Here is a 57,671-nt window from a genome sequence, read left to right as displayed (position 1 = left end):
GTCATGCCGGAGAACGTAACAACCCTTTTTTCGAACAAGCAAGCCATAGGGGAAATACTCAGAATTGCAGATGTGGTCATAGGCGCGGTGCTCCTACCGGGCAGGAGGGCTCCAAAACTCATAACCAGGGACATGCTTGACCTGATGAAGCCCGGGTCCGTGATCATCGATGTCTGTATAGACCAGGGAGGTTGCGCGGAGACTTCAAGACCCACGACCCACGGCAACCCTACCTATGTGGAGGCCGGGGTGGTGCATTATTGCGTCACGAACATGCCGGGCGCAGTCGGCCGCACATCGACCTATGCCCTCACCAATGCCACGTTCCCATATGTGCTTGAACTCGCGAATAAGGGGTTCGAGCAGGCCATCTCCGAAAACAAGGCTCTAAGAGAGGGCGTGAATGTGTACCGCGGTAAGGTTATCCATCCTGGAGTGGCGGAGAGCTTTGGGTTGGAGGTAGGGAAGCTGATCAACTGAGCGTTCGTATTGGATATGAGGGTTGTCGGCGGGGGATCCTAGATCGCTGGGCAGAAATGGATCCGACCCCAGGTGGATATTTGCATTCCTCTGAATGATACTCCTGTGGGGCGGTATAGGGGTTTGAATACCAAAACTAGCAAAGTTGGGGTGACATAACCATGGTTCGTGATAGAAATGTGGCATATATTGGGTGTGTTTATCCGCATCACGCAAGGGCGGATTTGGAGGAAATCATGGATGCAGGGTGTACTTCTATCAATCTCACTGTAAATGAAGTTGACTGGTTCTATTACAGAAAGGCTCGGCGTTACATCAGGGAAGTTGCTGGGGAACTTGGATTGAAGGTTTACATCAATATGCACGGTTTTGGGACATTCGCCACAACCCTTCCGTGCGGGGTATATCAGATGAAACATCCAGAGAGTGTCCAGGTGTTCAATGACGGGACCCGGCCCGAACACGGGGAAACCTGCTGTCCTACTGATAAGGAATATAGGAAGTGGCTATATGACGTAGTTTCGGATATCATTGAATATCTGAAGCCAGACGGAATGTTTTGGGATGAGCCGAGATTTGTAGGCTCTAAGGATTTCCCGAACCAATGGGCATGCTATTGTCCTCGATGTAGGGATCTATTTGAAAAGAGATATGGCCGACCTATGCCTAGGCAATTGGATAAGGAAGTAATTGAGTTTAGACAGGGTATATTGCTTGAATTCCTGGAAGAATTGCTTGGTCATGCTAAGAAGCTTGGTGGTGGAGAAAACGTCCTATGTCTCATGAGTTGGGACCGGGATGTGAATAATAGTCCCTCCTCCCCCGGATGGTACGGAGTCATAGATTGGGAGCCATTTGCCAAACTGAGGGATCTTGATGTATTCTCAACAGACCCTTATTGGATTCACTCAAAGGACTTTACATATTTTGAGAAGAATGCGAAAGACGCAATAAGACTGGCGCATACTTACGGGAAGCTGTGTCAGATATGGGTACAGGCGGTATGGGTGCCGCCCAATAGGGAGGGTGACATAATGCGGAGCATCCGCCGTGCAGCGGAGATGGGGGCCGACATGCTGGCAGTTTGGGCGTATAGGGGGGAACCTGGAGCTCATGTGCTGGACGGCGGTGCGGACCATGACAAGGTGTGGGAGGTAGTCAAGGCAAGCTATAGGGAAATCGCCAGGAATGGGGGCTAAGTTGAGAGGGGTCCTTCTATTACGTTCCCTAATGAAGGCGATAGCCTAAAAGTTAGTTTGTGAGGTGTGAAGCATGAAAAGGTTAACTTTTGCCATAGTATTGCTGGCCACCTTCTTGCTTTCGATTTCGGCCAGTTCCCTTGCCGCCCGAAGGGTCACGCTTACAGTGTGGCAGCCGTGGGGTGGGGACCTGAATGAACGGGTGCAGAAGGTCGCGAACGATTTCATGAAATTCAACCCCAATATTGAGGTGAAGGTGATCTTTACACCCAACTTGAGAGATAAGCTCCTCACGGCGATAGCGGCTCGAACCGTCCCGGATTTGACCTACGTGCACGGGACTTTATGGGCTTGTGAGCTAGCTTCGCGGGGCGTGCTTCTTCCACTTGATGATTATCTTAGGGAGGAGGGGCTTAGCGGAGATGATTTCCACCCCATGGCATGGCGGCAGGCAACGTGGGAAGGGCACGTCTATTCGCTACCGGGTGGGTTCGACCCTAATTATGGGTTTTTCTGGAACAAGGATCTTTTTAAGGAATGTGGTTTAGATCCTGAGCGTCCGCCCAAGACGATACCGGAACTTGATGAGAGTATGGCAAAGATCACGAAATATGATTCCGCTGGAAACATTGTTAGGCTTGGTATGGTTCCAAACGCTGGGGGATTGCACTATATAAGTTTCGTGTTTGGGGCAAAGCTCTATGACGAGGCTAACAGGAAATTTACCCTTGATCACCCGAAAGCAATAGAAGCCCTTGAGTGGATTGCACAGAATGCTAAGAAATATAACATTACTAAGATTGGAGCATTTAACCAGAGCTACGGAGGACAACAACAGAACCCATTTTATACAGGTGCTCTCGCAATGTATCCTGGAGGTTGGTGGGAGCTAGACTATCTTAAGCGTTTCGCCCCCAATGTGCGGTATGGGTGCACGACTTTTCCGATACCAGTGGGTGGGAAATTAGAGGATGCATATTATGTGGAAAGCTGGGGCTATGCCATTCCTAAGGGATGCAAGCATCCTAAAGAAGCCTTCAAATTTCTAAAATATTTGTGTGCTGATCTGGATGTTACGGTGGATATCTCGAAAGTACTTCTAAATTTCCCGGCTTTGAAGAAGGGGATTGAGCGGTTTGCAGTAGAGGGTTCAGACAATCCTTATCACCAGGTTTTCGTGAAAATAGCCAGATCGGCCAGAAATTGTCTTCCACCTACTCCGGTGACCACTCTTATGTATGATGAAATGGGACGCGCATGTGACTTTGCAATGTATGGCCAGAAGACCCCTCAACAGGCGCTGCGTGACGCAAACAAGGCTGTCCAGGAGCAGCTTGATAAAGTATTATCCAGGAAGAAGTAAGAATCCAGGATAGGTGGAGCTAGAAACAGAGGAAGGTAGTGGTTGGCTGAGTAGCAAAAAGGGGCCATCGGGAGGTATGAATCTACCGAATTCCGGTGGCCCGCTGGAAGGAGAGCTATCTAATGAGGCGGATAACAGTCCGGAATACAGTGAACGGGATTTTATTTGCCATGCCCTGGTTTATAGGCTTTTTTGCCTTCGTGGCATATCCAATAGCGGCTTCCCTTTATTACGGTTTCACTGAATACGACGCTTTGAATTTGCCTTCGTTTGTGGGATTCCGGAACTACATTGAGCTTTTCAAAAGGGATACCCTTTTTTGGAAGGCATTAAGTAATACCCTTTTCTATACCGTATTTGCCGTGCCCATTCATATAATAGTGGGGCTTGCCCTGGCATTGCTGCTGAATCTCAGGGTAAAAGGCATGGAAGTATACAGGACCATATATTATTTGCCGACTTTGGTTCCAGCCGTGGCATCTTCTGTACTCTGGCTTTGGATTCTGAACCCGCAATATGGACTCGTCAATTTCCTATTGCGAAAGCTAGGCCTTCCCGGGCCAGGATGGTTGGCTGATCCAGTCTGGGCCAAACCCGCCTTGATTCTGATGAGTGGATGGGGCGCAGGCAGTGCGGTGATTATATATCTTGCTGGCCTTCAGGATATCCCGGTGCAACTCTACGAGGCGGCTGAATTGGACGGTGCTACCAGTAGTCAAAAGACATTTTATATTACATTGCCAATGTTGACGCCGACGATCTTCTTCAACCTTGTAATGGGCCTCATAGGTTCCTTTCAATATTTCACCCAGGCCTACGTTATGACCCAGGGAGGTCCTGTGAATTCAACACTGTTTTACTGCTTGTATCTTTACAATAATGCATTTGTATACTTTAAGATGGGCTACGCGTCGGCCATGGCATGGATATTGTTCTTGATAATCCTGGCGGCAAGCAGCCTGGTTTTCAGGACATCTTCCGGCTGGGTTTACTATGCCGCGGGGCGTTGAGGGGACCGAATTCGTTATTGGGAGGGGAGGTAGCCGGGTAATGCAGGCTAGGACAAGAAGAAGGCATCGTTTTATAACTCATTTACTGGCACACATCGCCCTCTTTTCGTTAGGAATACTCTTTCTACTCCCGTTTGTTTGGATGTTGAGCACTTCTCTAAAATCTGATGCAGAGATCTTCACGAGGGTTCCGGTTTGGATCCCGAAGCGCCTCATATGGTCAAATTACGCTATGGCCTTCAGCTACGTCCCATTCGCCCTCTACTTTGCGAACACCCTCATAATATGCGCATTTGCAGTTCTCGGGACAATTTTGTCTTGCCCCCTTGTGGCATATAGTTTTTCCAGGATCTCCTGGCCGGGACGCGACTTTTTCTTCATTGTGATGTTAAGTACATTGATGCTCCCATACCATGTAACCCTAATTCCGATATTTATAGTATTTCGAAATCTTGGGTGGATCAATACTTTCAAGCCTCTTACGGTACCCTATTTTTTCGGGAGTCCATTCTATATATTTCTCGTGCGCCAGTTTTTTTTGACGATACCTCGAGAGCTATCTGATGCAGCCAAGATCGACGGTTGCTCCGAACTTGGTATCTATTCACGGATAATACTCCCCTTGTCCAAGCCGATACTCGCCACTATATCGTTATTTACCTTCGTCGGGCAATGGCAGGATTTCCTGGGGCCCTTGATCTTCCTTAACGATGCTCAGAAATATACCCTGGCCATAGGTCTTTATGCATTTCGTACCCAACATGGCGCTGAGTGGGCAGCTATGATGGCCGCGGCCACCGTGATGGTGATGCCTATGATTATCGTATTCTTCTTCACTCAGCGGACATTCATACAGGCGATAACCCTTACTGGTCTGAAGGAGTGAAGTTCTCTTCTGGATATAGGATTTACCGCTTTAATGCATCAGAGACGACTTCGGATGTTCACAGTGCCACTTTTCACGGGTACCTCATGTCTGCTGTCTGTGACCTAGAGGGGCCTTCTAGCCTAGACCCGTAAACCAAAGTTAATCTAGAGTAAGGAGATGATTGCTCTATGCCTTACCGGGGAGTACTTGAGGACATCGAGCGGTGCGTCCGTCTTGGCAAGCCGAGGCGTATGCCTGTATTTGCGTGCAGCGAGGAGTTTGATGTCCGTGTTTGCGGTGAAGTCTATTCGAGGTATAATTCCGATCCTGACGTTATGGCTACGGTTCAGAAGGAGGTGATCAGGAGGTTCGATTACGATTGGGCATGGCTTCAGGTAGATGATTGCATTGAGTTCGAACCTCTCGGTGTAGGGGTGAAAGGGGAGGGCAACATACTTCCCGCAACGGTTGGTTACCTGCCGGCTACCAGGGAGACGCTTCGGGGGTTAAGGCTTCCTGACCCAGAACGGGATGGTCGCATGCCGGTGCTTCTTGAGGCTATACGGCGCCTTAAGGAGGAGTTTAGGGATACAGTTTGCGTGGTGGGAAGGACTGCGGCGCCATTTTCCTCCGTAACGCTCCTTTACGGGATCGAAGAGACGATGGGCCTCATTTTCTCCGATCCATCCCTTCTCAAAGATACCTGCCAATTCTTCATGGAACTCCAGACTGAATGGGGGAAGGCGCAGATTGAAGCGGGTGCAGATGCGATCTGGTTTGGCGACTGCAATGCTTCCACCCATTTGATATCCCCCAGGCATTATGCTGAGTTTGCCTTAGAGCCGGCACAGGCTGTCACGGAGGCATATAAGCGAGAGGGTGCTTTCGTATTCTACCATGCAAGCGAAGAAAGTATAGAGGGGCTGAAGCTAATGGCGGAGGTCTCCCCTAGCGCCTTGAGCGTAGGCCCCGGGCTCGACATCGTGAAGGCTAAGGAGGCTGTAGGATCTAAGATCTGTCTTATCGGAAACCTGGACCCGATAAACATCCTTGAGCGAGGTAGGCCTGAGGAGGTTCGGGCCGAGACGCAACGTATCCTCGAGGTTGCAAGAGGAGGGGGCCTTCTCTTTAATACGGGCGAGATGGTCCCGCGAGCTACGCCAGAGGAAAACATCCTGGCAATGGTAGAAACAATTAAAGGATGGGGTGAGGGCAATGCGTAAGCTGCGAGTCGGGGTTATAGGCCTCGGGCATAATGGCCTCGCCTTTTGCAGGGCATATGCCTCCCTTCCCGATACGGAGCTTGTGGCTGTCTGCGACCGCGATGAGCAAAGGGCCGAGGCGGCGCAAAGGGAGTTCGGGGTGAAGGCCTATTATGACTATGCCATCCTGGAGAGGGATGATATCGATATTATCTCCATCCATACGCCAGACCACCTTCACCGCGAACCCTTCATCAAGGCGCTTGAGGCTGACAAGCACATACTTTTAGAGAAGCCCATGGCAAACTCAATAGAGGACCTGAAGCTGATGGTAAAGGCCGCTGACAGGTCAAAGAAGAAGGTGGCGGTTGGGCAAATTCTGCGGTTCAACCCGATGTTTGAGGCAGTAAAGCGGCTCGTAGACAACGGGATCCTCGGGGAGATAGCCTATCTTGAAGCCGATTATTACCATGATCTTCGCTATCAGAGATTCATGGAGAGGTGGAAACTTGATGAGGAAATCCCTATAGTGGGCGGAGGGGTCCATCCATTTGATCTCTTGCGCTGGTATGCCGGGGAAGCCGTTGAGGTCACATCCTATTCAAATCACAAAACCTATCCCGAGATGAAGGCGGACACGAGCATAGTGAGCATCTTCAGATTCAAATCGGGGTGTACAGGTAAGGTTGGAGCCCTTTATGGTTCCCCCTTGGCCATGCCCGAGTATTATAACCTTGGTGTCTATGGAACGAAAGCAAGCTTTTGTCGTGGGCGGCTCGCCTGCGATGGGATCGAGGGTTGGATGAACATACCTATTCAGACCCCTCCGGGCCACCCATTTGAACCCGAGATCGTAGACCTCGTAAGAGCCATCAGGGAGGGGCGTGAGCCCCGGTGTAATGCCAGGGATGGGGCAATGTCGGCCCTCGGGGTGCTCTGTGCCTATCAGTCTGCGGTAGAAGGAAAGGCTGTAAAGATACCTGAAGATCTCTGAGCGGGTTCCTGCCTGTATTTGCGCTGGGTACTTTCGGCTTTCTTTGCGGGCTTCAAATGAATTTACCAAATCATATAGGGCAAGGAGGAATTTATATGTTTGAAGTGCGTGCTCTCTTAGGACATATCGGCTATAATTTCTGGTGCGATAAGCCAAGGACTGACGTTCACTACGGGTATAGTACCAGGCTGCGCTTTGACCCTGAGGTATATAAGAGGCTCGTCAAGCGTGCGGCTCGGGCGGGGTTCAACATGATAATCCTTGACCTGGGCGATGGGATCGAATGGGAAAGCCACCCAGAGATTACCGTGGAGAATCCCCTTAAACGGGAAAGCCTGAGAGAACTCTTGAAGTTTGCGCGCGATAATGGGGTTGAGCCGATCCCTAAATTGAATTTCTCCACAGTTCATGACATTTGGCTCGGACAATATGAGCGAATGATAGGGACTGAGCGCTACCACCAGGTGTGCTCGGAGCTTATTACTGAGGCGTTCGAACTCTTCGACCGCCCCCGCTTCTTCCATATCGGAATGGATGAGGAGACCTTAGGGCACCATACCGGCCTCGGGCTGGAATATGTGGTCCTCCGGCTCAATAACGAATGGGTCAGGGCAGTCAGGCGCTTTAATGATGATGTGCGCCGCTTGGGAGCGCAGGCGCGCACGGGGACCGCCCGCTGCACGACCGCTGCGAGGCGAGCGTCAGCCCTTCCGGCGGGCGTACGCGGCCTGCCGGTCTCCCTCAGACTCTCCTCGGCCCTAATTCTACAGGTAGACCCTTTTCGGCCGATTCCATAAGTGCAAGTATCACTTCCGTGACGCGATAGGCATCTGAGACGCTGACCAGGAATGGTTTATCCTCTGCGATGCATTCTACGAAATGCCTTATGCTTTCGTATGCAAAGCCTTTGCCTCGTCCGTGGACCCAATTTGACACTAGTATGTCTGGATTGTCGTTGGTCGTTGGCAGGATGCGCTCGTAGAGTTGGTTGTTGCTGAGATCCATGTTAACCATGCCTGCGTCTCCCAGGAGATTGAATTTTATATCATTGACGCAAGGCTGGCCGTTGGGGACTATCCAGTTATTTTCAATAGTGGCGATATAGCCTTTGTTGAATTCTAGAATAGATTGATAGATATCAGGTACATTTACGCCCAATTTGTCCAAGACTCCCCGGCGCGAAACAGAATATACCCTCTTGATATCATCGGAAAATAGCCATTGGATGGTGTCTATTGTGTGGCTGCCGAGGAACCACAGGATCGAGGATCGGCTGGCCCAAGATAGCATATTGGTTGCTACAGAAATCTTGTCATTCAATCGAAAATACGCTGAGACCAGTTTGCCTAGCCCGCCTTGCTCTACTGTTTCTTTGAGGTGAGCAAAGGGGGGACTCCAACGGTTATGGAAATCAACCATTAGGCGCGCACCGGTCTTTTGAGATGCTCGGACCATAGCATCAGCATCTTCAATACTGGTCGCCAGAGGCTTCTCCACAAGCACATGCTTCCCGGCCTCAAGAGCTGCAACCACCGGTGCACGGTGGGCAAAATCCGGGGTTACCACCCCTACAGCCTCGATGTCAGCTTCATGCAGCATTTGGTTATAATCAGTATAGACATGCGATGCCCCATATTTCTTTGCTATCTCTTTCGCCCGTTCCTCTCTTAGGTCACATACGGCGACCAGCTCGCTCTGGTGATGTGATGAGTAGACATACGCATGCGCCTCTCCCCACAACCCTGCTCCTATGAGCCCAAATTTCACTCTTCTCATGATCACATTGCACCTCACAATTCTTTATTTGGCGTATGACATAGCCCTCATGAACCGCTTGCCATACTTGCTGCAAATAGAAAAGGCGCCTTCCCTCCCTTCGATGACATGGTCTTCACAAATACAAAAGCGATTATCAAGGTCTTATTTCAGGCATTATCAGCACTTCGGGCATTGTCTCGCGCACCTTCTGACGGATAGAATCCGACACAGATATGCCGATAGCCCGTAAGGCGCCGAATATGGAGCCAATTACAGGGTGGAATTCTGCACGCCGTATTTTCGCCAGAGGGGCCTTGCGATGAACTACATGAGTAATAGTATCTATCAGCAGAGGCCCTATGGCGTTGAAAATGCTGCCATTGAGCACTACATCGGCTTCTTCGCGGTCGAGGCCGAGCCGCCTCAAGATAGCCACTGCGGTGAGCCCCACCTCTTCCCCCTGACGTTCAACTATTTCTATGCCTATAGGATCCCCCTCATATGCGGCCTCAAAAACAATGGGGCATAGGCTGAGGAGTTTATGTCGGTCTATAGAATCGTGATATAGCTGCATCATGAATTCGTCCATCGTTGACAGGCCGAGGCTTTTGAGAATCCGTTCAGGGATCATACTTGGTCCATACCTGCCATCCCACGACTTGAACGCGAGGCGAATCATCTCCGGGACGATAGAGACAGCCCCTCCCCAGTCTCCTGACATATACCCGATTCCGCCCAGCTGGAACGTCCTCCCGTCGCGGTAGACCCCTGCGGCGTTGGTGCCGGTGCCGCATATGACAACAGCCCCATAGCCCAGCTTAGTGCCCGCCAAAAACGCGCCTATGGTATCGTTTTTCAGGATGATTTTCTGAGCAATACTAAACCGCTGCAGTCCCTGAGTGAGGATCTCGTAGTCCTCCGGGAAGTCTGCGCCAGCCAGGGCCAGAAAACCGACAGCAATATCATCACTTCTCAGCCTGGCACCGTCAAGAGCTTCTTGAATTGCCTTCGCGATTTCCTCTGTTGCCTTTTCTACTCCGATGCTCTGGTGGTTTGACGGCCCTCCCTTGCCAAGGCTTAATATAGTACCATTTTCATCTGCGACAACCGCATATGTCTTGGTCCCTCCGCCATCAACGCCAAGCACGAAGCTCATATGAAAACAGCTCCTTCATTCCCGTTTTGAGAATGACCTGCAGTCAATGGTCCATGGCCATTCTTTTGCCATTGGACCACTGATCTCCCCTATGCTACCCTTTTATCGAGGAAATCTGGCTAGTGCAAAGAGCTGATCGTTCGGCAGACCTATCAGTCTGCCAGCATGCATGGTTCCTTGAAAACAGGTAAAAACTCAATGTCACGCCAATCGCTAGCAATGTGCAGACACGGTACATGCCAAATGCGCCGACAGAGTCGTATAAGAGTCCACCTACAAGGGTGCCGGCGGATGACCCTCCAGCGAATGATAATGATCCCATTAGCGCCTGAGCTGTACTTTTCAGCTCTAAAGGAGATTCTTCATCCATGATGCTGACTCCTGCAACATACGTTGAAATGAAAGTGAAGCCATGGAGCAGCTGCGTTGCCAGGATCAGTAATGGATTATGTATTATGGAAAGGAAGGCCCATCTCAGAATATATAAACCGCCAGAGGCGCATAGGAAACTTCTCATGCCCATTCGCCGTATGAGTTGGCCAGAGTAAAAGAGAACCGGGACCTCGAAGACTGTGGCCAGGACAAGCGCTACCCCTATGACCCCAGGGCTTGCCCCGAGCTCAGAAAGATGAATGCCGAAGAATGTCATATTCATGGCTAGGGTCATCGATAAGACAAAATAGAAGATGAGAAAACTCGATATCTTGGGATTTACCAGAAGTTTTTTTACCCCAGACCGCAGGTTAGGAGATCTTTCCCTTGTGGCTTGCGGCATGAGGAGGCCGGTCAAAAAAGTGGCGAAGAGGAATAATGCATAGATTGGGAATGCAAACCTTACTCCCATCCAGTTCAGAATTTGGCCTACCAGCATGACCCCAACAGCATACCCTAACGAACCCCATAACCTTATGGAACCATAGGTGACTGATTTCGGAAGAACACTTAACGTAATTGAATCCGCCAGGGGTACGTTTGCATTCTGGAATAGAGCGAGCGCGGCCATGGTCGGTATGAGCCAGTAGTAGGAATGTGCGAAACTAGCAAGGCTCGCCATGATGGCTGTCATCAGAAGCGTCATTCTTAGAACCAGGTTAGGTGAGCGTTTGATATCACTCACCGCTCCCCAAATTGGTTGCGAGATCAGACCTATCAGAGGCATGAGAGCGCCCAGGGTTCCAATCTGAACGCCCGATAATCCAAGCGATCTAAAGTGAAGCTGGATAAAGGAAAAAGCCCCCATTGCCAAAAAATAGAGGAAATAATAAGATCTGAGGATCGAGACCTTTCTCAATGGACGGGTCGTGGATACATTAGCGTCCATTCTATTTATCACAAATATCCGGCGCAGAGCACCTTCCGGCCTATAGGAAGGAGGAATGCGCCTCTATCCCCCTTGCTTCGCGGTGACCTATGACACGCTCATATTCTAATCGAACATGGTTCCTCTGTAAACACCTCAGCCGCAGTCTTACTTACGAGGCTGGCAAGATTTTGCCTCAGGGAGAGGCCCTGAACATCTGCCAACGCCAGGCTGGCCAGGGGCATATCAGCCAACACGGGGGGTTGCCGCGGCCAGTGGCTGCATCCTTATTGATGACCTGGCGAAAGATTGTTATGATATTTGTAGGATAAATTAGTAGCTATTAACCCTACATGATGTATAATGGGGTGGGATCATGCGATTCTTGGCTGCTCGGGATTTCCGTATCAGACCTGGATTTGTCTGGAGGACCTTGAAGGAAGAAAAGGATATTATCATAACTCTTAACGGAAGGCCGGCGGCTATCCTAAGCCATGTCGATGAAGGATCCCTGGAGGCCACAATTGGGGCGCTGCGCAGACAGAGAGCCGCCATTGCTCTTGAAATGCTACAGGAAGAGGCCATCCAAAATGGGATTACGAATATAACTGATGAGGAGATAGAGGCCGAGATCAAGGCCGTAAGGAATAAGAGACGACAATGATCGATGAGGTTAGGCCTAAACTCCATGTAGTCATAGACACGAATGTAATAGTATCAGGGCTTCTTAGACTCTATAGCACATCTGCTGATATACTGAGACTAGTCGTCAGTCCTTCTGAATTTCTCTCGGGATTCTTTCCAGCAAAGAAAAGATAGCATGAAATGCTAGTAGGCCGCATGCGTTGCGAGGGGTCATCCCGGACCTCGAAGGGGGCCCTCGTCCTCGAGAGCCCCCTTTCAGTATCATCTTTTCCCATAGATATCTATGCTACCGCAGCAACAAGCACTCAGCCGGATGGCGCCTACAGTTCTATTTTTCTATATACCATTGGATCCCATCGGCGGCGAGCCACCATGAAGTGTCGTCGCCCCAATAGCATTTCTCAGGGAAGTTCTTTATATTGTTTCTGACTACTATGGGTCGCTTGGGAAGTCCAACGGTGCCTATGACCCAGAGATTCCTCGCCTGGTTATCCCAGATCTTTTGGGCAAGCTCTTTGTACTTCTGATCAGATGTTGTCTTATACCATTCATCCATGGAATTCATGAACTCCATGAACTGTTTGCCGCATTCGCCGGATGGCTCCTCTCCGGATTCGCCCTTTGTATCCAGCCAGAGCCCCCAGTCCACAGCCCAGCCAATTTCACTCCTGGGATTATATTTCGTAAGTCCTGGCAGGTTGACCCGAAATTCCATCATCCTGTCAGTGTGCCAGAACCCGCAATCCAATTCATTCCCGTCCTTTCGCGTCGTATAGAGGGTTCTCTCGTCTTCTTTGACTGCTACTTTGACTCCGACAGCTTCCCAATAATGGCGTATCAGATCAACGGCTTCTCTCGCAAATGCCAGGGTCGCTGAATACTCAGCAGTGACAATCAGTGGCTTGCCATCGGGGCGCAACCTGTAATTGTCCTTCCCTCGCTTGAGGCCCATTTCATCGAGTAGCCTGTTGGCCTCCTTGGGATTATAGTCAGCATATGCTCTGGCCCATTCTTCCTTGAAGAAGCTGCAGCTCGGATGGACGGTGGCCTGCATGGGTTCTCCCTGACCCAAGAAGACAGCCTCATTTATCTCTTCTCTATTTATCGCAAGGGACATGGCCCGTCTGAACCTTACGTCTTGGAAGATCTTGCGAAGCACCGGATCTTTGTGGGTTAGATTGAAACCGAATGCTATCTCTGCAGGAACGGGGCTAGGCCATAATAGAACTCTGTAGCCACCCTTATCTTTATTCTCCATTAACACAGGATAATCGGGCAATTCAAGAAGCATCCCAGCATAATCTAGCTCACCGCCCATGAGCTTCACAAGCATCGCTTGACGTTCGCTTATGACATCGGCTGTGATCCGGTCAATATATGGAAGCTGATTTCCAGCAGTATCTACTACAGCAAAATATGGGTTGCGGACATAAACGCTTCTGCTTGTCGTTCGCCTTTCCAGCATCCATGGGCTCAATGTTGGGAGATTGACATCCTGTTGAGCCGGAGTAATGTCACGGTGGAACAAAAAGGCCTTGTACCAGGCGTCGAATCCCTCTTTCTTGGCCAGCTTTTCGGCATCAGGGTTATACTTTATATGCCACTTTGTCAGATAATGCTTTGGCAAGTAGAAATTCTGCTGCATCGAGCCGAAATATGCAAGATAGGAGAGGATTGGTCTGTGAGGAACCGCGAATTTGATCCTCAGAGTATAATCGTCCACTTTCTCAAATTGGGCAAGCTTCCCTCCAGGCATCCATATTTTCGGTTTGATGGGGGTAAGCTCATCATTGAGGATGAAATCTTCCCACCAGAAAAGGATATCTTCCACCGTAAAGGGATGACCGTCCGACCATTTCATTCCCTTGCGAAGATGGAGAGTAAGGGTTTTCATATCGGCAGAGAATTCATATCCCTTGGCCAGATAAGGTATCACCTTGTTGAACTCTCTATTCATCCATAGGAGGTAAGGGAGCCTGATATGTGCCGCTCCGTCATTGCCCCAGCTGTTGGGCTCTGGCGTCGCTGTCCTCAGGGTGCCACCATATTTCCCTATTTTCTCAATAGGTTTGATAACGAGAGGTTCCTCGGGTAGCCTTTTTTCCACAGGCGGGAGTTTGCCTTGTTTGACCAACTCAGTGAGCATGGGGGCTTCTTTATAAGTCGTTGCCGCAGACGATGATAGACCGACTAAAACCAAAAGCGCAACCATCAACAGGAGACCCACATGAAGCCTTTTACACCACATGTGACACTATACCTCCCCTTATCTGATGGATATTCTCAATTAAATATTCAATTTGCAATAGTTATACTCCTTCTAATGTCATATACTTCCAGATATTCATATCGATCTGACTGGCGCCAGCAAAGCATGATGATCTACCAAATAACCCAGCGAAGAATGATGACCTACCCAATAACTCAGAAAGGCCGAGCCCGCCAAAGGCTAATCTTTAAGTCGATCCAGGTTCTATTTTTGGGGATTGCGCACAATGAAACGGTGACATATATTGGAGCTGGAGAACGGCGAGACTATGCATAGCGCTTTCCCTGACCGTAACTTTAAGGGGGGCGAAATCGTGAAATTCCATTTCGCAGACTCTTTCTGATTCAACCTAGAGATGCAGAAGGTCCTTGCGGCTCTAGAGTTGGCCATCTGCGCGCCACAGCGCCAGCGCATCCATTTTGGTATTGTGGGATACTACAGAATTGGAGGATCATTTCATGATAGTGGATACACACGCTCATCTTGACCAAAGCGATTTTGACGCGGATAGGGAAGATGTTCTCCTGCGCGCGAAAGAGAGTGGTGTCGGGGCAATAATCACCGTCGGCTGTGATATTCCATCCTCGGAATGGGCTGTTCGCTTCGCAAGGCAGCACCAGGAGGTATATGCCATCATCGGCATACATCCCCAGGAGGTGAAGGACGCGCCTGAAGATGCCATAAATCGCCTGGCAGATCTCGCTTCTGATCAAAAAGTGCTCGGGATCGGCGAGATAGGCCTGGATTACTACTACGAGTTGTCGCCTCGTGATCTCCAGAAGGAGTTCTTCCTTGCACAACTCCGCCTGGCCCATGAACTCGGGCTTCCTGTGATCATCCACGACCGCGATGCGCACGGCGACACCATGGATATTCTCAAGCACGAGAAAGCGGGAGAAAACGGCGGAATACTGCATTGTTTCTCGGGTAGCCTCGAGATGGCCAGAGAATGTATAAAAATGGGCTTTTATATCTCCTTCGCCGGGCCGCTTACCTTCAAGAATGCCCGCAGGCCCAAAGAGATAGCGGCAGCGCTGCCTGAAGAAAGACTGCTGGTCGAGACAGATTGCCCTTATCTTGCCCCTACTCCATTTAGAGGACAGCGAAATGAACCGGCATTTGTCAGGTATATAGTGGAGGAACTCGCGCGCCTGCGCGGGGTTTCCTTCGAAGATGCTGCCAGATTTACTGTTCAGAATACTATGGCGGCTTTTGCGCCCCGCCTTTCTTTGAGCATTTGAGCCAGATAGTGTCTATTCCATATATTACCTTGGAATTCATGGAAGGACTCTTCAACCCCCGCAAAGAAATGTAATCATAAGAATGATATGGCAGAAGGGTTTTTGGGGATTATCCAACATTTGGAAAGATCTCCAGGGGTGATTTCCATTTTTTCGTGCGGAGGGTTGAAGATGAAAAGTAGCAGCTTTCGTGCCAAATTTCTGCGCTATGCGACCGTTCTAATCGGGCTGATGCTTTTGCTTGGGCTATCAGGTTGCGGGGTTGTCAGCGTCGGCCCCGGGTCCCCTGAGCAAGGCGATAGCTCTGTTCCGCCTCAGGGCGGGGCGACACCCAGATATGGAGCCATAGCGGGCTATGTTTATGCCCCAACGCCCATAGGGCGGGGGGCCGATGGTAAGACAGGATCACGCTCTCTCTTGGTTCATAAATATGCGGTCACTTTCGACGATTACTCGCCATTGGGGGGAGCAACTATCCTGGCAACCAGCAGCACCGGGGCTTCATATACTGCCACCAGCGAAGGAAATGGCTATTTCGCGATCCAGTCCCTGGAGCCTGGCACATATGAGCTGACAATTAGCCATCCCGATTATATGGCAGTCAGCATACATGGGGTTGAGGTCAAGGCAGGGAAGACTATTACCGTAGGGGAGGCGCGCGTCGGCGCATTTCATTATCTATTCATCGGAATCAATAATTACCTATATGTGCCCAACTTGAATGGATCGGTGCCTGATGCGCAATCCATGTATAGCACCTTCTCTACGACAAATGGTCTTGCCGGGGAACCAGCGGCTCTATATGACTCAAGGGCCACCAAGGCAGCCATCCGGTCCGCCATCACGGATCTGGCCTCTCGCGCCTCAGCTCAGGATTATATCATGATATATTTTTCTGGACATGGCGGGCAGATGCCTGGCTCTGAGCCGGATGCCTTGGATGAATTCATTGCGCCATATGATGGGTCCCCGACAGATGCGAGCAGCCTCATCACCGATGATGAGCTCGAAAAATGGCTTTCTGGAAGCCGATGCAGGAATGTGGTGTTGATTTTCGACAGCTGCAGAAGTGGAGGAATGGTCAAAAACGCCCGCGCCCAGCAAGGAGGCGCTCCCATTCGGCCGTTCATGCCGAAATTATCTACATTTGCCCGGGACCTCAATATCGCGGGGTATGTGGTGCTCATGGCAAGCAATGACAATCAAGATTCATATGAAAATGGCTCCTCAGGGATCTTCACTAGCAGCCTTATTCAGGGGATAAACAGGTCCGGTCCGGGCGGCGTTCGCGCGGCTGACACAAATGGAGATAGGATCATAACCGCCCGAGAGGCATTTGAATATGCAAGGCGGGTTACGCAGCAAACTGCCGCCAGCATGGGCGTAAGGCAGGATCCCCAAATGTGGCCCGCATCGGGAGGCGATGTGGCCATATACCGGTATTAATCAAAGGTCAAGGCGGAACATGGCCGATATAGGAGGGTAGGACGGATCGAGGTATTATACATGATCCTTGACGCCTGGAATTGAATTGGCATTGAAGGGATTTCACAGGAAAATGTCGAATAATGCGTAGCTATCATGCTAATGGTCGGATTTCTCTACAGTGATGATATATGGCGGCATACGGCGCAGCGGGACGGTGCCGAAAATGATCTCACAGGGAGGGTGTCCATATTGGCGCGATACCGTAAGGTATTGAGGCGATGGCGCGCATTATTCTTTTATATGTCTTTGGCTTTCCTTCTGAGCGGGTGTTTTGGTGACAGCCGGACGCATCCGGTGATCTTTGATGTGTCTGGCAGGGTTTTAAGCGCGGGGACTGGGGTTCCAATCTCGGGCGCCAAAGTCACCGTAAATGGAAAGGTGGGAATGACCGATAGTCAGGGGTTTTATTCGCTCAGTGGAGTAACGGCATCAAACGGAATAGCGCAATTTGAGGTTTCCGCGCCGGGCCATATTGCGGAAAGTTCAACCGAGTATGTAGGGCATGGCCAGACGCTAGTTAAAGATATCTTCCTGACAGTCGGCGAAGCAGAGGATGGAGGCGGCAGAATTTATGGGACGGTGAATTTCGTCTCTTACGGGTCATCAGCGGCTGTAAGACAGGGCAGAAGGTCTCTTAGACCTGTGGAGGTTGGAGTAAGCCCTGAAGATCAGCCGCTGCCGCAGAGGGTCATAGTGAGGCTTCGTCGTTCGCGTGATCTTCTTGACTCCAGGGTTATTTCCTCGATCGTTCGAACGACTGGAGCTACCCGGCATTTCGTTAACACCATCATACACCGGCTGATTGTCTATATCCCCCCTGCAAAAACACCTTCCCAATTCCTTGAGGAGCTGGCTTCTTCTCCATATATAGAAAAAGCAGAGTTGGACCCGGTATGCCAGGCTTTGGGGGTGGCACGGGGGCGACTGTTTCCTATTGAGCCAAATGATGGTGCATATCATGACCAGTGGAATTTGCCGGCCATTGGATTGCCCCTGGCATGGAATAGGATCACAAGCGCGAGGTCTGTCATAGTGGCGGTGATAGATACGGGGGTTGCGTCGAACCATCCTGATCTCAGGGGAAATCTGATGAATGGGTGGGATTTTGTTGATAACCCTGAGCAAGGGGGAGATGACGATCCGACGGATCCCGGGCTTCCGGGGGTATATTGGGCGAGCCATGGAACGCATGTAGCTGGGATCATTGGCGCTGTGGGGAATAACGGTATCGGGACATGCGGGGTAGCCTGGAATATTTTGATGATGCCAATAAGGGCGCTGGATAGCGCCAATGGCGGTTTCGGCTACCTGAGCGATGTTGCTTCCGCCATCATGTGGGCTGTGGATCATGGGGCGAAGGTGCTCAACTTGAGCCTCGGGGGCGATATTTCATCAGAGCCTGAGGAAATGTCGCAGGCAATTGACTATGCTGTGCAGCGCGGGGCTATTCTTATTGCAGCCTCCGGCAATGAAGGCGCAGGTCATGTCTTGTATCCAGCCTGTGATCCTGATGTAATCGCCATTGGAGCAAGTAATGCATCGAACGAAGTAGCGTGGTATTCAAATCATGGTCCTGAGATTGATCTTGTCGCGCCCGGCGGCGATTATGAATCCGGGGCCGATCTCGGGATCTTGAGCACCATACTCGACCTTACGAGTGGTCAACCAAGATTGGGTTTCGGCTGGGCAGAAGGAACGTCGATGGCAGCCCCTCATGTGTCAGGAGTTGTGGCCCTCATGCTGGCCTGCGGGATTTCCCCCGATCCTCAGATGATAAGGCGTATCCTCAGAAATACCGCCATAGACATATCTGCGACGGGACGGGACGACGAATCAGGTTACGGCATCCTCAACGCATATGCTGCTATCAATCATGCTGAAATCACGGAAACCAGGATTGTGGTTGTCGGCAAAGATGGGACGCCAGTAAGTGGCATGGTATTTCCGAGTGATGGGCGCACATTTGATATCGGGCGGGTCGGCGAGGGGCCGGAACGATATATTGTCGCCTGGCTAGATGTGAATGGGGATCGTTTATTGGATGACGGAGACTATGCTTCATCTGTCGGGCCCATCAATCTAGGTAAAGGACAGTCTGTTGCGGCGAGTATCAAGCTCCAATTGATGGGCTATTCATCTGAATCAATGCGCAGAGAGACAGCAAGGCTGCTCCGAATGCTGGAAGCGAGGTAGCTTTGATTTTCCTGGCAGGTGTTGATGCCATTGACGTGGCGTTTGTTAGGAGGATAAAGAGGACTTCGATGGCCACACCAGTTTGACTCATTGGATGGCATGTTTCTGATGATGACGCCGCGAAACCCACCCATTGATTCATGATTGATTTCCCATCGTCATCATGGTATTGGGGGTGGGGCATATATGGGTGAAAGCGCGCTCAGAGCGCAGCTGGAATCCCGTCTGGAGGATCTGAGGCCTCCCAAAGAGGAGATGGCGCGGCCTAGACTCCGGAGGGGAGTGTTAAGGTTTATTTGTGAGACTGTATCAAGGCTGAAATATGGTCAGGTTATCATTTATGTGCAGGATGGTGAGATCATCCAGATAGACACGACTGAGAAGGTTCGGTTCAGTCAATGCAGTAAACGAGTGGAAGGTGAGGCGGCTGGGGTAAGATGATCTCAATTATGTAGTGGGCGTTGGAATGCAGCCTGAGATGTTCACAAGCGGGATATCGCCTGATAGATGATCATGGCCGGCGTCGGCTGAAAATTCAACGGCGCTGGCTTTTCTATCTATGGCGGGGGCTTTTTGCATTTGATCCCCTTAATACTTATGTGGTATCCGTATTATATTATGGAGAACAGAAAACCTTGGAGGTGATATGGTTGAAAAGGATATTTAGGTACCTTTTGCCAGTAATGCTATGTGCTCTATCATTTGTATTTCTTACGGGATGTTTCGGCGGCGCGCCATCACTCCCTGGACGGATACTTGGTTATGTGACAGCTGATCCGAATGCCAAGGATCTCCCTCCGGGGGCTCGTCCCAAGATGAAACTTGTCGAGGGGAGCAGATTGGAGGTTATCCCGGCTCCACCGACGGGGGGGCTTGTTGGGGCGACGGTCACAGCTGGGGGCAAGACAACATGGACGGACGATAGAGGCTATTTCGAGCTAAGCCTTTCACCTGGCACATATACAGTCTACATTGCGCACCCACGGTATCAACCTCTCACGATCCGTGGTGTAGTGGTGAGGTCTGGGGCGGATACGTGGGTGAATGGAGGCTATCCGAGGATAGGGGCGTTTTATTATCTTTTTGTGGGGATCAATAATTACGATCCTTATGAGATTTACAATCCAGGCACCGAGGGAAGCCCAGACTTGAGCTATGCGGTTGCAGACGCAGAGCTTATGTGGAAGACCTTATATCAGAATAACTATTATGCCGGGATCGCTGATGCCAATATTCTGAAGGATCAAGAGGCGACAAAAGCGAAAATAAAGGCGGCCATTGATGCAATCGCGGCGAAAATGCAGCCGCAGGATCATTTCCTGATGTTTTTCTCTGGCCATGGCGGGCAGACCACGAATATTCCGGGCGAAGAGGATGAGTTTATCGCGCCGTCTGATGCGACATCTGATCCTTCTCGAATAATCACTGATGACGAACTGACCTCGTGGGTTGCCAAAATCCCTGGACAGAATAAAGTCTTCATATTCGATAGTTGCTATAGCGGCGGAATGTATAAATACCTTCCATTCTTCCAGGGCAAGAAAGCTAAGCGGGGATTCACCGCTCTTGCGCGAGATCTCAATCAGGCTGGATATGTGGTCATCACGGCGAGCAACGACACTGAGGTGTCCAATGAATATTCGGGCCTTGATCACGGCGTATTCTCTTACTTCTTCTGTGAGGGCATTGCGAAGACCGCGGGCTATCCCGCCGATTCCAACCTTGATGGCATAATCACAGCACAGGAGGCATTCAACTATGCAAAGCCGAGGGTTATGAACTATACCTATGATCCCAGGACTGGGGAGGTACAGACTCCTCAGATATGGCCTGAAACTGGGGCAAACAGGCCAATCTATCGGGTCCCGCCGGCGGATTTTGTGAAGCTTCCTCAATGAGGTGTCATGAAATGACTGCGTGATCAGTGGTGATTTTTAGAGAATCTTGTTAAATATTTCCCTACGGCAGGAAATTCCCCCGAGGAGACGAATAGATTTAAATGGTTGCACCTATTGGATTGGGGCGGTTTTGATGGGGGCTTCGAGCAAACTGTTCCATAAGATGGCCCCTCATTACTGGTGCGCATTTATGATCTGATGCCTCGGGAGGTGGTACTCGGACTTTAACAGGTTTCAGGTCTGGCGGTGGCGTTAACTGTAGAGTGCAGTGCGCCTTGGTAAATGAGAATGAAGAGAACTGCATGAAATATAAACCATGTGGGTTAATTAGGCCAAAAGGCCAAATAGGAAAGGGGGGGTCGTGCTGCTGACCGCCTTGCATAGGCTATATGGGCGGTGAGTGAGCGCGGTTACCTGATGAAGAAATTGACAATTCTATCTGTTGTCGCTTTGTGTGTGATGGGCCTTGCCTCCGCAGCTATGGCTCAGGGGACGGTATCTGGTACATATTGGATGCCGAGCACGTGGAAGCTGGAACTAAAAGCGGACGCGGAAACATATGCGATCACTATTCCCGGTCGCGGACTTTCAGTGTCAGGGGACTTTGCTTTTGCTGAGAAGTTCGGAGTCAGTTTCGCATACTCCAGTATTTCCAGTACAGGAAATCTCACCATTAGTGGTCCCGGCGGGAGCGTCGAGTGGAACAAGTCAAAGGCCTCCGGGTCATACACCATGATCGATGCGGCATATAAGCTTTACTCTGATCCGGTATTCTCCATATCCCCGGCAGTTGGATATTTCATGGCTAGTAGCGCTATAGAGGGCGAATTGGTAGCTGAGGCCGGCGCCCCTACGAAGATGTCGTTTGATGCCTCAGGATTCAAGGTCGGAGCCAAAGCCACTGCAGTTCTTATGGAGGGGCTCGAGGGCTATGTTTCCGGAGGATATGTCTCTTCCCTTACACTCAGGCCGACGATTGATGGTACCGCATGTCCCGAGGAGCAAGGGACTGCTGTCGAGTTCAATGGCGGTGTGAGATATGCCGTGAAGGTAGTCCCCAATCTTTATGTTGATGGCGGATACAAATATGTCTCTGTAACTAGTAAGGATGAGGCTAACAATACCTCCACCCTTACCACATCCGGCATCTACCTCGGCGCAAGCTACAGATTCTAAATAAACAGCATGAGCAGTCGTCGATAACCGGGGTTCGCGCTTTCGGCCATCCTGCTCCTGGTACTGGATGGCCGAAAGCATTTCCGAAGCCGGAATTTCAGTAAAGCCTGCCTGGATATTCGCCACTCCCGGTTTCGGGCTATGCCCGACCCTCTCCTATCCCGTAAAACTCCCTCATCTTCTGCTGGAAGATATCCAGATCGCGCTGGAGAGCCTCGTTGATGGCGGGAAGACGACTAAGTAGGTCAGCTACTCTTCTAGAGGAAAGGGTAAAGCCGTATAGATTCCGAAAAATGTGCCTGAAACCTCGATATTCGTTGAGCTCTCGTGCGGTTTCAGTTGAGAGGACCTGGGGGCGTACCCCCGGGATCGCAAGCGTCATTTGTTCAAGTAATTCTCTATGCCACTGCTCCCCGGTGGGAATGCTTTTATCAATCCTGCTGGCTACAGTCCTTAGTATGTTTTCTATGGCCGTGTAATAGTCATGAAGAATTGAACCGATTATTCTGATAGCTGCCGCATCTTCCAGGGAGAATCCTCCTATTGCGCGAGCAGTGATAGTTGGGTATAAACCATAATCTCGAAGCTCTTTTTCCAATGCGAGGAGGTTCTCTTTCTCCTTATTGATCCTGCCTTCAACGACAAGGTATTCCTCGAGCATCATAAGAGCATCCCGCCTTTCAGCGCAGCCTCGCGGAGGGATGGCGCGGCGTCTTCGTAGAGCGCTATGCTTACATTAAAAGGCGAAGCCAGGTCCTCAGCTTCTGTATACATCTTCCAATAAGAACCCTGAAAACCTTCCACCAGGATGTCGATGTCGGATCCTTCTCTAAATCCGCCGCAAGCCAGTGATCCATACAGGAAGACTCTTTCGGCGCCATAGCGGTTCTTCAGCAGAGAAGCAATAGCTTGTGCCTTCTGAAATGCCTTACTGATGAGCTCCTCTGTTCTTTCCTGACGCTTTCTTCTGATAACACTATTTAATCTACGGAATTCTTTCGACGTGATGTCCCCACCCATTGCGAAACCCCCGCGGACCTTAATTGCCTCCGGATCCAGGAATCCCGGGAAACCTGCCCTCCCTCCTGGTGATTTCATTATACTGGAAAAAATCTATTAGAGCAAGGGTTGGCGGACACTTTCAAGCTGGGCCTGGTGCCGCTATGTTACTCTCGCATCGAACTGGTGCTCGCGCCGGATTGCCAGGGTCCGCATTCATCAAAAACGAACGTGGAATTCCCATACAATTTGGGAGAGATTCTACGGTGTTCCATCAATCTGCAGGAATTCCATCGCATTCCACTGGCTGAAAATCGCAAGCAGGAATTCGGCCATCTTTGTCGAAAGAATAAAATCTGTGTAAGGAATGTAATAGATATGTTAGTAAAGAGTCAAAGAACTGGAATAGCTTAGTGAGGCTATACTGATTGATCGCTTATAAACTGGGGAATTCGCTCTACCTGAACATCACGAATCGGTGCACAAATAGCTGTGATTTTTGTATCAGAAAGACTGCTGATGGGGTCGGCGGGTATGATCTGTGGCTTGATCGGGAGCCTACAGCTGATGAAGTTATTGAGGCTGTCGGGGACCCAACCAGGTATGACGAGATAGTGTTCTGCGGATATGGGGAGCCCATGATCCGCCTCGATGTGATAAAGGAGGTCTCTCGCAGGCTTAAGGAGCGAGGGGCAAAGATACGGATCAATACCAATGGCCAGGCCAATCTGATTTTCGGGAGAAATGTCGTCCCTGAGCTCAAGGGGCTTATTGACACTATGTCCATAAGTCTTAATGCCGAGAATTCGGAGAAATACGCCAGGCTATGTAATCCTTCATTGGGCGAGGAAGCCTATAATGCCATGCTGGAGTTCGCCAGTCAGTCGATGAAGTATATCCCTCGGGTGGTTCTCACAGTTGTGGATGTCCCTGAGGTCGATGTAAAAGCATGTGAAGCCATAGCCAAGTCCATTGGGGCGGAGTTTAGGGTCAGGCATTATTCGCCTAAGATCGCTTGACACCTCCGAGATCCTGGTCCGTGACTTCAGGCATGAATATGCAGGATCGGCTCGGTGCATGCCATAAGCATATGCATAAAAAGGAATGATTGGCAGAATACTGTTGATAGGCCAAGATCATTGTTTTTTGGCAGAGGTTATTGAGGCCAGGAAAAGATCGCGGCCAGAGATTATCGTCTTTTGACCCGAGAAGACGATGATCAACGGATGGATATTCTGACTATAATGTAGTAACCCGATGCAGCATTCAATCACCCATGGAATCCTGAATTCGGACGTGCCATTGACGGAAGAAGACGTGTGACAGAAACCTATTCAGGAGGTTGATGTGATGGGAAGTAAGCCCCCAGTAGCGCGATGGTTCGGGTGGAAGGCCTGGGGCAGATGGGCGACATTCCCCAATGTGAAAGTCCGGCGAGGAGGATTGTTTTTCGCAATCCTTACTCTCGTCCTTGTTGTGATTGCAACAGCAGGGTTCATATGGTTCCGCAAGGATGTCACAATAGAAGTCGACGGGACCGCCATTGAAAGGACAACGATAGGAGCAACTGTAGGGGATGTGCTGAAAGAGGCTCGGGTGAGTCTTTCCCCTGGAGATGAAGTTAGCCCATCTCAGGATCAAAGGCTGAAGGACGGCATGAAGATCGTCATAGAACGTGCCGTTCCGGTGATTTTGACAGTTGGCGGGGCAAAACGTGATCTAAGGACCACAGCGAAGACGGTAAGGGCCGTCCTTTCAAAGGAGGGCATTTCACTTGGTCCTATGGATCAGATAAGCCCGGCACTAGATTCTGTTGTGGCGCCTGGGATGAAGATAGATATAACAAGGGTGTCCCAGAAAGTCGTCACCAGAAGAGTGGTAGTGCCCTTCAGGACGGAAAAGCGCCCTGACTCACACCTGGATAAGGGAAGGACAAGGGTGTTGAGCAAGGGAGTCGACGGGTTGCGGGAAGAGTCGGTTAAGGTAACCTACGAGAATGGAAAAAAGATAAAAGAGGAGATCGTATCCGCGAAGGTCATAGTCCCGCCTGTTCATGAGGTAATTGCCTACGGGACCAGGAATCCCCTCAGAACTCTGGTGACCTCACGTGGAACGTATAGATACCGCGATTCGTACTACATGATTGCGACGGCCTTTGAGCCGGGGCCCAGGAGTTGCGGCAAGTATGCGGACGGGTATACTGCCATAGGAGTTAAGGCGCAGCGTGGCGTGGTGGCGGTGGATCCTGATATAATTCCTCTCAAGACGCGACTTTATGTGGAAGGATATGGTCCGGCCCTTGCGGCAGATGTGGGCGCGGCGATCAAAGGATATAAAATAGACTTATTCTTCCCGACCGTTGAGGAATGTCTGAGGTTTGGCAGGCGGCGAGTCAAAGTTTATGTTCTTGAGCCCGATTAAGGCCGGTTAGGAGTAGTCAATATATGGAGAAACTGCGCTCTCAGGTCAAAAGCGAAAATCAGTTTAGTGAGCCCCCGCGTGAAATCCCGGGGGCTCAATTTATGAGACCAGTCCGCCCCAAAAAGCGGTTTGGGCAACATTTTCTGAAGGACAGTCGATATATTCGCCTTATTGTAGAGGCCGCCGAGTTGTCATCAGACGATGTGGTCCTAGAGATAGGACCGGGGACCGGAGTTTTGACGCGGGAACTGGCGGGGAAGGCCGGAAAGGTGATAGCCGTTGAAGTAGACCGAGACCTGGCAGCCCTCCTTCAAAAACATTTCGCTGCATTTCCCAACGTTGAGGTGATTTGCGCGGACATTCTGGCAATTAACTTGACAGAACTCCTCGGATTTGTTATAAAAGGGGGGAGAAAGGGCAAAGTCGTGGCTAATCTGCCGTATTACATCACCACTCCCGTCATATCAATGCTGCTCGATCATAGGGAATTATTTGAGAGACTGGTGGTGATGGTTCAAAGGGAAGTGGCAGATAGGATGATTGCCCGGCCCCATACCAAGGATTATGGGGCATTTTCGGTAAAGATCCAGTTTCATTCCGAAGCGCAGGTCGTGACCCGTGTCCCGCGCGGGGCATTTGACCCGGCGCCGAAAGTAGATTCAGCAGTAGTTTGCCTGAGACTGCGGGAGCGTCCCGCAGTCTCAGTGATTAATGAGGAGTTGTTCTTTAAGATAGTGCGCGCGGGGTTCGGAAAGCGCAGGAAAATGCTTCGGAACGCCTTGCTTGGCAGCGATTTAGGATTCGATCCTGATTTGCTGGATGAAGCGTTCAGGAGAACCGGAATCCTGCCTTCGAGGAGGGCTGAGAGCCTGAGTCTCGGGGAATTTGCACTATTGGCCGATGTTCTGGCCGGATTGTCGATGGTCTGAATTTCATATTGGTTCCATTGCCGAGAGCGAGGCAGATATGGATGATGGAGGAAGCGTCGGGTAGGGTATTATCATGGAGAATAGGATAAAGGTGATAGCAATTGACGTTCATAAGTCCTACCAAAGGGCGTCTCAGTTTCAATGAGACGTTTAAGGACATAATTAAATATATCGAGGAGATGCCTAACGACCGGTACAAACTCATCATCGGCACGGATTCGCAATTGAGGGATGAGACGTGCTTTGTCACGGCAATCATTGTCCACAGAGTAGGGAAGGGCGCTAGGTACTATTATTCCAAGGAAATTGAGCGAATCGGCAGGAATCTCAGGCAGCGAATTTTCTACGAGACGGCTAAGAGTTTGGGTGTCGCCAGCAGGTTGGCCGAGCGACTTGCGGAGAACGGACATTCCGATCTAAATGTCGAGATCCACCTGGATGTTGGCGAAAATGGGGAGACGAGGGACCTTATTCGCGAAATCGTCGGCATGGTAACGGGCACCGGCTTCTCCGCAAGAATAAAGCCTGAATCATATGGCGCGTCAAAGGTGGCAGATAAGCATACGAAATAACCGGGATCCAGACGTTTGAAACCCGCCCTAGCGCTAGGGGCTAGCGGGGGGTGCATCGCGCGTCGCCATAGGTTCGTGATCTCGAGATAGCGCGAGCATAAAGGTGAGATCTCGGTAAAGGGCACTGATCCTGCCGAGGGGCAGGAACAAGTGCCTTTTTTGCTCCATAGAATGGTTATCAGGAGAGCGCATTGACTAGGACCCTAGGGGGGTCCTTGTTCTCCTGAGGGGAATTGATCTATGGAGAAGATATCAGTGGGTGACACTGTTAGTCGGATATCTTATGGCGCTGACCTTCTCTTCACTGTGGTAAGAATCTTTACTAGTGAAAAGAAAAAGGCGATGGCGCACCTCAAAGGGTTGAATGTCAGGCTGTTTGCTGACGCGCCGTTATCGGACCTGGTCAAAGTTGACCCAAAACAGGTAGAGAAAGTCAAGCTCGATTTAATAAAGCAGTCGAAGGAATCGGCGCGCAAGATATTTCTAAGGCGCATAACCGAGGAGAAAGCTTTTCGTTATCGAGCTGGCGCTGAGCCACCGCCCGGGCACGATTTTTTTGAACTCCCGGGGAAGGTGCTTCATATAGACGGGGACAAGGATTATCTAAAGGACTGCCTTGAATACTACCGTCAACTCAATGTGCCTGTGATCGGGGAATACGTTCCTGAGGACCAGCAGCCAGCCCGGATCACATCGCTACTTCAGACTCACTTGCCCGAGATTCTTGTGCTGACAGGACACGATGGGCTTCTGACGCGGAAGGCCTCTGAACGTGCGGGTATCGACAGTTATCGCACCTCTCGTTATTTTGTGGAAGCCGTTGTAAAGGCTCGGAGATTTCAGCCCGACAAAGATGCCCTTGTGATCATTGCAGGGGCTTGCCAGTCTCATTATGAAGCCCTTATCGCAGCGGGAGCCAATTTCGCAAGTTCTCCTGAGAGGGTGTTCATCCATGCCTATGATCCTATTCTCGTAGCTGAAAAGGTCTCCTACACCCCGATTGACAGCATAGTGCATGTTTACGAGGCCATAGAGGGCACCATCACAGGCATTAAAGGAATTGGCGGCATTGAAACGAGAGGCAAATTCAGGCTAGGGCTCCCCAAGACCCCGAGGGAATGATAGGAAGATCAAGCACGATGGGGTTGGGGGTGACGAGACTGGAGAGATGGCAAGGCTGAGATCGGTGAGGTTTAACAGATTTTTTATATGACCTACGATATAATTCATTGTTAAGCGCGCAAGATGCTTGCAATTTGGCGGATTTGGCAAAAATAGATGTTGACATCGCCTTGCGAATAGGGGTATACTATCTAATTCTATTGACTTATTGGTGGATTTGTGCTACAATTTTTTTAGTATGGCCCCGCGTAGAAGGATGGTCTCCTACTTCTGCGCCGCAAGGAAGGTGGATTAATTGGCGGGCAACGACGTCATCAATGAGATAAAGAGGAATGTCGACACTTTCATCGGTAAGAAGGTCAGACTCAAGGCGAATCAGGGGCGAAAAAAGATAGTGGAGCTCGAGGGAGTCCTAGAGAGCACTTATCCTAAGGTATTTGTCATCAGATTAAATGAAAAGCCCGGCATTACGAAGCGTGTATCATACACCTACGCTGACCTCCTTACGGAATCAGTCGAGCTCTCTGTGTGGCAGAAGGATCACGAAGAAAGGATAGGCTGCGTCGGCCTTTGAGCTCGCTTCATTTTCCGACGCATTCAAGGCACAGATCCCCCCTCCGGGAGGGATACCTGTGCCTTGTTCATTTTCTGAGAGATTGTCCTATATCTTCATTTTTCGGATCCGCAGGATAAATGGCTGTATGATTCCAAGAAAGATGGCGATGGCTGCTATGGGATCGAATTCCACGCTGAGCACCTTTGCCTGTTGGGGGACGTTCAGTTTAAGGAAGTTCACCAGCGCAATAAGGGCAAGATAGATTCCGCCAGATACCCCTACGAACTCAACGATAGCTTCTGAAATTGGGGATGGCCTTGCCTCGGGCTCCTGCGGAGCCGACTCCGCCCATCTCTCCCGCTTCTGCCTGCCTCTTTCCCATATGGATACAACCACCAGCCCCAGGATGATGATTATGGTAGCTATCAGCATAATCATCCCTCCATCTTTGTTTTCCCAAGCTGCTTTCTCTTATCGAATGTGTATTCGCATATCTATCAATTGATGCTGGGACTAATTGTGGCCTAAGGGTGCATGGACATAGCTGTCTCCGAGGGTAACCGTTTGCCTTCCCCGGCGCACAGCCTGACTTTCCTGAGAATATCATAGATCAGCGGCGATCAGTCGCATGAAAGAGGCCCATATCGCCAGGGCTGGAGCAATGCCATCGGATAATGGAAATATCCCTGGGCGGCCGGGCCTACCTTATAGATACGCGTGTGACGCCTCTTCTATGAACAGGATGCATGGAAAGGGGTGAGTTCAATGGATGAAATCCAGCAAGCGCTGGCGGCTAATAAGGATCGGCTTCTTAAGATTGAGAATGTGGTGGGAGTAGGAAGAGGATTGAAAAGGGTAAAAGGGCAGAGAACGAAGGAAGAGGCCATAGTTGTGATGGTGAGACGCAAGATGACAAGGGATAAGCTCCATCCGACCAATGTCGTGCCAGAGGCCATAGATGGGGTAAGGACCGATGTGCTGGAAGTTGGAGACATAAAATTCCTTGGCCGGCAGAGCCGCATGCGGCCTGCTCAGCCGGGGATAAGTATCGGGCATTATCGTGTGACGGCCGGGACCTTTGGGGCGCTCGTGAAGGACAAGAAGACCGGCAAGCCATTGATACTATCCAATAATCATGTCCTTGCAAACTCTACGACCGGCAATGATGGCAGGGCAAAGATCGGCGATCCTATTCTTCAGCCAGGTCCCTACGATGGAGGCAAACTTGAGCGTGATCAGATAGCGACCCTGGAAAGACTTGTTCCCATATACACAAGTGAGGATGTGCCTACCTGTGAGATAGCCTCTCTCTTTCAAAAGATACTAGAGTATCGGATACAGCAAATCAGGCCAAATTACCGGATTCTTCTTCTGCGTCAAACGGGCAGGGCTAACCTTGTTGACGCAGCTTTGGCAAAGCCAATATCAGACGATGTAGTTGTCCCAGAAATTATGGAAATAGGCAATATCCGAGGGGTGGGGGAGGCCCAGGTGGATATGTATGTGAAGAAAAGCGGCAGAACCACGGGGGTCAACTCGTCGCAAATCGAGGCGTTAGATGCCACGATTCAGGTGGGGTATGGCAATAGCCACGTTGCCATGTTCGAAGACCAGGTCGTATGCGGCCCGATAGCTCAAGGAGGCGATAGTGGGTCCGCGATACTAGACAAGGACAATAACATCATAGGTCTCCTCTTTGCGGGCTCAGACAAAGTGACGGTGTTTAACAGGATTCAGAACGTGATGAAACTACTAGATATAACAATTTGAGGAATTTGGAGGCTCCCCCGGCGGCATTGGTCCGAGAGGCCGCCGCATGGGCGTGGGTGGTATCGGCCCAGCGGCATTGATCCGAGGCCGGTAGACCCGGGGTCGGGATACTCCGATCGGCGGCATTGATCCGAGGCCTTATAGCCTGAGGGCCGAGGATCACTGAGCAGCCTCTCAGCAAGGCTGCGTCCGCCGAGAGGAGTATCCATACCCCGGTCATGCTGCGTCCGACGGGAGGAGTATCCATTCCCCCCTGCCTCTCACTGCCTAAAATTCCACATAATCCAGCCAAAGTCAGCAGCTGCCCGTGTTTCCTTCAATCCTCCATTGATGAAGGCGGGCCTATATCATAGCATGGAGATAGTAGTCCCGCTCGAAAGGAACCATTCCCCGAAATCACCTACATGAGCATCCGCGGATTTAGGATAAATCAAGCGTACGAAGGGGGTCTTTCAATGAGATCGCATCGTTCTTTTGCCTTTTTCCTCATTACCGGCATCATGATACTCATTGCTTCATTTCTTTTATCATATGCCTCTGCTCAAACTCTTTATGGACAAGCTGCGTATTCGAGCGACGGGACTGATTTCGGTGGAGTCTACAGGGGCAGCAGCCAGGAGTTGTCTAGGGCATACTACTATGTCGGCTCCTCAAGCGGGAGCAAGGTCACTTATTATTTCAACCTGAGGCCAGGCACGTGGTACAGCGGCAGCGGGACTTACTACGCCCATTACTATGTAAATGGTAACGGCAGCTATGTTTATATTTATCGTCCACCATACCAGGGGACGCAGCCGCAACCACAGCCCCAACCGCAACCTCAGCCAGCGCCCGGGACCCAACCTGCCGGCCAGCTGACTCGGGATGAGGCCACTATGTTGAGTCTGATAAACCAGGAGAGGGCTAAGGCAGGATTGAGCCCGTTGACTGCTGATATGCGGCTTGTAGAGCTTGCGCGCAAGAAGAGTCTGGATATGATCCAAAACAATTACTTCGGCCATGTCTCGCCCACATATGGCAGTCCTTTTGACATGCTGAAGGCAGCAGGGATTTCCTATCGGGCTGCCGGGGAAAACATAGCTGGGGCCCCGACTGTAGCAAGGGCCCATGCGCTGCTAATGGCGAGTCAGGGGCATAGGGCCAATATCCTGAGTTCTTCGTATAATCGTGTTGGAATCGGGATCGTAGATGGCGGACCCTATGGGAAGATGTTTACTCAGCTCTTCATAGGCACCTGGTGAAAACCGGGCGCCTTGTGAAGGGACTCCGGATCCGGTATTTGTGGAGAAGCTCGATCCGGCATTCGGGGAGAAGCCCTTATTTTCAGCAATTGTAGGTGCTACGTCTTGTCCCGCGAAGAAATCGGCGAGTCCGCAGAATAGCGCCTCGGCGATTTTTTCGCGGTACGAGGACGTCAACAGCAGTTGCTTTTCCTCTGGATTCGAAAGGAACCCCACTTCCACGATGACAGTGGGGACCTTGGAGTTTCTGAGGATATAGAAATCCCCAGGCTGGACCCCCTGGCCTCTCGAAGATTGAGCTTCCATAAGCCTTCGCTGTATACACCAGGCCAGGCGTTTTCCTTCCAGGGATGAAGGGCTATGGAATGTGGACGGGCCTCTTGCCGATTGGCTGGGGCTCTTGTTCACATGAATGCAAACCATGGCGTCCGCGTTGCTCCTGTTTGCGATGTGCACCCTGGCTGCGAGATCCCGGCGATGTCTTGTGCTTTCCTGAGGGTATATCTCTTCCAGCGCCCAATCCCCATGGCGAGTCTGTATCGGTATGGCCTTGGCCTTTCCAAGTAAAGTGAAAAGATGCCTTGCAATATCTAATACTATATCTTTTTCAGTCACCCCCTGCCTGTCATGGGCCCCGGGGTCAATCCCTCCGTGGCCGGGGTCGACGACGATGACCTTGCCTACCAGCGCGGCGGCATTTGGCGCAAGAACAAAGATAGCTGTTTGAAGGAGCCAGGTTGAAAGCAATATGAAGAGGGCGATGGAGATCAAGATCCCTGGCTTAAGACCTCTCTTTATGACCTTTGCATATAATGTTAGTGTAGAGGCCGGTTTTGCCAGTTTGCTAGGGAATGAAATGAGGACAATTCGTCTCGAACGGGGGAGTTTTCTATTCAGCATAGCATTCCCTCCTGAATGTAAGTTTATTATCCTTCTCCTGGTCTGAGAATCGGATTTATGATGGGGGAACAGACATGGGAATTGTTATAATCGGGCCTGTGTTTGATGCCACCGGATATGCCGAGGTTGTGCGGAATATCGCCTTCGGACTCGACAGGATGGGGATCGAGGTGAGGCTAGAACCTCGGAGTCTTAGCTTGGTAACGCCGGTATTCAAAGCCTCTGTGGAGTCTTCTTTGCGTCGGATGGCAGGCAACAAGTCAGTGGTTCCCAAGATCGCCCTTCACATCTTCCTCGCAGGTTTTTTTCAACCGATTCCCGGGTTGTATAACATCGGTTTCAGTATGATTGAAGTAGACCGCTTGCCCAGCCAATGGGTGGAGCGATGTAATCTGATGAACGAAGTCTGGGTGCCATCTTCTTTCAATCTCGAAGCCTTTTCAGCCAGCGGGGTCCATCGAGGAATTCTCAAGGTAATGCCTCTTGGTATTGATGTTGGTGCCTACTGCCCGCATGGCCTTTCCTTGGAAGTTAAGGGACTCAGGGGGTTTGTATTCCTTTCTGTCTTTGAATGGATACTCAGGAAAGGTTATGACCTGCTTCTCAGGGCGTTTTGCGAGGAATTCGGGCCGAATGAGGACGTGACGCTCCTCCTGCGTGTTCACGACAATTCCAAGTATGATCCACATGGCAGAAAGATCCGCGAAAACATCAGAGCTATATGCCATTTACATGGGCGCGATGATAGACAAATCATAGTTCTCTCTTCCATATTGCCTGCAGATTTGATGCCAGCTCTTTATAGAACGGCAGATTGCTTTGTCTTGCCCACAAGAGGCGAAGGCTGGAACATGCCTGCGATGGAAGCCATGGCCTGCGGATTGCCGGTGATCTCAACGAAATGGTCAGGCCAGATGGAATTCATGCAGCATGCTCCATGCTACCTGATAGACATCGAGGGTCTCGAGCCTGTTCCAATGCAGGGGATACCCAACGACTCCGTATACGCGGGAGCCAATTGGGCTCGCCCAAGCGTTCCTCATTTGCGCAGGCTCATGAGACATGTCTTTGAAAACAGGGAAGAGGCGCGCGAGATCGGCCGCAGAGCGTCTGATTTTGTCAGGAGTCATTATTCGTGGGACATATCAGTAGGGAGGATCTGTAATAGGCTCAAGGAAGTGGATCCGCATGGGATGGGATGACGCCATGAGACTGATAATGGTTGTGCCAACACTGGGAAAGCGATGCGGGATCTCTGATTATTCCATGATGCTAGCAAAAGCGCTTCAAGATAGATATTCCAAGAGGGATTCCGGAGATAGCGCCCCCCTTGACATTTCATTGGTGGTTTTTGATCCAACCAGTAGTCTGTGGAAAGGCCTGAAGGGGTCGGATACCGTGGTTCATTTTCAGTATCAATATGTGCTTTATAGCCTAGAAAAACTTCATGAGATTTTGAAAACGCTCAGAACAGCCGGAATCGCGCCGGTCGTCACGATGCATGAATTCAGTGCCGAATACCGCGACCACAATAGATTCGTTTTGACTGAGTTTCACAAAGTCGTCACATTCTCTCCCCTCATGAGGGATTTATTGCTGCGCGTCCATCCTCCCGGCCAATATCCATGTGCAAATTCTCTCATCCGTCGCCGAAGCCCCCTGGTTGAAGTCATACAGATGCCATGCGATGATCAGGGATTGCGAGACGGCCTGGGGGCAGATGGTCCCGGCTCCATGTTCCACAAGGCACATGAGGACCTGGGATTGAGGGCGCGCAGAAATCTGGGACTGAAGGCGCGACAGGGCCTGGGACTGAACCTGGGGCTGGATGTGCGTGAGAGCCATGGGCCAACCTCTGAACCATGCATTGCAGCATTCGGATTTATGCTCCCACACAAGGGTTTCATCAATCTCATACGCGCGATCTCGATTTTACGGGAAAAGGTTCCGGGGATTCACTGTTTCATCCTTGCCCCTGAAGCACCATATATAAGCTCGCGGAACTACAGGATCCGGGTAGAGGAGGAGATCCGGAGATTGCGGGCGGAATCATATGTACATTTATCTTGTGATTATCTTCCCAGACGACGGGTTATAGAGCATCTAGCTGCAATGGATTTGGTCATTCTCCCGTATGAAGACAGGGGTATGCTAGGGGTTTCATCAGCGGCGAGGCTGGCGTTGTCTGCCCTGCGTCCCTTGATAGTCACGGACACTCCCTTTTTCCACGATCTTGGCCATGAAGTCATAAAGATTCCCTCATCACAACCCGCAGTCATTGCAGAAGCAGTAAACCGCGTCATCAATGATAAACAGGCAATGGATCAGTATGTAGAGCGAATAGCCAGGTTTGTCCGATGTAACAGCTGGGCATCTGCGGCAGATAAGCATCTTGATTTGTATCTCGGCGGACTGGAACGGCCACCGGAAACTCCAGAGATCCATTGAGGTGATAATTGAATGGATTCTCTCAGCGTGATCATGGTCTGTCCTTCTTGGGGGCGGAGATGCGGTATAGCGGAATACACTCACGAACTGGTAGCGGAACTTGCTGGCCTTGGCGTACATCCACGGGTCCTGTCAGGAAACCAGTGGGAAACCGCATTGGACAACAGAGTCCTTTCTGGGTCGGTTGTGCATTTCCAATATGAATATGCCCTATACAATCCGAAAGCTCTTGCAATGGTGATCCGTAGAGCCGGGGCGGCTGGCCCCAGGCTTGTATTCACTTTACACGACTTCCACCCGGCCAGTCTGGAGCATAATGCGCTAATTCGGGGCGCTCCAGCCCATTTTGTGGTCCACAGCGAACTCATGCGGGAAACCCTACATTCTTCTGGAATACCCAAGGCGCGTATTCAGGTGATTCCTATGGGTGCCAGGGCATATAGCGTTGGAGATCGTAAACTTACTCGCAGCCAGCTAGGAATAGGGCAGGCCGGAGCCGTGGGGTTCTTTGGTTTCGCCATGGCTCAAAAGGGCATAGTGCAGCTCGCTAAAGCCATAGAGTTGCTGCAGTCTAGCCATCCTGGGCTGAAACTATTCATTTTCTCTTCGTCCCCATTTTTCGACCCATCCGCGGACGCCGGGCTTCGGTCGGTTTTGGCCGGGCAGGGTCTCCTTAAAAACGTAGTAATTCAGAGCGAGTATGTCCCGGCGGGCCAGATAGCAACATATTTGCATGCTATGGATGTAAATGTCTTCCCATATGAGAGCACAGGCTTCATTGGCACCTCGGCCGCCTGTCGAGTGGCAATGGCTGCAGGGCGTCCCATTATCACCACAGATATTCCCTATTTCTCGGATCTAAAGGATGAAGTATTCAAGATCCCTTCACCTGATCCAGAACAGATCGCGCAAGCCATAGCGAAGTTCTTGGATAATCCGGATATGGGAAGCGGTCTTATAGCAGCCTGTAACAGGTATCTCATAGAGAACTCCTGGCGCAATGTGGCAAGACGACATCTGGCGCTTTACAAAATGATTTCATATCGGATGCCTGAGCCTTCCAGTGTGGCGTTACCCAATATCATCTATTCAGGAGAGAAGAGTATCTCTTCTGGAGTTCCTGAATCCGTATGGATGAGGGTTGTGGAGCGCTTCGCTCCACCTGAAAGGAAGTGAAAACATTGAAACCGCGTGTGAGTGTCATGTATATCGTGAAAAATGAGGAGGAGTATTTCCCATTTTCTCTTAGATCTATATACAACATAGCGGATGAGATCGTCGTCGTGGACGGTTATTCGGAGGATCGAACGCCGGAAATTGCGAAAGCTTGCGACAAAGTCAAACTTCTTTTCTGTGATAGCCCGGATTATTCCGTAAACAGAAACCTTGCGCTGGATGCAGCCACTGGTGACTGGCTCATCCCCATGGATGCAGATCTCGTCTTTTACGAAAACGTGAATGAAGTCGTGCCGAAATTGATTCAGAATTCCAATGCGGATGTCTATGTCTGCTGGTTTTATCACCTCATGAAAGACTATTTCCATATGCAGAATGTGGCTGACAAGGATCCTCTATATTGCCGGAAATTTTTGATCCGCAGGACTCCGGAGCTCAGGTGGATAAGGCCGGTGCATGAGGAGCTCACCGGGCATGGTCCGAGAGTGGCGGACTCTGACCTTTTCTGCGTCCATTATGGCTATGTGAAGCCTCAACGAGAAGTTTTCAAAAGATGGGTAAAGTATGCGGAGCTTGAGGGGAGACCCGGGGCTTATAACGGCGTATGTCCTGATACCATCCTGGATGACAGGCCGCTGAGGCCGTTTCCGAAAGAGCATCCTGAGGTGATTCGCGATTATATCGCTCAAAAGACAGGCGGAACCAGAGCTAGATAGTTTAGGTGGGTCAGGTGGGTAAAAGGAAACCGGGCGGCTCAAGGGCTGGGGTTGAAGTGAATCTTAACAACTCAAAGGGGCCGGATGACTCAAAGGATGATAGGAGAGGCTGTCGATAGTGGAAAAGATGGATATCATATGGGACGGGGATGTCGCATCTAACCATAGCTATGCGATTGTTAACCGGGAGATCGTCCAGGCATTGTCATGCCAGAGGGTGCGGGTGAATATCTGGGGGCGGGACCGTGAGGGCCGGCTTATAGTCCCCCGGACCTCATATCCGCCGGGAAGCAGGGAATATCATGCCCTCGGAGATTTTCTCCCAAGGGCATATGTGCGCCATATATGGCCCCCGGACTTTTCTCGTCCGGATTTGCCTGCTGCATATAGCGATACCAAATCTCTTGCCGCATATGGCAGCATGAGAGCCCTGACCACATATGACGACGTGAAATTCGTCGTGATTCAACCGTGGGAATATGGTTATCTACCTGTAAACTGGGTGGATCCTATTAAGGAGAATGTAGATGAGATCTGGGCCTACTCCGAATTCGTAAAGGAAACATATGTGAGAAGCGGGGTCGATACGAACAAGGTCCATGTGATAGGATGCGGTGTGAATCCGGTGAACTTCCACCCGGGGATACAGCCCATGGTTCTCCCCACCGCGAAACATTTTAGGTTTCTCTTTGTTGGAGGGGCAGCTACCTCGAGAAAAGGGTTAGATGTGCTCCTATCCGCGTTCACAGCTGAGTTCAGACGAGATGAAGATGTAGCATTGGTCATCAAAGATTGGTTCTATGGGAATATCGAGCGTCAAATCGAGGAATTCAGACGTCGCCCTGATTGCCCTGAGATCGTGTATATATATCGAGATTTCAGCCTCAGCGAAATGGCGGCGCTGTATTCCTCCTGCCAGGCATATGTTCATCCCTTCAGGGCTGAAGGCTTTGGCCTCACGGTGTTGGAGGCTATGGCCTGTGGGCTTCCTGTCATCGTCACCGATTATGGTCCTGTTCGAGAGTTTTGCAATCCTGCAAATTCCTACCTCATCAGGTCGAGAAGCATCCACTTTCCCGAGGCCAGGGTGGGAGAGTGGGTTACCTGCGGAATTCCCTTCTGGGCGGAACCAAATTCTGAGCATCTCAGAGAACTCCTGCGCCGTGTCTTCACAGACCAAGAGGAAGGGAAGGAAAAGGGAGCAAGGGCCGCCCGTGATGCGCTCAGCGGCTGGACATGGGAGAAAGTGGCCTCCCGTGTGATGAGTCGATTGAAGGCAAATCTCCTTCATCTTATTTAGCACCCTCCCATGATGTTTCATACAATAGATTAGGCCAGGGAAGGATTGTGGTTTCTTATATCAGCGTTTATATGCCTTTGCCGCTTTTCTCTGCCGCCATGCGCAGGTATATAATGCGCCGCCCGGGGTAGTCTTTGGCCGGGGTAGTCTTTCATCCCGATCTCCACCATCAGGCGGCAAAGATTCGTGGCGATCAATTTAGCGAGGGAGGGCTGGAAGTGCAGCAAGTCATAGAGGTACCCCTTCCCATGCGAGCCATAGCCATAAAGGAAGTCCATGCTGAAGTTACAGATATAAGGACTCATATAATGACCGACAAGGTCATAGTGCAGGGAATCGTCAGAAAACAGGTCTTTTTTGTGGGTGAAGACAATATAGTCCATCATTTCCCAGAAAGTATGAGATTCTCGGCAATGATCTCCTTACCGGGCGTAGCCCCAGGGATGACTGTCCAGGTGACACCTAAGATTACCAATATCATCACTGAGCTAGTCCGAGGTGGAGATGCAATCCTCCAAAAGGTTATCATTGACGTATTTGCCACCGCTTTGGATCTCAGGCAGTTTAGGGTGGCACAGGATCCATATGGCACCCTGATTCTTGCCAGGTCTGTAGTGGGGGAAAGAACCGTCCAGCAGCTCGAAAGCCAGGATATAGCGCTTCCCTCTCCGGCTATCAAGGTCAGCGAGATCCGAGTGACCCCCACTAACCTCGTTCCTTCTGTCCGTTCAGGCCAGGTCGTGGTTACAGGTGACCTGGAAAAGCAGATTTTCTACGTCGGGCCAGATGATGCAACAAGGCATGTCACCGCCACGGTACCATTCTCTGTGATGGCTGAAATACCAGGCACGCTTCCCGGGATGGAGGTATATCTCCTGCCAACGATCCGTGATGTCGCAGCGACCCTGAGCCCGGATGGCGGCACAGTCTCTGAGGAAGTGCTCTTCGATATATTCATCAAAGTCCTTGAGAGGTCCAGCCTGTCTGTGGCCACAGGGGAAGGCCCTACCATGTTGGTGGATCATGTGCTCGGGCAGGGAACGAGCCAAATCGGTGAAGAGTCCCAGGTCACGCTTTCACGTCCCGCGTCAAAAATAATAGACATCACTGCAACTGTGGCGTCTCTGAGGGCGCGTGTGGTACAAGACAAGGTGATTCTTCAGGGGATGCTTTCAAAGGATGTCACCTATGTTGGAGAAGATGGGCTGACTTATACTGAATCTTTCAATGTGCCATTTAACGATTCCGTGGAGGTACCTGGCGCGATCCCCTCTGCCAGCGTTTTTGCGACTGCTGAGGTAGCCGGTGTGGCGTTCGATCCGGCCACAACCGGACAATTGGTTACTGAGGAAGCGGTTATAGATATATATGCAACGGTGGTTGAAGAGATGAGGTCATCGATCGTGCTGGATCCTGTCGGGGTTTTGATACAGGTCCCTGTAATCGTGGCTGAGGGAATGGCCCAGGTGATGGCCGAGATCATCATCGAGCGGGTCGGGCCGGTTAGTATCGAATATGACATCTTGGTGTTTGACGAGCTAAGTTTCGTGAGCCGCCAGATCTTGGCCGAAAGCCTGATACCGCTTGGGGTTCCCGCCATCAAAATCAAGAGCGCTGATGCTCGTGTTCTATTGATAGAAGGGAACACCCTAAACGGGAAGATCCTTGTAGAAGGCAGAGTTCATGTAGATGTGCAGTTTGTGGGTGATGACAATATTGTGCGTTCAATTGGCCACGACATTCCCTTTAGTGCCATAGAGGAACTGCCGGAGGCGATGCAGGGAACGCCTGTGGAAGTATCTGCTGAGATAGAAGGTGTTGTGGCCAAGCTCACAGGGGATAGGCTCAGCGTTCATGTGCTGGTTATCTTGAGGATCCTCATCGGGCGCACGGTACGAACAACGCAACAGGTGGTTACGAAGGTGCAGGGGGAAGGGGTGACTTCATCCACCACACGGATAAGGGCGATGGTGCTCCGCGACGGCGGTGCAGTGCCGGCTGAACTAGATGTGGTCACAGAATGCGATGGGCCGCGTGTTAGCGAGGTCGCGCGCCGCACAGTAAATGTGGAAATTGTGGGCGGCCCGCCAGGCCCTGTGCCTCTCTCAGTTGTAACAGATGTTAAATTCGCCTGGTAAATACCATTCGATCGGTTTGAGTTAGAAGTCATCGGCTTTCTGAAAACCCAAAAACAGGTTATATATTTCCAATGTGGTAACGGATGAAAACCGCGAACACCTTAGACCGAGGTCCCATATGATGTAGGGAAGGGAGGGTGGCACATTGAGGGAATTGAGTCTCCCGCTTGTCGTAGCATTCTTGCCGGTAATTGGACTCATAGGGCTCATCACTGCAGCGGCGGCCATAGTTATATTCGATATTCTATTGAATCCGCGACGGCCTGCTTCTGCTCATAGGATAGGATTTCCCCCGGATGCCCGGGACCGCCATGATGGCGTCACGGAGGCCAGGATGGACGGGCGAGAATTTACCGGGGGTGAATCTGGCGGGGATAATTCTGCTGAGGATAGATCCGGTGACAAATCCGGGAACAATGCCAGGGAGATGAATTCCCCATCGAGAAGAGCCTTTACTTTGACTTCTTACAGGGACACCTTTTTCTCCTCAACCATGCCTTCAAAGCCTGCAAAAGGGCTTCTGCCTCAAGAATCCGCTGTTCAGGAAGCTACTATTTCTGGAGAGGCAGACCTCTCCATTCGAAAGCCGGATGTTTTAGATATGTCTGTCTCCGAGGTCGGGGAGGGATTTGAGCCTCATCCTGAAACTGGAGAGGAGCATAAACCAAGAGAACGATCTGATTCTCAGGAAGGACAACATCTTGGGGAACGATCTGACTCTCAGGGAGCGCCTAATCTCCGGGGGCAGCCCAATCTACTGGAAGGGTCTGGTGCTGAGGAGAAGTGTGATTTAAAAGAGGAGCCTTGTTTTGTTGTGCATGAAAATGCCAGACCAATCATGCGTGAAAGAGGGGGTCCGGAAATGATAGATATCACCCAGATTGCGAATCAAGTGACAACCATCAAGGTTGAAAGGGTTGTGGGGCATGGCACGAAACAGATCCTGCTGGAGGAAACCAAGGTCCTGCCAGCCATCAAGATCGTAGACATAGTAGCCAGCCTGGTAAATGTGCGCTCAATAGTGAAAAATGGCAAGTCTATCGTTCAGGGCACGGTCCATAAGCAGATCTATTATATCGGGACGGATGATCTTGAACATCATATGGCGGAAGATATACCATTCGGCGATCTTGTGGAAATCGTTCCGATAGATCCTGCTTATCCTGCAAGAGAAGGAATGAACCAGGAGGATCTTTCTACCATTGAAAATGTGGTTTGGGAGTTCGACCCAGCCACCGGAACGCTTACCCAAAAGGTGATCGTGGCCCTAAATGTAAAGGTCACTGAAACAGCCCAGTTGCCAGTGGCTCTGGATCCATATGGGCAGTGGATAAAGGCTCAGGTGGTCATAGGTGAAGGGTCGAAACAGAAATTCATTGAAGAACGTAAGATCGTAAATGCGGTCAAGATCATGGATATAACAGCTTCGCTGACTAATATGAGGATTACGGTGAAAAATGGCAAAGTGATAGTCCAGGGAACGCTTCACAAGCAAATCTATTATGTAGGAACCGACGATCTTGTACATCATTTGGCGGAAGATATACCATTTAGCGATCTTGTCGAGGTTCCACCCTTGAATCCTGATTATCCAGTGAAGGAGGGCATGAATGCCCAGGACCATTCAGTCGTGGATAATATCATCTGGGAGTTCAACCCTGACACATCTGAATTGACCCAGAAGGTAATCCTTCTTCTTACAGTAAAGGTGACTGAAACAGAGCAAATTCCTGTCGCGGTGGAACCTTATGGGACCTGGATCTATACCGATCTTGTAATAGGGCATGGAACGAAACAAAGATTGATCGAGGAGACAAAGACCATCCCCGCTATAAAGATCGTTGATGTGGTTGCCAGAGTTGCTGATGTGACTTCGATAGTCAAGAATGGTAAAGTCATTGTCCAGGGGTCCGTGCAGAAGCAGATATTCTACGTTGGGACGGATAACCTCGTGCACCACCTTGCTGAAGTCCTGCCCTTCAGTGAGATGGTGGAGGTGACCCCGATCAACCCAGATAGGCCTGTAGTTGAAGGTATGAGGCAGCAAGATCATTCATATGTCGAAAATGTAGTCTGGGAGTTTGATCCCGCCACCGGAAGCTTTACCGAAAAAGTCATCGTGCGTATCGACGTCAAGGTCACACAGCCGGAGCAAATAAGGGTAGCCAGCAGCGTAGTGGGATAGGTACGGTGTCCGTTCGATGGGTCCGGCCGTAGTAAGGTTGGATACTCCTCTCGGCGGACGCAGCCTTGCGGGTGATTGTGGCATCGTCCCATCGGACACGACCTTGCTGCAGGTCGCTCTGTGATCCGAGGCGGTGGTGGGAATGGGTACTCCTCCCGTCGGACGCAGCCTTGCTGCGAGACTGCTCAGTGGTCCTCGGCCCTCAGGCTATAAGGCCTCGGACCAATGCCGCCGGGAGGAGTATCCAACCCCGGGTATGCCGTCCGGTCAGCGGGCGCAGTGACCCCGTTACTGAAGACCATCAATGGGGGATGATCCATGCGCGTACTATTCCAGAGTCGTCCTGACCTTTTGAGGCTTCCCGCAGGAGATACGATCCAGGTGATGGAGACGATGAGGGCTTTAAGAGAGTTGGGCGTTGAGGTGGACCACTGCATGGAACTCAATCCCGACCTCAGCGGCTATGATCTTGTTCACCTTTTCAACATAAGTCGCGCTGTCGAGACCTACGCCCAGTGTAGAAATGCGGTTGAACGGGGCAGACCCGTGGTGGTCTCACCTATTTATTGGAATATGGAGGAGTACATTTTAAATGAGGAGTCTGATCGCTCACAGCGGTTGGTTGAGTGGTGGAGAAAAGATAATGCATTCAGACTTCAGATTCTAAAGTGGGCAGACATGGTTCTTCCAAATGGATGGGCGGAGATGAACCTCATACATCGGGATTTTGGAATACGTCCCAACTACATGATCGTCCCGAATGGAGCAGATCCCGCATTCGCAAATGCCGATCCCATTCCGTTTGTTTCAACATATGGACTTGAGGATATAGTCTTATGTGTGGGGCGCATATCCCCCCGCAAAAACCAGCTTCGTCTAATCAAGGCTTTGAGTGGGATAGGTATAGATGTGGTTTTGATAGGTGCGGTAAACGACCCTTTCTATTTCGAAAAATGCCGCGAGCATGCAGGGGCGAATATAAAGTTCCTTCCTCAGATGCCCCAGTCTCAGCTTGCTAGCGCATATGCAGCGGCCAAAGCGCATGTTCTCCCAAGCTGGTATGACACTCCTGGGCTGGTTAGCCTGGAAGCAGCCATGGCCGGTTGCAATATCGTTTCCACCAACAGAGGTACAGCCGCAGAATACTTCGGCAATCTGGCCTGGTATTGTGATCCCCGAGATGTGGAAAGCATCCGTGAGGCGACGCTGCGGGCATATTCCTCGGAAAGGGTAGGCAAGCTCAAGGAAATCATATTGACCCAATTCACATGGGAGGTCGCTGCCAGGGAGACCCTGAAGGCTTATGAAATGGTGTTAGCCTGAAGGAGTATATCCAGGTGCTGTTGTAGATAATTAGCCTGATAGTCGCCCATGCCGGCCTTCGGGCCGGCACCATCGAAAGGATGAAAATATGGCCACGGCGAATGTTATTCTATGAACCGGTTGAAGGAGGTCGGATCTTACTTGGTGCTAAAGAGCCCGCGGATGTAGTCTGACCTCGGCGACTTGAGGCGCCACGAATTGTTGCTCCCTTTGGGGAAGCACGCAAGGTAGATAAGATCGCCATTCAAAGATCTCATGCTGTACATCACGCGCTTCTCATCACCGTTTCCCTAGAAAAATCATGACGGCTGACCCGTGATGTAGATCATTCGGATTAGCCAACGCCTGATGTACATCAGCAGTGGCTGCCACCCTGTGACGTACATCACTTTCTTCAGCTAGAACATGATGTACATCACTCCCATCAGCCAGATCGTGACGTACATCACTTTCTTTAGCTAGACCGTGATGTACATCAATCTCTACCAGCTAACCCGTGACGTAGATCACTTTCATCAGCCAAGGCGTGATGTACATTACGCCTCCCGGCCAACCCCTGATATATATCACGCGTCCGGCCCAATCCCTGATGTCCATCACTTGCCAGCCGGGGTGATGGGATATTTGCCATCCGGGAAGGTAGTGCTACCGTGTTATCACGTATGGTTTCATGGTAGAGGGCGTGAGTTGGGCCACCTAGTGACATATCGACTAGGTTTTTGAGGCATGCGGCAAGTCTTTGGTCACATGAAACCGCTGGCGGCGAGTTCTTGGGCAGGTCCCGCGCGAAGGTGACCGAAAATCCGTCAGCTTAGACTGAGGATGAGGCGTTTTTAGTCACCTTAGACTGAGGGTGGCGAGTTTTTAGGCAGGTTGCGCACGGAAGTGGCTAGAAATTCGTCAGCTTAGACCGTGGGTGGCGAATTCTTAGGCAGGTCCCCCGCAGAAGTGGCTAAAAATCTGTCAGCTTCCCCGCCAGGATGGCGATATTCTCGTCAGGTAAGGATGGTTTCGACAAATTCTGGGTCAATCTCATCTTGAGCTGGCTAGAATTTAGGCAGGTTTTGCTCAAGGGTGGCCAAGATTTCGCCAGCCCCTGGTCCGGGGTGGCGAATTTCTCGCCAGTTTGCCCTCAAATTGGAAGATTATAGGTTATGATTATCCATAAAGAGGAATTCTATGGTATATCTTGGCTAGGGGTGGCGAGATTTTAGCCGGTTCGGACGCAGAGGTGGCTGAAATTTCGTCAGCCTCTGCTCTCAAGTGCCGAAAATCCTGTCGCCTCGCCTTTGGACTGGGTAATTATGGGCTATGTTTATCCATAATAAGGAATTTTATGAGATACACTGGTTCGGGGTGGCAATGTTCTAGCCAGCCAAGGAGTGGATGTGGCTAGAATCATGCCAGTCTCTGCTCTCAAGTGACGAGAATCCAGCCAGCTCAACTCCTCATCAGGAGAGTATAGGAAAGATCATCTGGCATAAAGAAATCTGCGGTATATCCCGGGCAATAGTGGTAATGTTTTCGCTAGTGTGGGCGGAGAGCAGCCCTGCAATGAAGTCAGGTAAGAGGTAGAGACTAGCTTGTTGGTCCTCGCATAAAGCTAATGAGATCTTCGTTAGCCCCTCTCCCATCAGTGATTATTATAATAGGAAAATTGCCGGAGGGGGGAATGAGAAGATAGATGCAGCATCTCTCCCCATCTTTTAAGTTGGAGCTTGTATATCTATAGACCCAAGACAGTCATCACCAAAGGCCCGCAAAGGCAAGGGCCCGCAAAGGCAAGGGCCCGTAAAAGAGCCAGCTTAGGGGAAACCATTAGGGTGCTGTTGGACCTATCCCCTGCGTAAGCATTGTACCAGGGGAATAAAGATGACAGTATCTGGCGCCACAAAAGAACTACCCCTGTTGAGGATTCTATCAGTTCAGAAAAGACACCTACCGTGGGAAGTGCGCATCGAGGTTTCTCCTGAAGTCAGCGATATATTGTCGGTGGACCTCCGGCCAGGGAAACTACGAATGCAGCGGAACAGACATCTTTTGCTCTTTGAGTGCGGAGTACAGGCAGCGCTAGACACGGTGAGGGATGGGGGAGTACGGGCCTCTGAAATCGAAAGCTTGCGTCTGAGCGGATACATAGGAGACGTCTCTTCAAAAGCCGCATATGGGAGCGTTCAAGCGTCAAAAGTCACCTACGGGGGCGTTCAAACGTCAAAATCTACATATGGGAGCGTCCAGGCAGCCTCATGTGTCGCAATTCCATATGCCTCGGATGGCGCCGCGGCAAAGCCCCTATATGTCTCGGATGGCGTCCCGGCAAGAGCCTCACATGGCGCCAGAAATAACGATGATGATAACGGTGGGGGAATGGAATCTAATCTATATGAGGGAATGATCCGTATGGACGATCCAGCCTTTGCCTATGATCGCCCAGGGCATACCCTCTTTCTGTCTAGTGGGGCCTCTATAGTGATCTGGAAAGTGAAGAAGGAACCTGTCCGCGTCATTGTAGACGGGGATCGGCGGGTGGGCAAGGCACCTACTCGGACCATCGTAGACGGGGATCAGAGAGTAAGCAGGGAACCTACTCGGGTCATTGTAGATGGGGACCAGAGGGCGGGCAAGGAACCCATTCGAGTCATCGTGGATGGTAGTCGGGGGTTAGAGAAGGAATCCGGTCAACAAGCAAATGAAGGACCTAACAGCACCGCGATATGTTTCAATGCAGGAGAACAGGTGAGGAGCAAAAAAGCGACGCATGAGATAATAGTTTCGGAATTGGTGGACAAAGCCGGGGGAGACTGGCGAGAAGCACGGTTCAGCATCTCCGGCGCCTGGGAAGAAGGCATCGGTCGGCAAGAATCTCCCAGCCCCCGAATATTGGCCGACGTCATACTTTGGGAGGCAAGCGTGCAAAGGATAATCCAGGGAGAGATCCCCATAGCGCCAGCGCCACGCGTGATCGACCATCATGTGTCTCCCCTTGAGATAGAGTCGCGTCAGGCGCAGGGCGGGGTATTAGTCGCCGTTGATATTTCCCAGGAAATATATTACTCACTCCCTGATGGCCTTCTGCGATCTGCCAGAAAGAATGAACGCTTCACATGTTTTGTACCATATTCTCAGGGCAGGCTGACAGAATTTAAGGATGACATTGAGGAAGATATGTCCATGCGGAGCATTTGGGTTTACCCAAATATCTCCATTGTCAGCAGAGAATATGAATATTCATCCGGAATAGTCCATGTGGCCCTTCTGGTGGGGTTAGATATTGCAGTCACAGGAAGGCGAGAGGTCCTGCTCTTGCAGGAGGGATCCCCAGATGACGGGCCCTGCCCGCCGAGTCGCTCGGATCAGTGGTTCTGGAGGTTGATGAGACGAGTATTCCCATGGATCACGTCCAATGGCAAGGCACCAAAGAGGCTTCACGGGAATAGAATAGACCACGATGTTGATGTGATCTCGAAAATAGCTCCCGCCATGCGGGGGCACTCCCGTTCTTCTGAGGGTGTCTCCTCGGCGGCGCGGGTGGCTATAGGGGATTCTCCCGTGGATGGTGAAATGAATGGCCCCAGGCAGTAAGCTGATCCGAGATATTGTGGGCAGGCGTATCCTGCGGCAAGCGATGCAGGGTGATGATGTCGCTTATGTTCAGGCCAGGCTCAATAGTCTTGGATATGAGGCCGGTCCCGAAGATGGCCTGTATGGATATCTGACAGCTGACGCCGTCAGCCGATTTCAGGCAGTTCACGGTCTGCGGCAGGATGGAATAACCGGCCCACAGGTCTTTGCAGCATTACTAAGTGACTTTGCCCTGTCTCAGGAGATGCATATCGTGAAGTCCAGGAAGGAAGCTCTATCGCAGATTGCCGAAAGACTGGACGTTCCTCTGACGCTACTGGCGGAAGCAAATCAAATCGCGCCGGAGTCAAGGCCATACAGGACACAGAGACTCGTGGTCCCGGTAAGGACCGTGATCGGGTTCTATCTTTGCGAACGGGGACTTGTCCAACCTTATTTCACCATTGAACGCAACGCCCGGAATCTAACTTTTATAGCCCCAATGTGGACTGCCATTGACGCTGACGGCTATGTTCGCGGAGGCGGTCCTGATAAGGTCATCTCCCTGGCCTTGCTGCATGAAATAGGGATAATGCCTGTTGCAGCGTTCAGGGGAAATGGGATTCCTGACGCTGATGCCGCAAAGAAGGTCTTGGCGTCAAAAAAGGCGCGAGATATGGCTGAAAGGGGAATCGAGGACCTTGTGGTGAAGGGGAAGTCATCTGGAGTGATTCTGTGGCTTACTTCTGTTGCTCCAGAGGATTGGTATCGAGCACTCTCTTTTGTTTCCAATCTGGCAAAGCGCTTACATAAAAGAGGAAGGTACCTATTTGTGGCCCTTCCGCCATCTTTCTCCTCCGAGGAAGAAGAACAAGAGAGTGATATGGATGACCTGGGTAGACGGTCTCTCGTGTCTTTCCCCGCGCCTTACTATGAAGGCCTGGGCCGGGCGGCAGACCAGATCATTCTTCTGACTTTCGATGAACATACCATGGAAGGCCCTCCGGGACCCATTGCCTCCATCAATTGGGTTAGAAGGGCGGTAAAACATATCATTTCGTTTGTTCCATGTTGGAAGGTCATAATCACGGCACCGACCTACGGGTATGACTGGCCACAGCCGCGGCGAGAATCTCCCCCATCGGATCTTACGGCAACCCGCCTCACACATGAGGAAATATCCGCGCTGATAACGGTCTTCAAGCCGGATGTGGTTCTAGATCCAGAGACAGGCTCACTAGGGTTCAGGTACAGGTCATGTCGCATTACACATCAAGTATTCTTTGAGGATGAAAGGACCCTCATCTTGAAGCTGGATCTCGTACATCGATATCATCTGGCGGGTATAGCTCTCTACTACCTGGGCCCTGAATCTTCGCTCACTTACTCCGCCATTCGAAGCAAATTCAAAGTGAGGACGGGTATGGGGAGGGAATCTAGTTGAAAGCGTTGATCACCGGAATTACCGGTTTCGCCGGCAGTCACCTGGCTGAATTTCTACTATCAAAAAGTATTGAAGTCTGGGGAACGATCAGGTGGCGCAGCAGGACCGAAAACATAGAAGGCTTTAAAGATAGGATACACCTTATAGAATGTGACCTTGTGGATTCTTTTGCAGTAGACTCGGCCATAGAGTCCGTAAAGCCTGACATGATATTCCATCTGGCGGCTCAGAGTTTTGTGCCGACATCATGGATATCACCCTATGATACGCTCATAAACAACATAGTGGGAGAGCTAAATCTCCTTGAAGCTATTCGCAGAGCGGGAATCGAAACTCGAATCCAGATCGCTGGTTCATCTGAGGAATATGGGCTCGTTTTTGAAGATGAGGTCCCCATAAAGGAAACCAACCCGCTAAGGCCGCTGAGCCCATACGCAGTAAGCAAAATCGCCCAGGATTTCCTCGGCTATCAATATTTCAGAAGCTATGGAATGCATATCGTAAGGACTCGGGCGTTCAACCATACGGGGCCAAGGCGGGGAGAGGTGTTCGTTACATCCAATTTCGCGAAGCAAATTGCGGAAATGGAGCTGGGAATCCGCGAACCTATTCTCCACGTTGGCAATCTCGACGCAAGAAGGGACTTTTCGGATGTAAGGGATGTGGTGAGGGGCTATTATCTTGCCTTGGAGAAGGGCGAACCGGGAGAGGTGTACAACATTGCGAGTGGGCATTCCTGCAGGATATCCGAGATTGTGGATATGCTTTCAGGAATGGCAAATGTGAGATTTAAAGTCAGGCAGGACCCCGAGCGAATGAGGCCGTCGGATGTGCCTATTCTCATTGGAGACTGCACGAAACTGGCTGAAAGGACGGGGTACCGGCCGGAGATCCCCATAGAGGTTACATTGAGGGATCTCCTGGATTATTGGAGAACCAGGGTCAAATCCGGCGCCCCCGGGAGGTGAGCTCTCGGGGGGTGTAAAGGATGAAGGCATTGATACTGGCAGGGGGCAGGGGCACTCGCCTCCGGCCTTTGACATATATTTGCCCTAAAGGGCTCGTCCCTGTAGCAAATAGGCCATTTCTCGAGTATCAACTGGAGCTTCTAAGCCGGTATGGGGTAAGGCAGGTTATCCTGAGCCTCAACTATATGGCTGAGTATTTCAAGCATGTCCTGGGTGATGGGGAAAAATGGGGTCTCACGCTGGAATATCTGCTCGAGGATAGCCCTCTTGGCACCGGTGGAGCCATAGCAGAATGCTATCGCTTTTGGGATGGCGAGGATCGTCTCGTGGTCCTCAATGGAGATGTCCTGACAGATATAGATCTTTTGGAGCTTCTGGATTTTCACGTGGAGAAGGAAAGTGAGATCACGATTACTGTGACAGAAGTTTCCGACCCTACTTCATATGGACTTGTATTCACAGATCAGGATGGGAGAGTGACGCGGTTTATTGAAAAGCCGGGATGGGATGAGGTTCAGGCCAACACCATCAATGCCGGGATATATGTCATAGAAAAGAAAGGCTTGGACCGTATTGCGCAGGGGGTGAAACGCCACCTTGCCATCGGAGAAGGAGCTATGAGGGGAGGGAGGGAGATATCGCTTGAACGAGACCTCATGCCTGTCTTTCTTGAGGAGGGCTGCGCTATCTATGCATATCTAATGAAAGAGTATTGGCTTGACATAGGGACTCTTTCAAAATATGTGCAGGCCCACCATGACATCCTTTGTGGCAGAGTTGACACAATGATGCCCGGTAGAAAAATCTCGCGCGGAGTTAGAGGTGAAAAAGAGGTTTTCGTTCATAATACGGCGCAACTCAATGGGCCAGTTTTGTTCGGCCAAAATGTATCGATCGGGCCCCTTGCAAGGATAGGTCCATTTACTACCATAGGGGCACGCGCCAGGATCGGGGAGGGGGCTGAGATAGTCGAAACTATCATCCATTCTGGCGTGAATATCGGCAAGGATGTCAGACTCACTCGATGTATCGTTGCCCAGGGTGTCGAAATAGGAGATGGCTGTTCACTTCATTCAATGGTTTTAGGGCCCGGCACAGTGATTGGCAAGGGGTCATGCCTATTTCCGTAAGACCGAGAAATTCTCTATGCACTTTTCGATAGTCCCTGCATATAGTATAAGTGAAAATTGGCTGTCTACTTTTGTCATTGTCTAGGAAGGGGGAGGAGAGATGACCGTCGGGCTTGAGTTAAAGCAGGAGTTGCTCAAAGTTGAGCAGGTCGTCGGTGAGACGACGGTGCGCAAGGTCTTCCGTGAAATGATCAAGATCCCGGCTGGTGCACCGACGGCCGAAAAAGTCGTAAGTGTCGATGCGACTTTGAAGACCTCGGCGTATGAGATCATTAAAGATAAGGTGATCATTGAGGGCACCGTGGATGTCCGAGTCCTGTATGTTGGTGTTGTTGCCGCGGGGAGCCAACCGGTACAATTACTTGAGCAGGAGGTATCTTACGAACTAGTAGCCGAGATACCAGGTGTGGAACCTGGCATGAACGTAAGCATTGACGTCAGGGCGGAGCATGTGGCCAATGAACTCGTGGATCCTCATACGATCAGGGTAGAAGTCCTGGTGCGGGCCTTTGCGAAAGCCACGAAGACGGAGCAGCTCGAAATAGTCACCGATGTCAAGGGGCCGGAAGATCTAAAGGTTACCAAGGAACTCCTCAAGGTCGAGGACGTGGTCGGAGAGGCGGCCTCTCAAGTGGTTGTGACCGAGAGAGTTGCCGTTCCAGATGAGAAGCCTGACATTCAATCCATAATCTCGGTGAACGGGCGCACAAGGTTAACGGATGTTCAGATTCTTGACGACCAGGTAATAGTAGAGGGCGCGGTTGATGTCAATGTCATGTATGCGGCAGCCATCGGTGATCCCAATAGGATGCCAGTACATTTCATGGAGGTCCAGGCGAAATTTACTCATGTCGTTGAAGTCCCTGGCGCTCGTTCAGGAATGCATGTACAGGTCCATGTTGAGCAGGAGACGATTGACTATGATCTCATCGACGCCAGGACTGTAAGCATTGACGCGGTAATAAAGCTTACCGTCAAGGTGACTGCTACGAAGCAGCTGGAAGTCGTGACCGATGTCATATCTAAGACCGTCGTGGTAGATGTTGAGAAACGGCTTCTGAAGGTCCAGGAGGTGGTGGGTGAGGACACGGCCCAGGCAATGCTCAAAGAAACGCTGCAGGTGCCTAGGGAAAAGCCAAACCTTGAGCGGATCATCAGGGTGGATGAGAGTGTAAAGGTTGAAGAGATTCGTATACTCGCCGGAAAGGTCATAGTGGAGGGGACAGTCAAACTGCAGACTCTGTATGTGGCCCAGACAGTCGAGGGGGATCAGCCGGTCCATCACATGGACCACCAGATCAAGTTTACACAATATGTGGAGATCCCAGGCGCTGAGCCTGAGATGACGGCAGAGGTTCGGGCGGCAGTCGAGCATGTGGAATTTGAGGTGGTAGAGGACAGGTCATTTCAGGTAAGGCTACTAGTTTCGATTACTGTCAAGGTCACAGAGCCGGTACAGCTGAATATCGCGATAGATGTGGTGATCGTCACACCGCCTGAAGCTCCGTGCACTACTCCCACCATGACATTTGTCACCGTGCAGCCAGGTGACACCCTGTGGGCTCTGGCGCGCAAGTATAATACGACAGTTGAAGCTATTGTAAGAGCCAATAATATCGCTGACCCTAACATGATCCAGGTAGGCCAAGTGCTGCAGATCCCTGTGTGTCCCCCGCCGAAGGGATAAGGGATATCGATACGATTGGATGATAGGTCCTGAATGGAACTTAAGAGTAAGAGACGGGGGGCATTGGCCCCCCGCTTCGCTTAGCGTGCCATGTCGACATCGTATTGCATATATTGTAATGAAGTATGCCTCAAAGGGGGAGGGAAACGAAAGGATGGTAACTAAGACTGAACGGCTTAAACTTTACGAGATCGTGGGAGAGAACCGAGTTAGGGCCGTTCTGAGGGCAGTTCAGGATATTCCTGCCGAGAAACCGGACATCGCGAAGATTCTGAGTGTCGTGGATACCACCATCGCGGCCACTGGGACCGCCATCCCCAATAAGGTTGTCGTCCAGGGAACTGCCACGGTACAGATCATATATGTTGCCGCCCTGGCTGATCAGCCAGTCCACCATACCCACCAGGAGATACCTTTCATGCAGTTTGTGGATGTCCCTGGGGCGGAACCGGGGATGAACGTCCTTATACGGACAAAGGTAGAGTTCGTGAATGCAGTGATGAGGGGCCCGCGTACCATCGAGATCGAGATCATCGTCGAGATCTTCGCGAAGGTCGCCCAACTGGTCCAGCTCGATGTAGTAACAGATGTATCTTTCAAGAGCATTCCTGCTAAAGTGACAAAGGAATTGCTCAAAGTGGAGCATGTCATGGGCGAGAACTACGCCCAGGTGAATCTGCGTAACACGCTGAGCGTGCCCGCAGGCAAACCTGCGATGCAGAAGATCCTGAATATCGTAGGCTGGCAGGTCTCTATCACTGAGATCAGAGTGATCCCTGACAGAGTGATAATCCAGGGCACCCTTACGACCCAGATCATCTATGTCGCCGCCACGCCGGATCAGCCAGTGCATCATATGCACCAGACGGTCAATTTCCTGAGCTTTGTGGATGTCCCCGGAGCTATGCCCGGCATGATGGTGGAGATATTCCCCAGCATGGAGTTTGCGCAGGCGACTATGGTGGATCCCACAACTTTGCTGCAGGAAGTGATCTTGAAGTTGTTTGTCAAGGTCACTCAGATCGAACAGCTCAAGGTAGTCGTTGATGTGAGATCTGACAGGGTCCCGATCAAACTGGAGACCAGGCTTGTCCGCGTAAGCGAAGTAGTCAATGAGGCAACAAGGCAGGTCAACATCCGGCGGCAGGTCACTGTCCCGGCCGGAAAACCGAATATCCAGAAGATCCTTGGAGTGTTTGACACCAGGGTGACTATAAATACGGCGGAGGCTCTGCCCAACAAAGTCGTCATCCGGGGCACTGTGGGGATCCAGGTCATTTATGTGGCTGCCTTGCCTGATCAGCCAGTGCATCATATGGAAGTAACTGTAGATTTCATGGAGTACGTAGACATTCCTGGAGCTGCGCCCGGTATGGAAGTTCAGGTGCATCCAACTGTGTCCTATGTCAATGTGCAGACAGTACCGCCGGGCGAATTGCCGGAGGGCGGGACCCGAGAGGTCCTCATCGACATGATTCTCGACCTTTTTGTAAAGGTTACAAAGATGGTTCAAATGAAGGTTGTCATAGACGTATCTACCCCAGAGGGGTGGCTTGACTGGTAGATCGAAGACTTGTATCAAAAGCATGTCTCCCGCCGTGCCGCCGCGCGGGGAATCTGGGTTGGCCCTGACTGGCCCGGCAGTTGTTAATTCCAGCGTCAGCCGCGCTGGAACTATGATACCAAGGCCGCTCTGGAACTGCGATACCAAGTTTCATGTGGATGATGGCTGTCTCAACATTAGTGAAGAAAGGTTGAGTAGAAATGTTGGGTAGCCATCATCCTTCTTTATTATGCCAAATGTAAGCAACCAGGGAGAGAACGAAGGAACTTGCTGGTTGACGATTGTATTTGGTGATGGTGATGAAAACGGCAGCGGCTCATTTTTGGGGTAGCTAGAATATCATATATCGCGCGGGTACTGCCGTTATCGCGCAGGTCCTGCCGTTCAGGCCGGATTTCAGGGAAAGCCTTTTATGCTTTTTGGAAGAGCAGGGGGGAGATAAGGTGTCTTCAGTAACGGTGTCGGATTTCCGCAGGAGACGGGTGAAAGTCCAGTATATTGTGGCGGATGTAAGGTCCAGCCTGGTGGTAACTCAAACTCTTACGATTCCTGTAGGTAAACCGGATATCGCTTCTGTTTTGAGCGCGGAAGAGACTCCTGTCATCAGCCGGGTCACCATAATCCCCAGCACGGTGATCATCGAAGGAAGCGTTACATTCAATATTCTCTATGTTGCCGCGCTTGCGACTCAGCCAGTCCATTTCTTTGAAGCTACAGTTCCTTTCACTCATTTCGTGAACATCGACGGCGCTCATCCAGGCATGGTCGCGGAGGTATCTGTCAGGGCCCAGTTCGGAAGTTATAGAGTTGTGAATCCAAGGACTGTGGAGGCGAGTGTGCTTCTGGAGTTTCATGTGATAGTCATTCGAGAGGAGATCATAGAGGTGGCCCTTGAGACGCCGCGGGAGATAATTCCAGCGCCCCGTATTGCAAAAAGAAGGATTGCCCTGGAGGAGGTGCTCCTTACTGGTCGGGGGCAGACTATTGTGGAGGGGGATATAATCATCCCGCCTGAGAAACCACCAGCGAGCAGCGTGATACATGCTGATGCGGTGAGCAGGGTCACAGAGGCTAAGGTGATTCCCGGGAAGGTAATTGTGAGGGGAATGGTAAGCGTCTCGGTGCTTTATGTGGGGACATTGCCCAGCCAGCCAGTTCATGCTGTTGAGGGTGATTTCGGATTTACCGCCTTTGTGGAATTGAATGGCGTGGATCCTGATATGATCGCATTCGTATCCTCGCAAGTTGAACATGTATCTGTAGACCTTATTGAACCAAGACGTATCAGAGTCCGGGTGCTTATAGCTCTCAGCGCCACGGTCACAGTGCGCCGGGAGATTGAATTTATCTCGCACATCGAGCCAGTGCCGGAGAAAATACTCATTCCGAGGGAATTTCTGGCCGAAGAGATAGTAGCCGAGCGGCAGGAAAGCTCGGTCTTCAAGGCTGTGGTGACTGTCCCTGCTGGAAATCCGGGCATATCCAGGATCATCGAGGCTACCGCCAGGCCCTTTGTCACCCGGGTGCTAGTGAAGGATAATCTTGTGATCGTGGAGGGAGACCTCAAGATAAACGTGCTTTATGTTGCCTCCCTTCCTGGCCAGCCAGTATATGCGACCCGGAGTGTGGTGGAGTTCTTTACCTCAGTGGTGGTGCCGGGCGCCAGGGAAAATATGGCGGCCATAGCGGATGTTGACGTGACGAAAGTGACCGCAGAGGCAATTGATCCACGCACAGTTGATGTTAGAGTGGTATTGAAGACGTGGGTCCTGGTCACTGAAACCAGACGGGTGCCCGCAGTAATAAAGGCCCGTCCTGAGCCAGAGACTGTGCCGGAGAAATTAGTCCCGCCGGTGGCGAGGCGTGTCCATGTTGTTCGCCCGGGGGAAACATTGTGGTTGATAGCGAGGCAATATGGAGTCACAGTAGAAGCTATCGTCCAGCTGAACGGAATTAGCGATGCTGATAGGATCGAGGTGGGGGATGCTCTGGAGATACCGTAGTGTTAGAGTTGTAAGAAGCTCATTGTCCGAAGTGGCGGTAGGAATGGATACTCCTTCCATTGGACGTGACTTGGCCGGGATATAGATACTCCTCTCGGCAGACGCAGCATAGCCGGGGATGGTGATACCGTCCCGTCGGACGCGACCTTGCTGCAGGTCGCTCTGTGATCCGAGGCCCTCGGGCTATATGGCCTCGGATCAAAGCCGCCGGGAGGAGTACCTATCTGAGGAGAATGCTGATATATACCACGCATCTGAATGGAATGGTGGCGGTAATTTGGCCAGTATTTGCTCAAAGGAACCTTCGCATCTTAGCGGCTCCTCACAGGAAGAGCGCTGTGCATCTCGTTAGCCTGTTCCGCTAACTCGATTGCCAGATCTACCCTGTTAAATGGGGGGATGATATAGATCCCGGGGAATATGCGAATCGCCTCTTCGATGATATCGTGTGCAATCATGAGGCCTTCGTCGACGGCGCGTTTCTTGGGCACACTCCGGAGCCTGTCCATCACAGATGGCGGAATGGAAATGCCAGGGAACTCATTATGAAGAAACTCAGCGTTTCTCAATGAAACCAGGGGAAGGATTCCAATGAATATGGGAATATCGATTTCTTTTGTCGCTTCATGCACCTCATATAACCTTTTCCGGTCGAATATCGGCTGGGTCTGCGCGAAATTGGCCCCGAGCGCGACTTTTCGCCTGAGACGGGTGACCTCGGAGGCCAGATTTCTTGCATTTGCATTGAAGGCCACGCCGATATTGAAATCTGATCCTATTGTCTTGATAAGCTCTATGAGACCATAGGAACCTGTGTCGTAGACTGAGGTGATTTTTGAGGTTCCATTCTGTCGCGGCACAGGGTCGCCGGTGACGGCAAGAATAGAATTTATCCCGAGCGCTGACGCCCCCAGGAGATGAGACTTCTGGCCGATGAGGTTTCTGTCACGGCACGTGAGATGAACTATTGCCGGTAAGCCAGTCTCTTTCTGGATCAGATATCCCGCCGCGAGGCTACTCATTCTCACAATAGCCAGTGGATTCTCCGCGACATTTATGGCATCAACGCCAGCATCTCTGAGCCTCTCCGCCGCCCGTATGAATTCATCAGCCGAGGGCGATTTGGGCGGGTCAAGCTCTACGGTAACTATAACAGATTTTCCCAATTTATCGAGAAAGCTCGTTGGTGGGGCAGACTGCTTACCGGGGAGATTTCTGGCTGTTTCGGGAAAATCCTCATTTATTCTCAAACGCACCGCCGCTGGGACATTGATCTTC

The 57,671-nt window shown here is 51.0% G+C and carries 47 protein-coding genes (2 of these 47 cut by a window edge); 39 read left to right on the top strand and 8 right to left on the bottom strand.

Annotated features, from left to right (window positions below; translation table 11 throughout):
• From ald to HPY52_07135, 8 genes are all read left to right on the top strand, one after another.
• On the top strand, positions 1–480 hold the end of the coding sequence (ald, locus tag HPY52_07170) for an alanine dehydrogenase (GenBank protein ID NPV80046.1). It extends 624 nt beyond the left edge of the window; the window shows 480 of its 1,104 coding nt (coding positions 625–1,104); its start codon lies beyond the left edge, outside the window; its stop codon occupies positions 478–480.
• A gap of 161 nt (positions 481–641) precedes the next feature.
• The gene (locus tag HPY52_07165; GenBank protein ID NPV80045.1) at positions 642–1,679 is read left to right on the top strand and encodes a hypothetical protein; all 1,038 of its coding nucleotides are present in this window, start codon (positions 642–644) and stop codon (positions 1,677–1,679) included.
• Positions 1,680–1,752: 73 nt separating this feature from the next.
• On the top strand, positions 1,753–3,042 hold the full coding sequence (locus tag HPY52_07160; GenBank protein NPV80044.1) for an ABC transporter substrate-binding protein: 1,290 nt from the start codon (positions 1,753–1,755) through the stop codon (positions 3,040–3,042).
• Between the two features lie 122 nt (positions 3,043–3,164).
• The gene (locus HPY52_07155) at positions 3,165–4,052 is read left to right on the top strand and encodes a sugar ABC transporter permease (protein ID NPV80043.1); all 888 of its coding nucleotides are present in this window, start codon (positions 3,165–3,167) and stop codon (positions 4,050–4,052) included.
• 40 nt (positions 4,053–4,092) lie between these two features.
• The gene (locus tag HPY52_07150) at positions 4,093–4,938 is read left to right on the top strand and encodes a carbohydrate ABC transporter permease (GenBank protein ID NPV80042.1); all 846 of its coding nucleotides are present in this window, start codon (positions 4,093–4,095) and stop codon (positions 4,936–4,938) included.
• Positions 4,939–5,108: 170 nt separating this feature from the next.
• Entirely contained in the window at positions 5,109–6,143 is a 1,035-nt protein-coding gene (locus HPY52_07145) for a hypothetical protein (protein ID NPV80041.1), read from the top strand.
• Entirely contained in the window at positions 6,136–7,116 is a 981-nt protein-coding gene (locus HPY52_07140; GenBank protein NPV80040.1) for a Gfo/Idh/MocA family oxidoreductase, read from the top strand. Before HPY52_07145 ends, HPY52_07140 begins: the two co-directional genes overlap by 8 nt.
• A gap of 95 nt (positions 7,117–7,211) precedes the next feature.
• Entirely contained in the window at positions 7,212–7,913 is a 702-nt protein-coding gene (locus HPY52_07135) for a hypothetical protein (GenBank protein NPV80039.1), read from the top strand.
• On the opposite strand, the gene HPY52_07130 is transcribed toward HPY52_07135, so the two are convergent.
• From HPY52_07130 to HPY52_07120, 3 genes are all read right to left on the bottom strand, one after another.
• The gene (locus tag HPY52_07130; GenBank protein ID NPV80038.1) at positions 7,858–8,892 is read right to left on the bottom strand and encodes a Gfo/Idh/MocA family oxidoreductase; all 1,035 of its coding nucleotides are present in this window, start codon (positions 8,890–8,892) and stop codon (positions 7,858–7,860) included. The genes HPY52_07135 and HPY52_07130 overlap by 56 nt on opposite strands.
• A gap of 136 nt (positions 8,893–9,028) precedes the next feature.
• Entirely contained in the window at positions 9,029–10,030 is a 1,002-nt protein-coding gene (locus tag HPY52_07125; GenBank protein ID NPV80037.1) for an ATPase, read from the bottom strand.
• A gap of 94 nt (positions 10,031–10,124) precedes the next feature.
• Positions 10,125–11,363, bottom strand: coding sequence for an MFS transporter (locus HPY52_07120; protein ID NPV80036.1), 1,239 nt, complete (start codon positions 11,361–11,363; stop codon positions 10,125–10,127).
• A 343-nt stretch (positions 11,364–11,706) separates the two neighbouring features.
• Here HPY52_07120 and HPY52_07115 point away from each other — a divergent pair, with 343 nt between their 5' ends.
• Positions 11,707–11,994 (top strand): type II toxin-antitoxin system Phd/YefM family antitoxin, encoded by a 288-nt coding sequence (locus HPY52_07115; GenBank protein NPV80035.1) that lies wholly within the window; start codon positions 11,707–11,709, stop codon positions 11,992–11,994.
• Complete coding sequence (locus HPY52_07110; GenBank protein ID NPV80034.1) at positions 11,991–12,149, top strand: hypothetical protein; 159 nt, start codon at positions 11,991–11,993, stop codon at positions 12,147–12,149. The genes HPY52_07115 and HPY52_07110 overlap by 4 nt, the downstream gene beginning before the upstream one ends.
• 154 nt (positions 12,150–12,303) lie before the next feature.
• Here the strand turns inward: HPY52_07110 and HPY52_07105 are convergent, their stop codons facing one another.
• Positions 12,304–14,223, bottom strand: a complete 1,920-nt coding sequence (locus HPY52_07105; protein NPV80033.1) for an ABC transporter substrate-binding protein — start codon at positions 14,221–14,223, stop codon at positions 12,304–12,306.
• A 479-nt stretch (positions 14,224–14,702) separates the two neighbouring features.
• On the opposite strand from HPY52_07105, the gene HPY52_07100 reads away from it, so the two are divergent.
• The 6 genes from HPY52_07100 to HPY52_07075 all read left to right on the top strand — a co-directional run bounded on the left by HPY52_07100 (position 14,703) and on the right by HPY52_07075 (position 22,240).
• Positions 14,703–15,485, top strand: coding sequence for a TatD family hydrolase (locus tag HPY52_07100; protein NPV80032.1), 783 nt, complete (start codon positions 14,703–14,705; stop codon positions 15,483–15,485).
• A gap of 171 nt (positions 15,486–15,656) precedes the next feature.
• The gene (locus tag HPY52_07095) at positions 15,657–16,931 is read left to right on the top strand and encodes a hypothetical protein (protein ID NPV80031.1); all 1,275 of its coding nucleotides are present in this window, start codon (positions 15,657–15,659) and stop codon (positions 16,929–16,931) included.
• Positions 16,932–17,162: 231 nt separating this feature from the next.
• Positions 17,163–19,166, top strand: a complete 2,004-nt coding sequence (locus tag HPY52_07090) for a S8 family serine peptidase (GenBank protein NPV80030.1) — start codon at positions 17,163–17,165, stop codon at positions 19,164–19,166.
• Positions 19,167–19,421: 255 nt separating this feature from the next.
• On the top strand, positions 19,422–19,607 hold the full coding sequence (locus tag HPY52_07085) for a YezD family protein (protein NPV80029.1): 186 nt from the start codon (positions 19,422–19,424) through the stop codon (positions 19,605–19,607).
• Between the two features lie 209 nt (positions 19,608–19,816).
• Positions 19,817–21,064 (top strand): hypothetical protein, encoded by a 1,248-nt coding sequence (locus tag HPY52_07080; GenBank protein ID NPV80028.1) that lies wholly within the window; start codon positions 19,817–19,819, stop codon positions 21,062–21,064.
• A gap of 417 nt (positions 21,065–21,481) precedes the next feature.
• Complete coding sequence (locus HPY52_07075; GenBank protein NPV80027.1) at positions 21,482–22,240, top strand: hypothetical protein; 759 nt, start codon at positions 21,482–21,484, stop codon at positions 22,238–22,240.
• A gap of 139 nt (positions 22,241–22,379) precedes the next feature.
• On the opposite strand, the gene HPY52_07070 is transcribed toward HPY52_07075, so the two are convergent.
• On the bottom strand, positions 22,380–22,904 hold the full coding sequence (locus HPY52_07070; GenBank protein NPV80026.1) for a hypothetical protein: 525 nt from the start codon (positions 22,902–22,904) through the stop codon (positions 22,380–22,382).
• Positions 22,901–23,260 (bottom strand): nucleotidyltransferase domain-containing protein, encoded by a 360-nt coding sequence (locus HPY52_07065; GenBank protein ID NPV80025.1) that lies wholly within the window; start codon positions 23,258–23,260, stop codon positions 22,901–22,903. Before HPY52_07065 ends, HPY52_07070 begins: the two co-directional genes overlap by 4 nt.
• A gap of 407 nt (positions 23,261–23,667) precedes the next feature.
• Here HPY52_07065 and HPY52_07060 point away from each other — a divergent pair, with 407 nt between their 5' ends.
• The 6 genes from HPY52_07060 (at position 23,668) to HPY52_07035 (ending at position 28,857) form a co-directional block, all read left to right on the top strand.
• Complete coding sequence (locus HPY52_07060) at positions 23,668–24,258, top strand: radical SAM protein (protein ID NPV80024.1); 591 nt, start codon at positions 23,668–23,670, stop codon at positions 24,256–24,258.
• 331 nt (positions 24,259–24,589) lie between these two features.
• Positions 24,590–25,660 carry a DUF348 domain-containing protein gene (locus HPY52_07055; GenBank protein NPV80023.1) on the top strand — a complete coding sequence of 357 codons (1,071 nt, stop codon included), beginning with the start codon at positions 24,590–24,592 and terminating at the stop codon, positions 25,658–25,660.
• 101 nt (positions 25,661–25,761) lie between these two features.
• A complete protein-coding gene (gene rsmA / locus HPY52_07050) occupies positions 25,762–26,589 on the top strand; it encodes a 16S rRNA (adenine(1518)-N(6)/adenine(1519)-N(6))-dimethyltransferase RsmA (protein NPV80022.1) in 828 nt (275 codons plus the stop codon).
• Between the two features lie 101 nt (positions 26,590–26,690).
• The gene (locus tag HPY52_07045) at positions 26,691–27,161 is read left to right on the top strand and encodes a hypothetical protein (GenBank protein NPV80021.1); all 471 of its coding nucleotides are present in this window, start codon (positions 26,691–26,693) and stop codon (positions 27,159–27,161) included.
• A gap of 240 nt (positions 27,162–27,401) precedes the next feature.
• Complete coding sequence (gene yabG / locus HPY52_07040) at positions 27,402–28,283, top strand: sporulation peptidase YabG (GenBank protein NPV80020.1); 882 nt, start codon at positions 27,402–27,404, stop codon at positions 28,281–28,283.
• Positions 28,284–28,578: 295 nt separating this feature from the next.
• A complete protein-coding gene (locus HPY52_07035) occupies positions 28,579–28,857 on the top strand; it encodes a Veg protein (protein NPV80019.1) in 279 nt (92 codons plus the stop codon).
• A gap of 87 nt (positions 28,858–28,944) precedes the next feature.
• Here HPY52_07035 and HPY52_07030 read toward each other — a convergent pair whose 3' ends face one another.
• A complete protein-coding gene (locus HPY52_07030) occupies positions 28,945–29,271 on the bottom strand; it encodes a hypothetical protein (GenBank protein ID NPV80018.1) in 327 nt (108 codons plus the stop codon).
• Positions 29,272–29,604: 333 nt separating this feature from the next.
• Between HPY52_07030 and HPY52_07025 the strand changes: the two genes are divergently transcribed.
• From HPY52_07025 to HPY52_06945, 17 genes are all read left to right on the top strand, one after another.
• On the top strand, positions 29,605–30,609 hold the full coding sequence (locus HPY52_07025) for a hypothetical protein (GenBank protein NPV80017.1): 1,005 nt from the start codon (positions 29,605–29,607) through the stop codon (positions 30,607–30,609).
• Between the two features lie 455 nt (positions 30,610–31,064).
• Entirely contained in the window at positions 31,065–31,850 is a 786-nt protein-coding gene (locus HPY52_07020) for a serine protease (protein ID NPV80016.1), read from the top strand.
• A 974-nt stretch (positions 31,851–32,824) separates the two neighbouring features.
• Positions 32,825–33,952 carry a glycosyltransferase gene (locus HPY52_07015; GenBank protein ID NPV80015.1) on the top strand — a complete coding sequence of 376 codons (1,128 nt, stop codon included), beginning with the start codon at positions 32,825–32,827 and terminating at the stop codon, positions 33,950–33,952.
• 4 nt (positions 33,953–33,956) lie between these two features.
• On the top strand, positions 33,957–35,198 hold the full coding sequence (locus tag HPY52_07010; GenBank protein ID NPV80014.1) for a hypothetical protein: 1,242 nt from the start codon (positions 33,957–33,959) through the stop codon (positions 35,196–35,198).
• A 12-nt stretch (positions 35,199–35,210) separates the two neighbouring features.
• Positions 35,211–36,374: a glycosyltransferase gene (locus HPY52_07005; GenBank protein NPV80013.1), complete on the top strand. Its 1,164-nt coding sequence runs from the start codon at positions 35,211–35,213 to the stop codon at positions 36,372–36,374.
• A complete protein-coding gene (locus tag HPY52_07000) occupies positions 36,371–37,090 on the top strand; it encodes a glycosyltransferase (GenBank protein NPV80012.1) in 720 nt (239 codons plus the stop codon). Before HPY52_07005 ends, HPY52_07000 begins: the two co-directional genes overlap by 4 nt.
• A 118-nt stretch (positions 37,091–37,208) precedes the next feature.
• The gene (locus HPY52_06995; GenBank protein ID NPV80011.1) at positions 37,209–38,390 is read left to right on the top strand and encodes a glycosyltransferase; all 1,182 of its coding nucleotides are present in this window, start codon (positions 37,209–37,211) and stop codon (positions 38,388–38,390) included.
• A gap of 218 nt (positions 38,391–38,608) precedes the next feature.
• Positions 38,609–40,528, top strand: coding sequence for a DUF3794 domain-containing protein (locus HPY52_06990; protein ID NPV80010.1), 1,920 nt, complete (start codon positions 38,609–38,611; stop codon positions 40,526–40,528).
• 145 nt (positions 40,529–40,673) lie between these two features.
• Positions 40,674–42,713: a DUF3794 domain-containing protein gene (locus HPY52_06985; protein ID NPV80009.1), complete on the top strand. Its 2,040-nt coding sequence runs from the start codon at positions 40,674–40,676 to the stop codon at positions 42,711–42,713.
• A gap of 318 nt (positions 42,714–43,031) precedes the next feature.
• The gene (locus HPY52_06980; GenBank protein NPV80008.1) at positions 43,032–44,036 is read left to right on the top strand and encodes a glycosyltransferase family 4 protein; all 1,005 of its coding nucleotides are present in this window, start codon (positions 43,032–43,034) and stop codon (positions 44,034–44,036) included.
• A gap of 1,872 nt (positions 44,037–45,908) precedes the next feature.
• Positions 45,909–47,618 (top strand): hypothetical protein, encoded by a 1,710-nt coding sequence (locus tag HPY52_06975; protein NPV80007.1) that lies wholly within the window; start codon positions 45,909–45,911, stop codon positions 47,616–47,618.
• Complete coding sequence (locus HPY52_06970) at positions 47,602–49,041, top strand: hypothetical protein (GenBank protein NPV80006.1); 1,440 nt, start codon at positions 47,602–47,604, stop codon at positions 49,039–49,041. The genes HPY52_06975 and HPY52_06970 overlap by 17 nt, the downstream gene beginning before the upstream one ends.
• The gene (locus HPY52_06965) at positions 49,038–50,009 is read left to right on the top strand and encodes a GDP-mannose 4,6-dehydratase (GenBank protein ID NPV80005.1); all 972 of its coding nucleotides are present in this window, start codon (positions 49,038–49,040) and stop codon (positions 50,007–50,009) included. The genes HPY52_06970 and HPY52_06965 overlap by 4 nt, the downstream gene beginning before the upstream one ends.
• Positions 50,010–50,029: 20 nt before the next feature.
• On the top strand, positions 50,030–51,139 hold the full coding sequence (locus HPY52_06960; GenBank protein NPV80004.1) for an NDP-sugar synthase: 1,110 nt from the start codon (positions 50,030–50,032) through the stop codon (positions 51,137–51,139).
• A gap of 100 nt (positions 51,140–51,239) precedes the next feature.
• Positions 51,240–52,826: a DUF3794 domain-containing protein gene (locus tag HPY52_06955; GenBank protein ID NPV80003.1), complete on the top strand. Its 1,587-nt coding sequence runs from the start codon at positions 51,240–51,242 to the stop codon at positions 52,824–52,826.
• Positions 52,827–52,980: 154 nt separating this feature from the next.
• On the top strand, positions 52,981–54,390 hold the full coding sequence (locus HPY52_06950; GenBank protein NPV80002.1) for a DUF3794 domain-containing protein: 1,410 nt from the start codon (positions 52,981–52,983) through the stop codon (positions 54,388–54,390).
• A gap of 443 nt (positions 54,391–54,833) precedes the next feature.
• A complete protein-coding gene (locus HPY52_06945; GenBank protein NPV80001.1) occupies positions 54,834–56,393 on the top strand; it encodes a DUF3794 domain-containing protein in 1,560 nt (519 codons plus the stop codon).
• Positions 56,394–56,704: 311 nt separating this feature from the next.
• Here the strand turns inward: HPY52_06945 and HPY52_06940 are convergent, their stop codons facing one another.
• Positions 56,705–57,671, bottom strand: partial view of a bifunctional homocysteine S-methyltransferase/methylenetetrahydrofolate reductase gene (locus HPY52_06940; GenBank protein ID NPV80000.1) — the final stretch only. It continues 1,169 nt past the right edge of the window; 967 of the gene's 2,136 nt are visible here — the last part of the coding sequence; its start codon lies beyond the right edge, outside the window; its stop codon occupies positions 56,705–56,707.

This window comes from Bacillota bacterium (assembly GCA_013178415.1).
Taxonomy (GTDB): Bacteria; Bacillota; SHA-98; order Ch115; family Ch115; genus Ch115.
This window is presented reverse-complemented; position numbering and strand designations above follow the sequence as displayed.

Excerpts from the sequence above, each read along its gene's own strand:
- HPY52_07165 (NPV80045.1), top strand. The coding sequence starts at position 642 with ATGGTTCGTGATAGAAATGTGGCATATATTGGGTGTGTTTATCCGCAT.
- HPY52_07160 (NPV80044.1), top strand. The coding sequence starts at position 1,753 with ATGAAAAGGTTAACTTTTGCCATAGTATTGCTGGCCACCTTCTTGCTT.
- HPY52_07155 (NPV80043.1), top strand. The coding sequence starts at position 3,165 with ATGAGGCGGATAACAGTCCGGAATACAGTGAACGGGATTTTATTTGCC.
- HPY52_07150 (NPV80042.1), top strand. The coding sequence starts at position 4,093 with ATGCAGGCTAGGACAAGAAGAAGGCATCGTTTTATAACTCATTTACTG.
- HPY52_07145 (NPV80041.1), top strand. The coding sequence starts at position 5,109 with ATGCCTTACCGGGGAGTACTTGAGGACATCGAGCGGTGCGTCCGTCTT.
- HPY52_07140 (NPV80040.1), top strand. The coding sequence starts at position 6,136 with ATGCGTAAGCTGCGAGTCGGGGTTATAGGCCTCGGGCATAATGGCCTC.
- HPY52_07135 (NPV80039.1), top strand. The coding sequence starts at position 7,212 with ATGTTTGAAGTGCGTGCTCTCTTAGGACATATCGGCTATAATTTCTGG.
- HPY52_07130 (NPV80038.1), bottom strand. The coding sequence starts at position 8,892 with ATGAGAAGAGTGAAATTTGGGCTCATAGGAGCAGGGTTGTGGGGAGAG.
- HPY52_07125 (NPV80037.1), bottom strand. The coding sequence starts at position 10,030 with ATGAGCTTCGTGCTTGGCGTTGATGGCGGAGGGACCAAGACATATGCG.
- HPY52_07115 (NPV80035.1), top strand. The coding sequence starts at position 11,707 with ATGCGATTCTTGGCTGCTCGGGATTTCCGTATCAGACCTGGATTTGTC.
- HPY52_07110 (NPV80034.1), top strand. The coding sequence starts at position 11,991 with ATGATCGATGAGGTTAGGCCTAAACTCCATGTAGTCATAGACACGAAT.
- HPY52_07105 (NPV80033.1), bottom strand. The coding sequence starts at position 14,223 with ATGTGGTGTAAAAGGCTTCATGTGGGTCTCCTGTTGATGGTTGCGCTT.
- HPY52_07100 (NPV80032.1), top strand. The coding sequence starts at position 14,703 with ATGATAGTGGATACACACGCTCATCTTGACCAAAGCGATTTTGACGCG.
- HPY52_07095 (NPV80031.1), top strand. The coding sequence starts at position 15,657 with ATGAAAAGTAGCAGCTTTCGTGCCAAATTTCTGCGCTATGCGACCGTT.
- HPY52_07085 (NPV80029.1), top strand. The coding sequence starts at position 19,422 with ATGGCGCGGCCTAGACTCCGGAGGGGAGTGTTAAGGTTTATTTGTGAG.
- HPY52_07075 (NPV80027.1), top strand. The coding sequence starts at position 21,482 with ATGAAGAAATTGACAATTCTATCTGTTGTCGCTTTGTGTGTGATGGGC.
- HPY52_07070 (NPV80026.1), bottom strand. The coding sequence starts at position 22,904 with ATGATGCTCGAGGAATACCTTGTCGTTGAAGGCAGGATCAATAAGGAG.
- HPY52_07065 (NPV80025.1), bottom strand. The coding sequence starts at position 23,260 with ATGGGTGGGGACATCACGTCGAAAGAATTCCGTAGATTAAATAGTGTT.
- HPY52_07055 (NPV80023.1), top strand. The coding sequence starts at position 24,590 with ATGGGAAGTAAGCCCCCAGTAGCGCGATGGTTCGGGTGGAAGGCCTGG.
- rsmA (NPV80022.1), top strand. The coding sequence starts at position 25,762 with ATGAGACCAGTCCGCCCCAAAAAGCGGTTTGGGCAACATTTTCTGAAG.
- yabG (NPV80020.1), top strand. The coding sequence starts at position 27,402 with ATGGAGAAGATATCAGTGGGTGACACTGTTAGTCGGATATCTTATGGC.
- HPY52_07030 (NPV80018.1), bottom strand. The coding sequence starts at position 29,271 with ATGCTGATAGCTACCATAATCATCATCCTGGGGCTGGTGGTTGTATCC.
- HPY52_07025 (NPV80017.1), top strand. The coding sequence starts at position 29,605 with ATGGATGAAATCCAGCAAGCGCTGGCGGCTAATAAGGATCGGCTTCTT.
- HPY52_07020 (NPV80016.1), top strand. The coding sequence starts at position 31,065 with ATGAGATCGCATCGTTCTTTTGCCTTTTTCCTCATTACCGGCATCATG.
- HPY52_07015 (NPV80015.1), top strand. The coding sequence starts at position 32,825 with ATGGGAATTGTTATAATCGGGCCTGTGTTTGATGCCACCGGATATGCC.
- HPY52_07010 (NPV80014.1), top strand. The coding sequence starts at position 33,957 with ATGAGACTGATAATGGTTGTGCCAACACTGGGAAAGCGATGCGGGATC.
- HPY52_07005 (NPV80013.1), top strand. The coding sequence starts at position 35,211 with ATGGATTCTCTCAGCGTGATCATGGTCTGTCCTTCTTGGGGGCGGAGA.
- HPY52_06980 (NPV80008.1), top strand. The coding sequence starts at position 43,032 with ATGCGCGTACTATTCCAGAGTCGTCCTGACCTTTTGAGGCTTCCCGCA.
- HPY52_06975 (NPV80007.1), top strand. The coding sequence starts at position 45,909 with ATGACAGTATCTGGCGCCACAAAAGAACTACCCCTGTTGAGGATTCTA.
- HPY52_06970 (NPV80006.1), top strand. The coding sequence starts at position 47,602 with ATGGCCCCAGGCAGTAAGCTGATCCGAGATATTGTGGGCAGGCGTATC.
- HPY52_06960 (NPV80004.1), top strand. The coding sequence starts at position 50,030 with ATGAAGGCATTGATACTGGCAGGGGGCAGGGGCACTCGCCTCCGGCCT.
- HPY52_06955 (NPV80003.1), top strand. The coding sequence starts at position 51,240 with ATGACCGTCGGGCTTGAGTTAAAGCAGGAGTTGCTCAAAGTTGAGCAG.
- HPY52_06950 (NPV80002.1), top strand. The coding sequence starts at position 52,981 with ATGGTAACTAAGACTGAACGGCTTAAACTTTACGAGATCGTGGGAGAG.